The organism is Mixta mediterraneensis (assembly GCF_030283135.1).
Taxonomy (GTDB): Bacteria; Pseudomonadota; Gammaproteobacteria; order Enterobacterales; family Enterobacteriaceae; genus Pantoea; species Pantoea mediterraneensis.
The window spans coordinates 1-53558 of sequence record NZ_JASUAZ010000002.1 but is presented as its reverse complement, the minus strand read 5'-3'; the positions used below and the strand labels follow the sequence as shown (position 1 = coordinate 53558).

Genomic DNA, 53558 nt, shown 5'->3' with positions numbered 1-53558 from the left:
AGCATCGATTCACATATTGAAGACACATTGATCGCCGGAGCCGGTTTATGTGATCGGGAAACAGTGTCGTTTATCGCCAGCAATGCCCGACACTGCGTGCAATGGCTGATTGACAGTGGCGTGGCCTTTGATCTTGATCCGCAGGCCGCGGGTGAAATGCGTTATCACCTGACGCGAGAAGGCGGCCATAGCCATCGTCGTATTCTGCACAGCGCTGATGCTACCGGGCGTGAAGTTGAAACCACCTTAGTTAGCCTGGCCTTAAATCATCCCAATATTCGCATTCTCGAACGCACCAACGCGGTTGATCTGATTCTTTCTGACAAGCTCGGTTTACCTGGCCCACGTCGAGTAGTTGGCGCGTGGATCTGGAACCGTAATCGTGAACAAGTTGAAACCTGCTGCGCACGGGCGGTGGTGCTGGCAACGGGCGGTGCGGCAAAAGTTTATCAATACACCACCAATCCCGATATTGCGTCCGGCGATGGCATTGCAATGGCCTGGCGCGCGGGCTGTCGTGTTGCCAATCTTGAATTTAATCAGTTCCATCCGACCTGCTTATTTCATCCACAAGCGCAAAACTTCCTGTTAACAGAGGCGCTGCGCGGTGAGGGAGCGTGGCTGGTTCGGCTTGATGGCACGCGCTTTATGCCTGATTTTGATGGGCGAGGTGAATTAGCGCCGCGTGATATAGTGGCCCGCGCTATCGATCATGAGATGAAACGGCTGGGTATGGACTGTATGTATCTGGATATTAGCCACCAGCCCAGGGAATTTATTCGCGCTCATTTTCCAACTATTTACGAAAAGTTGCTGACCTTTGGTTTTGATCTGACCAAAGATGCGATCCCCATTGTTCCCGCAGCACATTACACCTGCGGCGGCGTCGTGGTTGATCAGCAAGGGCGTACTGATGTGAAAGGCTTATATGCGATTGGCGAGGTGAGCTATACCGGCTTGCACGGTGCTAATCGCATGGCATCGAACTCCTTGCTGGAATGTTTAGTTTATGGCTGGTCAGCGGCTGAAGATTTAATCCATACGCTACCTGACACAGAAGCGGTTGAAATGTTGCCCATCTGGGATGAAAGCCGTGTAGATGATGCGGATGAGCGGGTTGTGATTCAACATAACTGGCATGAGTTACGGCTGTTTATGTGGGATTATATGGGCATCGTGCGGACGACTAAGCGTCTCGAACGAGCGCTGCGTCGCATTAAACTGCTACAGCAAGAAATTGATGAGTATTACGCCCACTTCCGTCTGTCCAATAACTTACTGGAATTGCGCAACCTGGTTCAGGTTGCTGAGTTAATGGTGCGTTGTGCGCTGGAACGAAAAGAGAGCCGCGGTTTGCACTTCACCCGTGACTATCCCGATTTATTGCCGGAAGCGTTACCGACGATCTTGATCCCTGATCATCACATGAACAGGTAAAAATCGCGCGTCAGGCTGCACCAGTTTTCTGAATAGCGGGTATCCTCAGCGCGGATGGCGAGACGCTCCAGCACTGTTTCTCCTGCGCTGGGTGAAAAACCTAACAGTACGCGATGAGGCAGGCGATTCGCATATTCCGCCACATCAAAGCGGAAACGTAAATGCCATCCCGCCGCTAACGCCAGCTCAATAAACGCCTGCCCTACCGTTTCAGGCAGCGCGATACAAAAAAATCCTTCTTCTTCAATTAATAGCGCTGCGCTGCTCAACAAGGTTTGATGGTCGAGCGTAGAAGTAGAACGCGCGCTATCACGTTCAGGACTGGAGCAGGCTACGCCGGGCGTAAAATAAGGAGGATTACTGACAATCAATGAATAACGCTGCTCGTTATTTTCTGCCCAGGTGGCAATATCCTGCTGGTGAATATGAATACGCGTTGGCCAGGGCGATTGCTGCACGTTTTCAAATGCCTGCTGGGCGGCTTGCGCATCCAGTTCAACTGCATCGATCTGCACCGTTTCTGCCGTGCGTTGAGCCAGCATTAACGCAATTAATCCGCTTCCACAGCCAATATCTAAAATGCGTTTTACATTGGCGACAGGCGCCCACGCCCCTAATAAAATGCCGTCGGTGCCAACTTTCATCGCACAGCGATCGTGCGCGACAAAAAACTGCTTAAAAGTAAAACCATTCTTCTTTAACTGTGGCCGGCCGTGCGGCTTGTCCTGCATCATTCTCTGCTACCATTCATTTTTTCTGCCGTACAACAGCGCATCAGTGTAACGTGGCGTGGTCTTGAATTCACGCGACAGACGATGCCCGATGCTGCGGATGTGGATTAACAGATGAAGATTATGTCTGATCTGTCTATAATCAGCGCCCCAAACTGAGGTAGACCATGACCGTAACCACATTTTCCGAACTCGAACTCGATGAAAGCCTGCTAGAAGCGCTGCAGGAGAAAGGCTTCGTTCGCCCGACGGCGATCCAGGCCGCTGCCATTCCGCCCGCGCTGGAGGGCCGCGACGTGTTGGGTTCGGCACCTACCGGGACAGGGAAAACCGCTGCGTATCTGTTACCGGCGTTGCAACATTTGCTCGACTTTCCACGCAAAAAATCAGGCCCGCCGCGTATTTTGATTTTAACGCCAACGCGTGAACTTGCTATGCAGGTAGCCGACCAGGCGCGCGAACTGGCGAAACATACGCATCTCGACATCGCGACTATCACCGGCGGGGTTGCCTATATGAACCATGCCGAAGTGTTCAGTGAGAACCAGGATGTGGTTGTTGCAACTACTGGCCGTTTACTGCAGTACATCAAAGAAGAAAACTTTGACTGCCGCGCAGTGGAAACGCTGATCCTTGATGAAGCAGACCGCATGTTAGATATGGGGTTTGCACAGGATATTGAAACTATCGCGGGCGAGACGCGCTGGCGCAAACAGACACTCCTGTTTTCCGCGACGCTGGAAGGCGAGAATATTAAAAGTTTCGCTGAGCGTTTGCTGAATGAGCCGGTCGAACTTGAGGCTGATCCAAGCCGCCGCGAGCGTAAAAAAATTCAACAATGGTATTACCGTGCTGACGATCTGGAGCACAAGACCAAACTGTTAGTCCATTTGCTGAAGCAGCCAGAAGCAACGCGTTCAATTGTTTTTGTACGTAAGCGCGAGCGCCTGCATGAATTGGTCAGTTGGCTGCACGAGGCGGGGATTCGTAGCAGCTATCTTGAAGGCGAAATGGTGCAGGCAAAGCGTAATGAAGCGCTAAAACGCCTGATCGATGGGCGAGTAAACGTATTGGTGGCCACCGATGTGGCAGCGCGCGGTATTGACGTTGATGATGTCAGCCACGTGTTTAACTTCGATATGCCTCGTACCGCAGACACGTATTTGCACCGTATTGGCCGTACCGCACGTGCTGGACGTAAAGGCACGGCTATATCACTGGTTGAATCACACGACCACATATTACTGGGTAAGATTACCCGGTACGTCAACGAGCCAATAAAAGTTCGTACCATTGATGAACTGCGCCCTTCAACGCGTGCACCCAGCGCTAAAGTGACCGGTAAACCCTCGAAAAAAGCCCTTGCGAAGCGGTCAGAAAAGAAAGAAAAAGAATCTGAAAAACCACGGGTGAAAAAGCGTCACCGCGACACGAAAAATATCGGTAAACGCCGCAAGCCAAGCGGTGCGGCGACATCCTCCGATAAAGCAGGATAAATAATCAGTCATGCAAAAAAATCGCCTGTTGCGGGGCGATTTTTTTATTTCAGCGTGAGTTAATAGCGCATTAAGCATAACGTGAAGCGCTAACTGCCGAAAGTGTAAACAGGTGCTGGTTAGATTTTCACGGTATAGATATATCTGCTTAATTAAATTGAAAAAATATGCTGCGCAAGTCTTGTCTTTTTTTCAGCAGACTTTCAAATGCATCTGACACCTTTTATGTTACATGCTTTCTGTAAAAGTGCGGGTAATTACGTCACGCTGCTGTTCCGGTGTCAGCGCATTAAAACGCACAGCGTAACCAGAAACGCGGATGGTCAGTTGCGGATAGTTCTCTGGATGTTTAACTGCGTCCTCAAGGGTCTCACGGCTCAATACGTTCACGTTTAAATGCTGGCCACCTTCTACACGTACCTGTGGTTTCATTTCTAACGGCACTTCACGATACGCAAATTCGCCTAACTCTTTTATCGCTACAATCTGATCTTCCTTATAACCCGCTTTTGCGCACAAACAGCGCGCTTCTGCTTTCTCCTCGTCCAGCAACCAGAAAGAGTTGAGGAGCGCTGAATTATTGGTTTGAGTAATCTGGATTCCGGTAATCATGATTGAGCCTCCACGGCAATGCATCAGCTCTTGCCAACGCAGTAAATAATTTAAGTTGAAGCGTTGGTATAACATTTGGAATCTGGCCAGGTGTTGACCTGAATCAATTCCGTTTAGCTGATGATCATGATCTTCTGTATCCCGTTGATTTACAGCCGTCTGTCAACTTAACTTCTGTTGTGATTTTAAAAAATATTTACGCTTCAGCTCTTATCTCAGAACAGCTAAGCTTAGTAAAAGTGTTTTTTTAGGGAGTTAAGCATGGCCGAAAAGCTAACCTGGCACGACGTGCTGGCCGAAGAAAAAGAGAAACCGTATTTCGTAGAGACGTTAAAACTGGTTGCCGATGAACGTGCAGCAGGAGTAACGGTTTACCCGCCGCAAAAAGATGTTTTCAACGCTTTTCGCTTAACCGAACTGGGCGATATTAAAGTCGTTATCCTCGGGCAAGATCCTTATCACGGCCCGAAACAGGCGCATGGCCTTGCATTTTCAGTATTGCCGGGTGTACAGATCCCCCCTTCTTTGCAGAATATCTATAAAGAGCTACAGCAGGATATTCCTGACTTTGTAAAACCTAATCATGGATTTCTTGAAAGCTGGGCCAGACAAGGTGTGATGTTGTTGAATACCGTTTTGACCGTTGAGGCAGGCAAAGCGCATTCACACGCTCGTTTTGGCTGGGAAACGTTTACAGATAACGTTATTGCGGCAATTAACCAACACCGGGAAGGCGTGATCTTTTTATTGTGGGGTTCGCATGCGCAGAAAAAGGGAAATATTATCGATCGCCAGCGTCATCATGTTTTGACGGCACCGCACCCTTCTCCGCTGTCAGCACATCGTGGCTTTTTAGGCTGTCAGCATTTCTCAAAAACGAATGCTATTCTCAGCGAAGCAGGCAAAGCACCCATTGACTGGACGCCGGTTCTACCCGAATAACTGCTCGGTCAACGGCCGCGTCAATGCGCGGCCGTATGATAAACGTCAGGCGTCAGTTCAGCCTTTCGCTTTGGCTACCGCCACCATCGCCGGACGTAACAGGCGACCGTTTAGGGTATAGCCGCGCTGCATCACTAACATCACATGATTCGGCGCGAAGTCGTCAGATTCCATCATCGACATAGCCTGATGCACTTCCGGATTGAACGGAACGCCAGTTTCACCGACCACTTCCACACCAAATTTACGCACCGCACCCAGCAGCGATTTTAGTGTGAGCTCGATGCCTTCAATCATTGACGCCAGCTGCTCATCTTCTTTATTCGCCACTTCCAGCGCACGTTCAAGACTGTCAATCACTGGCAGCAGTTCGTTAGCAAATTTTTCTAACGCAAATTTGTGCGCTTTCTCCACATCCATCTCAGCACGACGACGAATATTCTCAATCTCGGCTTGCGCACGCAGTTGCGCATCACGAACGCCAGACTGAGATTGCGCTAATTCAGCTTCGAGTTGGGCGATACGCTCATCACGCGGATCCACCTCAGTTGCTGTCTCCGCTTCCTGTGGTTGCTGCTGATCCTGCTGAATTTCATCTGAGACTTGCTCGTTCGGGGTGTTCTGTTCTTTACTACTCATGAATTTCTCCGCGTTTTGCACATTCATTTCGCTGGTTGGCTTATTATGGGGATCGGTTTAGCGGTTTCAAGGGAACCCATCACATTGCCTTGCCGTTTTGGCTTATGAGGAACACCCACTACATGAACAAACACTTTAACTGCATTGGTATTGTGGGTCATCCACGTCATCCTACTGCGCTTACAACGCATGAAATGCTTTGGCGTTGGCTGACAGCCAAAGGTTATCAAGTGATCGTCGAGAAGCAAATCGCGCAGGAACTTTCATTACACGATGCGCAAACCGGTACGCTTGCAGAGATTGGGCAGCAAGCCGATCTGGCCGTTGTGGTAGGCGGCGATGGCAACATGCTGGGCGCAGCGCGCGTACTGGCGCGTTATGATATTAAAGTGATTGGTATCAACCGCGGCAACCTGGGATTCCTGACCGATCTTGACCCTGATAATGCGCAACAGCAACTGGATGAAGTGTTACAGGGCGATTACTTTGTAGAAAGCCGTTTTTTGCTGGAAGCGCAGGTATGCCGGGAAGCGTGTTCTCCCCGCATTGGTAGCGCGATCAATGAAGTCGTTCTTCATCCCGGCAAAGTCGCACATATGATTGAATTTGAAGTATATATCGATGAAACCTTCGCCTTTTCACAACGCTCAGATGGCCTGATTATCTCAACACCCACCGGTTCTACCGCCTACTCACTTTCTGCTGGTGGTCCGATATTAACCCCTTCGCTGGATGCTATCGTTTTAGTGCCGATGTTTCCGCATACCTTATCGGCCCGTCCTCTGGTGATTAACAGCAGCAGTACTATCCGCCTGCGTTTTTCTTCGCGACGCAGCGATCTCGAAATTAGCTGTGACAGCCAAATTGCTTTACCGATTCAGGAAGGAGAAGAGGTATTAATTCGGCGCAGCGAAAACCATCTCAACTTGATTCATCCTAAAAACTACAGCTATTTCAACACGCTGAGTTCTAAACTGGGCTGGTCAAAAAAATTATTCTAAAAATCCGCACGCCCTCTTTACTGGATAAAAAACCAGTTTATACTGTATGGAAAACCATATCTGTTTTTCTATACAGGTGATTCTATGCTGGCACAACTGACCATCAGTAATTTCGCTATCGTTCGTGAGCTCGACATTGATTTTCAACGTGGTATGACAGCAATTACTGGTGAAACCGGTGCAGGTAAGTCCATTGCGATTGATGCACTGAGTTTATGCCTTGGCGGGCGTGCTGAAGTCGATATGGTGCGGAAGGGCGCCAGCCGTGCTGATCTATGTGCCCGTTTCCAGTTAAAGTTCTCGCCTTCTGCACAGCATTGGCTAAAAGAAAATCACCTTGATGATGGCAATGAATGCCTGCTGCGCCGCGTTATCAGCGCTGATGGGCGTTCACGCGGTTTTATTAACGGTACAGCCGTTCCCCTTTCTCAGCTGCGCGATCTAGGGCAATTACTGATCCAGATTCACGGTCAGCATGCTCACCAGCTATTGCTTAAAGCCGATCACCAAAAACACCTTTTAGATGCCTATGCAGGTCATGATGATCTGCTACAGCGTATGCACGAACATTATCAAACCTGGCATCAAAGCTGTCGGACACTGGCACAACATCAGCAACAGGCCCAGGAGCGTGAAGCGCGTCGTGAGCTGCTGCATTATCAGCTAAAAGAGCTGAACGAGATTGCGCCTCAGTCGGGTGAATATGAGCAAATTGACGAAGAGTACAAGCGGCTGGCTAACAGCGGCCAGCTTCTTTCTACCAGCCAACAAGCGTTACAACTCTTAGCCGACAGCGATGAAACCAATCTAAACAGTTTACTGTACAGCGCACGTCAGATGCTGTCAGAGCTGGTCACTCTCGATGATAAAGTCGCTAGCGTATCAAATTTGCTTGAAGAGGCGGCCATACAGTTAAGCGAAGCCAGTGATGAATTACGTCATTACTGCGAGAGTCTTGAGCTTGACCCAAACCGTTTATATGAGCTGGAGAAGCGTATTTCACGCCAGATTGCGCTGGCACGCAAACATCATGTCACGCCGGAAGGCTTGCCTGAGTTGCATCAGCGATTGCTGGCAGAAGCGGAGCTGCTTTCACAGCAGGAAAGCGATCAGGAAAGTTTACAAAATTTAGTGACCGGGCACTATCAGGCAGCACTGCATAGCGCAGAACAGTTGCATCAACAGCGCGTGACTTTTGCGAATGAATTACAACTGCTGATTACGCAAAGCATGCATATGCTGTCAATGCCTCATGGTCGTTTTACAATTGAGTTAATGTTTAATCCTGACCAGCTAACGGCAGAAGGTGCCAGCCGTGTTGATTTCCAGGTCACGACCAATCCGGGCCAGCCTTTACAGTCGCTGGGCAAAGTGGCTTCTGGCGGTGAACTGTCACGTATCGCACTGGCCATTCAGGTCATCACCGCGAAGAAAATGGAAACGCCAGCCATGATTTTCGACGAAGTGGATGTGGGTATTAGCGGCCCAACCGCCGCTGTGGTTGGCAGGTTGTTACGTCAGTTAGGCGAATCCACGCAGGTCATGTGCGTTACGCACTTGCCGCAGGTAGCTGGTTGTGGTCATCAACATTTCTTTGTCAGCAAAGACACTGATGGCGCGATGACGGAAACGCATATGCAGCCCTTAGACAAGCGTGCACGTCTGCAAGAACTGGCGCGTTTACTTGGCGGCAGTGAAGTCACACGTAACACGCTTGCCAACGCTAAAGAACTTTTAGCCGCCTGAGAAGGCACTTTTTTAACACAGCGCGGTCATATGCATGCTCTGTAAAGGTTCCCAATAGCGTAAAGGTTTATTATCATCGGCACCTTATGTCGCCAAAGTAATAAAGCCTGCCGCAAGCAGAGTTCAGATTTTGATGGCAAGAAAACAGCCTGTTGAAAGGCGTTTAGCCCCAGAAAAGGAATGTATAGATGCGCTGTAAAACGCTGACTGCCGCGGCAGTGGTAATGTTAATGATGACCGCCGGATGTTCCACTTTAGAGCGCGTGGTTTATCGACCAGATATTAATCAGGGAAATTACCTGGTTGCCAATGATGTGGCCAAGATTCACACCGGCATGACTCAGCAGCAGGTTGCTTACACGCTCGGTACGCCGATGATGAAAGATCCTTTCGGCAGCAACGTTTGGTACTACATTTTCCGGCAGGAACCCGGACACGAAGCTATAACACAGCAGACTTTAACGCTTAACTTCGACAGTAATGGCGTGCTCACGAATATTGATAACAAGCCGAGTTTAACCAAGACGAACGGGTAATCTCAGGCCACAGTCCATAAAAAAGGCGCCTCTCGCGCCTTTTTTCTCGGTATTTGAGCCAGCTTGCGTTCAAGTGACTATTTTTTGCTGCTGCTTGCTCGCTCGGCGCGTTGACGACGCAACTCTTTGGGATCGGCAATCAGAGGGCGGTAAATCTCAATTCGATCGCCTTCTTCCACCCTGTCGCTCAGCTTTACAGGCCGACTATAAATGCCCACCTTATTGCTGCTGAGATCAATTTCCTTGCGTAGTTCAAGTATCCCTGACGCTTCGATGGCTTGCTCAATTGTGCTGCCCTGCTCTACCGTAACATAGCGCTGATACTGCTTTTCGGGCAACGCGTAAACCACCTCAACGGAAATATCAGGCACGGTAAACCTCTTTGGCGCGCTGTGTGAAAGCCTGGACCATGCTGTTAGCCAACTCTTTGAAAATGCGTCCAAAAGCCATTTCTACCAACATGTTAGTAAATTCAAATTCCAGGCTTAATTCTACTTTACAGGCATCATCGCCCAGCGAGACAAAGCGCCAACCGCCAGTTAATTTACGAAACGGCCCGTCCACCAACTGCATATGAATGCTCTGGTTATCGGTCAGCGTATTACGCGTGGTGAAGGTTTTACTGATACCCGCTTTCGACACATCAACAGATGCCGTCATTTGATTTTCTGACGCATCCAGAACGCGGCTGCCGGTACAGCCCGGCAGAAATTGAGGATAGGCATCCACATCGTTTACAAGTTGGTACATCTGCCCGGCACTGAAAGGCACCAGCGCCGAACGACTAATCTGAGCCATAATGGTTCCTGTTCGTCACAAAACCGCTAAATAATAGCATTTTCAGCGATTAAACAAAAATTCCTCGGTATTGGGGTGTGCTAGAATAACCTGTTTCCTGACCCCCCGCTGGACTGGGGATGCGATAACCGACCAAGTGATGTAAAGTACGCCCCACTATGACAAAGAAAAAATCACACAAACCCGGTTCTGCCACCGTTGCTCTCAACAAGCGCGCCCGTCACGAATACTTCATTGAAGAGGAGTTCGAAGCCGGCATGGCGCTGCAAGGATGGGAAGTAAAATCACTCCGCGCCGGTAAGGCTAACATCAGCGACAGTTATATCCTGCTGCGTGATGGCGAAGCGTATCTGTTCGGTTCAACCTTTCAGCCGCTGGCCGTTGCCTCAAGCCATGTGGTTTGCGATCCTACTCGCAACCGTAAGCTGTTACTGAATCAGCGCGAACTCGATTCCCTGTACGGTCGTGTTAACCGTGAAGGCTACACCATCGTTGCGCTGTCTTTGTACTGGAAAAATGCCTGGTGCAAACTCAAAATTGGGGTAGCACGCGGTAAGAAAGAGCATGATAAACGCGCAGATATTAAAGATCGTGAATGGCAGATGGACAAAGCGCGTATCATGAAAAACTCTAGCCGTTAAACGCTGGATTGGGCTGTTCTTTTTTGCTAATATAAGAAGTTCTTGGGGCTGATTCTGGATTCGACGGGATTCGCGAAACCCAAGGTGCATGCCGAGGTGCGGTAGGCCTCGTTAAAAAGCCGCAAAAAAATAGTCGCAAACGACGAAAACTACGCACTAGCAGCTTAATAACCTGCTTAGAGCCCTCTCTCCCTAGCCTCCGCTCTTAGGACGGGGATCAAGAGAGGTCAAACCCAAAAGAGATCGCGTGGATGCCCTGCCTGGGGTTGAAGCGTTAAAACTAATCAGGCTAGTTTGTCAGTGGCGTGTCCGTTCGCAGCTGGCTGGCGAATGTAAAAACTGGACTAAGCATGTAGTACCGAGGATGTAGGAATTTCGGACGCGGGTTCAACTCCCGCCAGCTCCACCACTTTTGACAGGACAGTGCAAGGACAGCACCAGTAAAAACAGGAAGTTAGCAGTCCCGGCAGGACACCGACCAGACGGTAGCGGGACAAAAAAGGATACGTAAAGGAGCCGCGGCTCCAAAACAATCAAGCCAGCCTCTCAGGGGCTGGTTTTTTTTGTGCCATAAATTTGCACAAAAATTCTTACCTGAGCGACACAGCTTACAACTTGACACTGTATGTATGACCAGCTAAATATAACTGTATATTCAACCAGTAAAGGAGCTGCCAAAATGCGTGTCGAAATCAGTATTGCCAAAGAAAAATACGGAAAGTTACCGAAAACCGCGCCTTCCGCACTTCAGGAAGAAATGACAAAGCGCCTGGGTAAACAATACCAGGATATTGAAGTCATCGTAAAACCAGCTGGAAGCGACGGTCTATCGGTCTTCCGTGCAGTGGATAAAGATGAAACCAAGAAGAACGTGGAAAAAATGCTGCAAGAGGTCTGGGAGTCGGCTGATGACTGGTTCTTCTGACATAGAATAGCCACTCTATAACTCCAATAACCCCAAAAAACTTGACCCCGCCCCTCAATGGAGTTACTATAACCCCATCAAAACAATACAGAGAGCCGGAGGATGGATAGCAGGAATGCGATAGCAATGATTGAAGCTGACGGGTGGTATCTGGTGAGAGTAAAAGGTAGTCATCACCAGTTTAAGCACCCAACCAAGAAAGGGCTGGTAACGGTGAAACACCCACAGAAAGATATACCGCTACCAACACTCAAAAGCATCAAGAAACAGGCGGGGCTCTAAGCCCCTGCCTCCTGGAGGTTCAAATGTTATATCCCGTTGCTATTGATAAAGGCGATTCATCCTTCGGCGTTCGCGTACCTGATATTCCAGGCTGCTTCTCTGGCGGCGACAACTATCAGGATGCGATAGAGAGCGTGCGTGAGGCTATCGACGCACATATCGAATTACTGGTGGAAGATGGTGAAGCGGTGCCGGAAGCTACCAGCGTGGAAAACTGGCTCGCAGATCCCGATTATACAGGCGTAGTATGGGCACTGGTGGATGTAGACGTTACCCGGTTAATGGGGAAAGCAGAAAAAATCAACGTAACGCTTCCCTCTTTGCTGATCCGTCGTATCGATCAATTTGTTGCCGCTCATCCCGAATATGGTAGCCGCTCAGGCTTCCCGTCACGTGTGGCTGCTGATAAAGTGATTGGACGGGAAAAACGTTAAGCCTCGTTAGAGGCTTTAGGTGAAATGATGCGCAAAAAAGAATTAGCTTTTCTTAAAGAGTGTCTAAGAGTAGAAGTTATCGGAAATAAGGATAAGAAATTCTCATGGGCACGCACCATCAGACATGCCTGGCGTCAACCTAAACGTAGATTTCTTTTCTGGTGGCGCATTGCATCTTATCTATATGGTTCAAATAACAAACAACTAAAAAAAATAGGAAAAAAAATAAATAGAAAATTATTTTTTAAATATAACACAGACATTGAACTAGGTGTTTCAATTGCCCCCGGATTATATATTGGACATTATAGCGGGATTGTTATCACAAGATATGCGACGATAGGCAAAAACTTCAACATAAGACAAAACACCACTATTGGATTAAAAAACAATAACACTAATAAAATCACAATTGGCGATAATGTTAATGTTGGAGCAAACTCCTGCATTATATCAGAAAACATTGTAATTGGTGACAACGTAAAAATAGGAGCTTTTACATTCGTTAATAAAACAATACCATCAAACTCTATTTATTACACAAAAAAAGAAAACATCTGTAAAGAATGGGAGGTTTAACCTCCCTTCCTTTTATTACTCTACTAGCTCTGGCCATTGAATGTTGGGCGCATCAGTTGGTTGCACGCGACTGAGCAATATTCGATATTTTTTCCACTCTTTCAGGCGTATCTTCTCATCATCTGTAGCCATATCTAAATCAACAGCGTCCTGCAAGGTGGCAATGATTTCACCAGCCTGTTGGATCTGTTCTTTCTTCTGCGATTCAGCTTCTCTGATAAATGCCTCACGCTCTGCATCGACATCATCTATCCATGCTTCTCCATTCCACTTCTGATAGTTCCTGTCTGGTGAAATAGTTGTCACATTTGGCGGTAATGCACCAAGGGACGAAATATAAATTGGCGTACCTGTTTCAGTTTCATACACAGTAATCCCACGATGATCTTCAACCAAAAGCCATGTATTTCCATCAATATCAAAAATGGCCGCATATCCAGCAGGAATTTCTGGTGGCGCAATATTGGTACAATTTGCAGGTAATCCTGTATATGGTGGTATATATGTATCACTCTCACCAATAAATTCATTAGTACCATCTAGTAAGTTAAACACATTAATTGTTTGTGCTTCTGCAATCATTTTAAAAGTCATTATGCAAGCCTCACGATGTAATTATATGCAATATTTTTTACAGTATTTTCTGCATTACCAGAGGCATTTACCGTAATGGTATGCCCATGCGAACCGATTGCGATTGTATGAGAATGAGCACCAATACCGACGGTATGGTTGTGTGCACCAATGCCTACGGTATGGGCATGGTTACCTGCTGAACTGGTCTGAACAGTATTTCGAAGACCATCAGAGTCCCAATCACCTCTGGTACCTGATGGCTGTGCACCTGTCGTATAACCGTGGGTATGTGCGCCAGTTGTGTTGGTAGTTTTAGTACCGTAATCAAATGTACTGGTCGTTTTAGTCCCATAATCAAACGAACTGGTTGATTTCGTGCCTAAATCCGTATTTGAGGCGCTGGCACTATGGGTATGCGACTTGATGCCATCCTGTTCCTGAGACAGAACTACTCGCCCACTGGCAGGTTTCCCCTTTATTGTCCATCCACGCATATCCGGTATAACACCAGAAGGATAGGCAATTGCTAATTTCGGATACTTTGTTTTATCAAACGTCTGCCCCTGCATAAGAGCAAATAACCCGGAAGGTGTGGAATCCGAAGGCCACGGAATAGGAGAACCGACAGGATACACATCATTCAATCCGAGTGTAGCTAATTCCCCTAATCCCAGATTAGCTCTGGACTTTGCTTTATCAAGCAGGTCAGCAAGGTTTTGTGCTTTTAATAACGCACCACTCACGCCATTTCCGACCAGTAATTTTATCGCCTCAAGTAACTGAGTGTTATCCCCTTTCTCAAGGGTTTTTCCTGTACCTTCAATAACATTACATATTTCTTCCTGTACTGCATCCCACATATCACTGTTCAGGTCTGTGGCACGGCGTCCTGTAGCCGGATCACCATTGGTAAAACCGTTTTTCCCCGGCCCAAATTTGTCGATCTGAGCCGTGGACGTATCAATTCGATGCATCTTCTGCTCCTTCTGGATAAGCAAAAACTACGACTGTGTGAGAGGGGCAAAGCTTATCAATCACGCACTCAGCTACGGTGTCGCCCCACGTTCTGATTGCCGAATCGCAAGTGCTGGTGCAGGTCTGCCAGTTGATGTTGGCGTCAGCGGGAATATTGACGCGCCAGTAATAACGCCAGAATTCTCCCCATTCAGGATCCGGCGAGCTGTCCTGATTCTGGAACTGCTCAATAGTGGCTGTGGTGTAGCCCAGAGCATTCAGTTGCTCACGATAAAACCGCTCATTAATTCCACCAGCCACGTTGGCTTTCGCATCCAGCCGCTGCTGGCGCTGACGTAACGTCTGGACCCCGTCCGGCGCACAGGAATCAGGCAAACCATACAGCACTTCATACCGATCAATGAGTTCGGTGGTTTGCCCTGGATCGATTTCTTTCATTAACGTGCCGGCACGCTGGTGGACGCGGGTTAGTGACGGAGCAAGTCCCTCGATAAGCGGGTTCTTTCCCTCCCAGGCGGGACCGGGCGGCAACAGATGGTAAAGTAGCTGGGTATATTCATCATTCAGCGCCATAGTTATTCAGTCGCCTCCGTGTAGGTTTGCCATGTGATTTCCCCGAGTACCGGCAATTCGGTTTTCCCCAGCACGATATCAACCGTCGGAGAGCGGAGCTGATGTGCCACTTCGTCAGTGGCCAGACTGATTGCTTCGCTTATACGCGACAGATAGACCTTCCCGGACGGCTGACCATCACGAAGCATGAGCGAATTCAGTTCAGCGGTGACCGCCGTGCGGATTTCAGGCGTGTCTTTTGCCAGGGCGATTGTCATCGGGATAACATGCTCAGTTGCAGCAAAGACAAACAGGCCGCCACCGGCAACAGGTGCAAGCGGCAGGATATGCGCGCGCACTGCCTGTACAACATCATCTGCAGGTGCCGGGTTAGCGGGATCACTGGTGGCAACCATCACGCCAACGGTACCCGTCCCCTGATAATGACGGAACGTCCAGGCACGGGTAATTCCGGCAATCTCTTTAGCCCAGATGATGTAATCCGGATCAGCGCCGCCCTGCGGGATCCAGTAATAGCGCTCCATCACGCGCGCACGCCACGTCTCCAGTTCCTCCACATCATCCCCGCCGTTCAGCGTGTCGGCGTACCCGGTGGATGGAATACCGCTAATCGGCGTACCCAGGCGCAACGCAATACCGTCGTCAGTATTCCCGACCATCCCTGCAACATCGGCAACCACCGGCACACGTAACAGGCCGCCAGAGGCTTTAACGGTTTGGGTGGTGGTAAAAGTAACCTGATCGTCGCGCTGGATCTGCGTACCAGCCGGCAGGGTTGGCGTACCGCCGAGTCCATCCCAGCGGATAAATCCCGAAGCAGCAACAGCATCTTTTCGTGGACAGCGCTTGATGCGCGCGTGGCGATAAAGCCAGTCCTCATCGCACAAATCAGGCAGCATGTTGCGTGCCAGATAATCAAGGTAGCCATACAGCGTATGTACGGCGGCGGCCTGCACCCTTCCATAAACTTCTGCATCCATACGCCGCAATACCGCATCCTGCTGAAAGCGCGTCAGTAAATCGCTGCGAATAGTGGCGATCAGCTGCGGTAGTTCAGGGCGTGCAAATTGACTGTAAGCCATTCAGTTCGCTCCAGATATCATCAAAGGTAATGTTGTGAATGGCCCCGTCCCGCTGATAAACCGTTACGCCAGCGGCTAGTGTGTCTATTCCGGTACGCTCAGAGGTCACATCAATGCGCGCCGCAACACCATCCTCAGTCATCCACGATAGCGCCTGCTGCATATATTCGCGGGCATCCTGCGGGGTTTTATTGGTAAGTTTCCGGCGTTTCAGCAGATACAGGCGGGAGCCGATACGGTCATTCTGAACCGTTGGCCAGGTATCGCCCCACCAGCCGTATGGCTGCGGGGTTTTATCGTCCCGCTCAGCGCGGCGCCACGTGAAAAGAGAAATCACCACGGCGCGCGTCAAAAGGTCGAGCGGATCCGTGGCATCCTTTCGGATTCCATTAACATAGAGGATCATGGTGTCAGCTCATGGGTTGGTCTGGCTTGTTGGTTGTTCCACCACCATCGCCATTTTCTTTATGGGTGTGACCGTTATACGTCACGCGCATCTCTGCCATCGTTTTACCGCTGCTGTCGCAGTTATCCTTGATGTCGGCGGTGGATTCAATCGGCATTTCAAAGCGGGCTTTAGGGGCATTTTTGAAAACGATGGGCTTGCCGCCACCATCAACAACGATCCCGGCGCGTGTTAAGGTAACGGACTGGCCCTGGTCGTCATAAATGGCAACCTCGCCGCGGGCAAGACCTTTAAGCCGGTACCGCCTGTCAGCAACAATAATCGCCATACCGTGGGAGCGGTCTCCGCCGGGAAACAGTACCACTGCCTCAGCACCGTTTTGCGCGGCGGAGGTGAAACCATAAGGTTCAAGATGCTCAACGCCTTCCTTGGGGTCACCGGCAATCAGCCTCAGACCGGCCGTCTGGCATTTTTTCGCGGTATCGAGCGCAGTAATAACAGCACGGGCCACGATATTTCGGAGGGAGTTATTCATCAGAATTCGATCCCCCCACTGGACTTTTTCTTCTTCGCCTTCGGCTTTGTCGGCTCAGGCAGATAAGCATCCGCTGGCCCGACCCTGATTTCAGTAATCGTGCCGTTATTGTCCTGGCTGTAAGTCACCTCGGCGATCACCAGCGTTTCATTATCAAAACCATTCAGCGGGTCATAAACCACCACGGACTGATTTGGCTTCCACAATTCCCCGTTCCCCTGGCGCCAGCCCTGCACGGTGTAGGTTGTCTCCTGCGTTTTAGCTGCACGCTGGCGCGCCTCGAATTCACAGCGGGATCTGCAACTATCGGTAGTGGCCGTGCCGGATTGCTGGAGAGTATGAGGGCGATAGCGGGTTACGCCAGAATCAGTGGTACTCTGGCGAATAGCGGCAATCGTCGCTTCGCCAAAATCATCGTCAGTGCCAGGACGCTGCCCGGAGACAAGATAGCTGGAGAAGCGATCGCGCACGCTACGCTCGGTATCGCAGGACAGGATATTATCCCCCAGCACCAGCGCTGTGACGGCTTTGGCACTTCCGGGTGTACCCAGCACCAGCCGCCCCTGCTCATCGTCATACGCCAAAGCCTGAACCTGGCCCAGCAGGCGATTAAGACAATCCACTACCGTTTCACCATGCTCAGGCTGAGCATCAATCACAGCCGCTACCGGAGCACCAGCATCGACAACATCAATCCCGAATGGCTGGGCCAGCGTGCTGGCAATACGAAACAAATTTTTCCCGCTCTGCTGAGCAGGTGCCGCACTGCAATCAATAAGATCGGCAGTTTTGCTTCTGCCAACGATACCGCGGGTAATACTGCTGGCGTCGTAACGCAGCGGCAGCGCTTCAACCCATCCGGTTATCACCAGATCTTCACCAATCAACACCTCTACCTTATCGCCATTTTTAATCTGCAGGGTGCCATCAGGGCTACCGGGCCACTGGCTGGTAATCGCAACGTTGAAATCCCGGGCAATACGATCGATGCCGGCACTGATACGAACCGATGTCCAGCCGCCCCATTCGCGCCCGTTGATGCGCAAAAAAACAGTATTGTTCATCGTACCGGCACCCTCAGCGGTTCAACCGGCACAAAGCCGGGATGGCGGACAGGATTACGGGTCAAAATGTCAGATTCGCGCCCGGCGTCGTCATACCAGCCAGCAGCCAATACCAGAGCAGGCAGAACATCATCCGGCGTTCTCTGTGCGGTGCGCTCTACCTGCGCCAGCCGCGCTGAAATATCACGGTTCAGGTCTGTACGCATCGTGGATATCTGCTGGAACAGAGAATCGTCACTGATCCGCAACTGCTCCTGGTCTATTGCCGCATTGAGCGCGGCGCGGATATCGGTGAGGTCATCCCAGTTTGGCGGAGGAGTGGCACTGCTGACTATCTGCGCACCATCAAGCGCCGGGTGCGTGACAGTGATAATGTCCGAATCACTGGTCGTTGCGGTATTTTGGGCTGACGAAACACGTGGCTGCACCAGCGTCGTCACCGCAGCAGTGGCCGTACTGATAGCCGTTGCCCTGATGGCCGCCGCGACCAGATTACTCTGCGTTTTTTGGGTGACTACAGATCCAGAGTCAGTGGACCAGGTGCCACGCGGCGAAAGACCAGGATCCAGCGTAATACCGGACAGGGTTTTTATCATCGTGACCAAATCTGAAGTATCGCCACTAAGACGATCTCCTGCCCGCCAGGCTTTCTGAAGCGCTCTGACAAAATCATTCGCGGCGCTGGGCGGCATCAGAATGACCGACAAATCCCCCTGCAGTAGCCGCATGGCCGCTGACACGCCCGAGTCGACCATCTTGAATGCATCCGAAACTGTGTTGATCATCGCCGTGGCATCGGCAATCACGTCATTCTGGATAAAGTCCGGGATACCGGAGAGGCCAAATGCGGAGAACATACTGTCAATGGCATCGTCAAACAGCCCGCCTGACTCATCAAGGCGCTGCGCCGTCGCCATGCCAGCAACCGGAAAGGTTAACTCTCCGCTCTCCACAAACTCGAATGAAATGCGCGCCATGCGCCCTTCTGCACTGCTGTGCGACACCTTCACAGTGCCGTTTATGCTACCCTGCATTTCACCATACTGAGGATGAACCAGCGTTCCGGGGCCGTTCGTCTCCACAGCGGCAATCAGGCGATCCCGCTGGTCAGCATAATCGCCCCCAATTACGTAGGCGTTGATGGTCAACCTGCGCGCTGCTCTGCCAAGATCCTCCGTGTAGGGCTTATCTCTGTTGGGGTACTCATGCAACTGTACCCGGCGGCCAAAGGATGCATCGTCATCCTCTACGGAGAAAGGCACACCCCGAAATGACGCATCGCGCAGGCGATCGCGCCAGTCTGGCGTAGAAAAAAATGCCATGGTTTCACCTTTTGAAAGAACCGCCGGAGCGGATTAACGAGGGTTTTTAAAGGGCGAATAGCCTACATCGTGGGAAATCCCCATCAGAGGATTACCGGATGCCGGAATATCTGTCACGCGCATACCATGGGGGGCATTTTCGAAGGTCACTTTCAGTTCACTTTTCTGTGCACCGGTTGTCGCCGCACGATCAAGAACATTTGGGTTTCTGTTTAACGGTATGGAGGGACGATAACGCCCCTCCGGAATGGCGTTGTCAATGCCAAGGATCTCTTTCAGCCGGGGAATAAAGCCGTTGTAACCCCGCTCCCGCTCCTTAGCCTGCATCTTCTGCACCAGGAACGTGCCTTTATCCACGCCAGCATCTTTTGCGTCCTTGTCCAGTTCATCCAGTTGCTTCAGCAGTGAAACCACGATCCCGATCGTCAGTGTCATGGCCCCCATTTTGCCGATTTTACCCAGCAAACCGGACAGCTGACCCGCCAGCAGCACCGACTGACGCAGGGAACCAATCGTATTAACCGCAAATGATCCCGCCATGACCAGGCCGACACCTTTGATCACCGTTTCCCAGCCTCCCATTGCCTGTGCGACTTTATCCACCTCCTGCCATACCTCCTTGATAACCGGACCAACCTCATCCCAGTTATCAATAATCAGCATGGCCCCCGCAGCCAGGGCTGCTATGGCTATTTTTGCCGGAGACAAATTGATAACGCTGTTAAGGATTTTAATCGCCCGGGACAAGGTGCCGATCGATACACTAACAGCCAGCAATGCGGCACCAAACTTAGCCACAGACTGCACCAGCTCCGGGTTAGCCCGTACAAATTCCCTGACATGCTCCAGATAAGGCATAACCGCTTTAGCGGCCTCGTTGATGGCTGGCAGGAAAGTATCGCCAAGCGTCACAGAAATCGCGTTGACACTGTTTTTCAGCAGGGTCAGCTGGTTTTCCGTCGTGGCGGCGCGTGAGGCATATTCCTTCTGCATTGAGCCGCCATACTCCTGAGCGTCTCCGACACGTTTAAAGTTGGTGCGCAGCAGATCCAGGTTGGTCAGCAAGGGAGCTATCGCGCTGAGAGATTCCTTGCCGAACAGCGCGTTCATGACGGCGGCCTGCTTAGCTTTTGGCACCTTCGCCAACGAGTCCAGCACCTTCAGCATGGCGCCGCGGGAATCCTTCTGCATATCCTCAGCGAGTTTCTTCGGATTCAGCTTCAGGAAAGCCATCGCCTGCTTCTGTGCCTTCGTGGCAGAATTGCCGGCAGTCAGCGATAGCATAAAGTTTTTGATGCCGGTTGAGGCTATCTCTGACTCCACCCCCATCCCGGCGATGGTGGCCCCCATTGCCGCAATCTCCCCGGAGGCTACCCCGGCAACACTACCCAGGGGGCCGATCCGCGTAACGATGTCCGAGATTTTCTTCGCGTTAGCAGGGCCTGTATTCCCCAGGTAGTTAATTTTATCGGCGAGGACAACGACATCATCCTGCGTCAGCTTAAACGCCGTGCGCCACTGCGCCATCATCTGGCCCGACTCTTCGGCGGTGGTATCAAATGCCACCCCCATCTTCACCGCATCACTGGCGAACTGCATCAGGTCGTTTTGGGCGATACCGGCCTGACCACCAGCAGCGACAATTTCTGCAATCCCTTCCGCCGCCATTGGCAGTTGGGTGGAAAGCGTCAGAATGTCGTCGCTCATCTGCGCAAAGGCTTTTTTATCGTCCAGGCCGTCAACCACCTTACGGATATCGGCCATTTTTGATTCAAAACCAATAGCGGAGTTTATTGGCATCGCCAGCGCACCGAGAATCGCGGTACCGGCCGCCGCAGCCCCCAGCGCCAGACCGGCCATTTCCTTCTGGAACCCCTTCAGCTCCCGCTGCATCCCTTTCAGCGGGCCGGATAGCTGATCAACGGCGGTGATGATGGCCTTTAACTGGAAACTGTCAGCCATGCTTTATTTCCTCATTGATGCGAACGGCCTCCGATTCCAGTTCCAGAAATTCAGATATGGCCGCCCGCCGAAGCTCAAGGGGGTTTAGTCGCCAGAAGTGAGCGGTGTTGTAGAGCCGGTTTCGGAGGTTGTCTCCCCCGCCGATTGAGTAAAAAAATTGAGGATCAGCATGCTGGCTTTGAAAATATCGAGTTTCGCCAGTTTCGCCGCGGACGAACGTGGGATACCCGCCAGCAGCGGGATATATTTCAGCGCAACGGAGCTGTCAATTTTAATCGCGCCTTCCGAGGAAACCGTAAACGGGAAACCGATCGCTTCGATTTCGTCATATGACGGTTCACGCAGTTCCAGCACATGCAGTTTTTCGTTATGAGCCATGATCGGCTCTTTAAGCTTCAGCTCTTTTGTCATTGGTAAAATCCTTCTTCGCCGTGGAACTCCAGATCCACCGTGCCCTCTTCGGGGTTATGGTTAGCTTCGCCGTGCAGCCAGGCATTGGACAGCACGTACACCTGACCGTTGGCCAGCTCAGATGTGATGGTCATGACATCTGACGAGGTGATTTTGTCGACGGGAAAGTTCTTCGGGACTTTGGCAGTGACCTTCGTATACGCTGCGCGGCTTGTTTCTTTGTAATCAACAGAGCCGTCCAGACCGATCACGTCATCACGGACTTTGGTGTTCATGGGGACTTCGATGCCGCCGGTAACTGATAGCTGCTGTCCGTCGATTTTGAAATAGGTCGTTCCCGCAATCTTTGCCATTATGCGGCCTCCTCGTTGTACTGCAGGCGGAACTGATTAAGCACAGCAAACACGCGCAGCTGGTTGACATAATCTGGCGGGAACAGCACATCCAGACGGTTCGGATCGTTCGCATTACGCTCGACAATCAAGTATTTCTGGAACAGGTCAAAGTTCTCGACAATACCCTCACGCTCAAGCTGACGGTAGGTTGAGCCCAGCTCACCACGAATAACCGCAGGCGTGACAATCGCCTGGCCAGGGCCAAAACGCGTTCCATCATTGGCGAGTTTATGACGACCGTATTTGCTGGTGATCACCGACTTCAGGCGGCGCAGTACATAGGCGCTGGTATGCAGCGTTTCGCTATCGAGGTAGCTGTTGTCTGCCACGCCATACGCATTGGTCTTGTAGGTGGTGATGTCACGCTGGATGCGCAGCACGCCAGATTCCGTGTAAGCAGTCGCAATGCCATGTGTCAAAAGTGACTGCTGCTCGGTGATGGTAAAGCGCTTGCCAGTCGGCGCAGGCAATGCACCAGTGAGCTCTCCGGTCTGTGTCGGACGGGCAGGGTCGATGCGCAGGAATACCGCTGCGCGCGCCAGGCGGTAACCCACCAGCTCATCCACAGACGTTTGCACCTCTGTTTCGTACCCGGCAATAGTAATATGTTGATAATTGAACGTATCGCCATAGGCCACCAGGTCAGACAGTGAGCCCGTTTTAGCGGTATACACATGACCATACAGCTGGCGGATATAGCTCCAGCGCCCGGAGCTGTCGTTCATTTCAACGGCCATCATCTGAAGCGAGCTGGGATCATTGAACGGCAGTCCGATATAGTCGAACGGCTCATCGCCCATAGCAGCGATCGTCGCCGACAAATCCGCATCGCCTGCGCCGCCACTCATTTTGCCGATCTGGATGCTCAGGCCGACAGGGATCTCTTCACCGCTGGCGGTACCGTAGTAATTTAGGGTTAAGGGAATCGTATTGCCCACCGACCCGCTGTTCACAGCAGAGAGGATAACCGTGCCCTGCGCTTCCCCGGCAGAAGTCGTCTGATATTCCGCGCTGACAGGCAAATCGGGGTTATTATTGATAATGCTCAGCATGGCCTGTGCCACCTGATCGCCAGTGTCCCCCGTTGCTACCGTCACCTGTACCTTACGGGTGCCAATGTAGAAGTTCACGGTACCCGCATCGGTCGCTGTGCCGGTAATGGTAATGGTGCCCGTAGCCGCTTCACCATTATCAGGAACGGCAATCACCCAGAGTTCACCAAATGGATCAACCTGGCGGTATGCCTCAACCATGCGCGCCAGCTGGCTGCCACGGCCCGCCATTTTTTTAGCTAAATCCTTCGATGGCATGATCACCAGCTGATTCAGTGGCATATCCGATTCAGGCAGCGCCATCCCGATGAGCAAAGACGGCGCACTGTCCTGCGCGGTATTTGCGGCACTGTTATCCATTTCAGCATAAAATAGTGGCACCCGGTTATCAGCCGGGATGGTGTTAAAGCTTACGGTCATTTTTATCCCCTTTACGCGAGATTTTCTCAATATCGCCAGCAGCTTCGCGGCGATACCAGTAGGCGTTTACTTCCACATTTCGCCCAGATTCAGGCAAAAGATCGCCGCGGGTCGGATCCGGAACGGATCGCCCCCTTTTGGGTTTCACAAACATTATTTTTTTCCAGATGGAGAGTACGGGAAGGTAATTTCGGTGTGGTGCTCAATATTACCGTCTGGCCCACCGCCGGGGTCGATATAATCCACATCGATACTGAGTGTCTTCAGATCTTCCAGCGCGTCGAGATCATCCTGCTGGCGGGAGTCAGCCTCGTCGATCTCATATTTCACCGTGAAGTCGAACTGGTAATAAAGTTCATAGCGGTTCAGCTCCAGCAACATGCCACCAGCGTACTGAATTTCATGGGCGTCAGGATCAGGACACCATCCCAGAAGCGCTTTCCAGATTTCGTGACGCACATCATGTACTGCATCATAGGATGCCCACTGGCCTTTTTCGTCACGCTCATTGCTGAGAACGACGATCACAGAGAATCCCTCTGTCAAATCCTGCCAGTAGTCAGTCTGGGAGCGTTGTTCCCCGGTTACATCCTCCGCCGGTACCACATAGGCGGCGGGAAGCTTCAGTTTTCCGGCATCCGGGATCGCCTTAAACTGTGCAGCACCACCCACCCGATTTTCAAAACGCAGGCAGCGGGCGCGCAATGCGGCCACAATCGGCGTCAGTTTCATTTCTTTTTCCTTCTCTGAGGACGCAGGGACTTGCGCAACTCACGCGACAGCACATATCGGGTCCAGCTGCGGCGACGCTCCAGTACCTCTGCCATATAGTTATTACGTGGAGCAATTTTCCACCCACTGCCACCGGACGCACCGCGATGATGGCCTTTTTTACGTTTAGCGCCGCGGCGCACACCGTAAAACAGAAATGCCGGATAAAAGGCGCCGGAAATATGGCGATTCCCCTCGCCGTTCTTCTGGTTGGGAGCAATCTTCACCATCAAACCCGGGCGTCGTTTAGATGCGCGAGGAACGTAATAACCTATTGAGCGGGCCAGTTTCCCTGTACGATATGCCGGGTTTTCGCCGGGTGCAGAGCGTCCCCGACGCATGACCAGACGGCGGGCATCCCGCATATGCACCTGACCAATGGTGACAAACGCCCGGCGCATGCGGGCACGATTGAAAACCAGCTCTTTCGGTTGTTCAAAATCAACGTGTAAAAATGCTTTGTTCTGCATAGCTGGCCCCTCGCTCCGTACCAAGCTCCTCACATTCCAGCAGCATATAGCGCCGTCTGCTGTTCAGATCGCGCACGCGGCGAATGCGATAAACCTGCCCTTCGCAGAACACTTCATGATCGGCAGTTATCTTCGCTCGCCAGCGGATCGTGAAATAATGCGTTACGGTATTTTCCGTCTGTACAGAGCCCTGATAAGCCGCTGCGCCGGGCTGGGCTAACTTCGCCCAGGTTCGGATCTCATCCGGGTACGTGGGAGATACGCCAAAATCATCATTCGGCTCATCCACCCGCAGGCGAATCGCTATCCGCTTATCCAGCTCGCCCGGGTCAGGAAAAAGGTAGGTGGCGCTGGTCTGCGCCTGTCGCAGTTTCATAACGGGATATACCTGTAAGGCCCAACCAGCCAGTTAAAGCTCATCGGCAACTCAAGCTTTTCAACCTCGGTGACCGTTGAGCGGTTCTCGTAGAAGTGGGTGACCAGCAACAGTAGCGCCAGCTTGATTTCATCCGGCATCACCAGACCATCGGGATCGTCTTCTGGCAAATCGGCTGCCGTTGCATAAAGCCTGCGGTTGAGGAAATTTTCGGTCCGGCTCTGCACCGCCTGCCCCATCAGTTCCAGCAGACTGTCTTCATCGGTGAAATCTTCGTCCAGCCTGAGCTGGGCTTTGATCTCCTCCATTTTGAGCAGCATAAACCCTCCTGTGCCCGCCGGAAGCGGGCACAAAAAAACCGCGTTAAGCGGCGTGGCGTGTTCCGTCAGAAGTTACAAAAGTTATCAGCTGCTGGCGCTGCCTTTGCCCACCAGCGCTTTAATAGCGGAAGTGTCTTCCAGAATGCAGTCGAAGCGATGGAACGCCAGGAAGCCGGTCTGGTCGAATTCAGCGTAACGCTCCACCAGGCGCTTCAGGATCATGTAGCGCACGCGACGGATAATGAAGCGATCAAAGTCACCGCAGAACATGAACTTTTTACCCGCCCCGATATCATCAATCTCCTGATCGATTACATATGGCACGTTGAGCACCGAAGCCGGAGCCACGCCAACAATATCCGGCAACCACAGCGGGCGGCCCTGACCATCTTCCATTTCGCTGATAAGTTTCAGGGTGCTGTCATTGAAAGCAAGGCGGAACTTCGGCCCGCGGCGATAAGCCGGGTCGATACTGTGTTTGAGTGCCAGAATTTCCTGCCATTTCACCGCCGTTGCAGCGGCTGTCTGGGTGGTGCCGGTCACAGATACCGCCAGGCCTTTCGGCTGCTTCGGCGTACCAGCGCCAGTCCCCTGGATCAGATAGCGGGCTTCACCGCGCCCAATACGCTCCGCGATACGGCGGGCAAGATAGGCTTCCATGTCGATCGCGCTGTCCTGCAGCAGTTCGTTAGATACGCGAATGATTTTAGAGGTCATTTTCAGCGCACCCAGGCTGTCCATGCCAAATTCGGTATCTTCTTCCCCTGCCTCTTCGTTCTCGCCCAGCAGCACACCCACCTCAGCGGTACCATCGGCGGTAGCCCACTCCATGGTGCGGCCATCTGAGGTTGTCAGGATCTGCGCTACGCTGGCGATACCACCGTAAGCCTTCATCTGCTCGACGACTTTCGCAAGGAAAGTGTCCGGCACGGTATAGCCGCCCTTTTCATCCGGCGCGACACCCTGAGCACGCAGTTCACGCAGGGCCTTACGCTCTTCAGCGGTCAGCTCGCTGGCGCCGTGGCGCATCCATTTATCAAAAATCTGGCCGCGCTGTTCGTCCGGCTTTTTACCGTTATCCTTATCCAGATTGTCGCGCTGTTCATCGCTTTTATCATCGATGTATTTCTGATCCATATCGCGCAACTCTTCTTCGCGGGCAATACGCTCATCCAGCCCTTCCAGCTCGGTTTTAGCCTTATTCCACTCAGTGCGCTGCTCATCAGTCCAGGCGTTATCCCCGATCTTTTCGTTCAGCGCACGCATTTCGGTCGCGATGGTGTTGCGCTTTTGTTTCATTTCATGAAGCTTCATGGATGTTTCCTTATGCATTAAGAAGTGTCAGGACGCGCTCGCGCGCCATTCGTTGGTTAATGGCAAGCTTCAGCGCGCCGCTGTCGCGTGCTTCCTGCCAGGCTTTCAGGGAGCGAACCCCGGAATCAGCTTCCTGGTACGCCGGATACGTTACGGGGCTAACATCAAAGAGACGTGAGAAGCGCGAAATTTCACGAATAACCACGCCCTCTTCATCCTCATACCAGCGCTCGCCGTCCCGGGCGACCCGGAAGGCGAAACTGGACTGGTTGATGTCACCGCGAAGCATTGGTGCCAGCACCAGATCGCGGATGGTCTGAGTGTCAGGTGCTTCGATGTCATAACGTAAACCACGCTCATCGGTCGAAACCGTCAGCGTGCCGGACGCGCTGCGCCCCAGAATAAAGTTAGGATCATGGTTGAACAGGCCGCGCACATCGTCGCCCAGCACATCATCAAACGCGCCTGGCTTAATAATCTCGCGGAACCCCCATAGCGGTTCAGAGCGCGAATTGAACACCGAGCCATAACCGATAATGCGCGTCGGCTGCTGATCGTGCTGCTCGGCCCTGACCTCGCCGCTGTAGCAGCGTGTTTCCCGATCGTCACTCATCGGAATTGCCCTCCGTTTTATCGTCGTCTTTAAAATCTTTTGCCGGATCGGCAGCGTTGACGCTCACCAGCATCTCGTCGAGCCCGTCTTTGGGATTCATATCCTCAAAGGCGCGGGCCTCATTGCGGCTCATCCAGCCATCTGTGATGGCAAAATGGTAGAACTGAGCACGCTCTTTCGGCGTACCGCGCAGCAGGCCCGTCAGGTTAAAGCGGACGTAATACCCGGCCTCCCGCTCGGCACGGGTGAACAGGCGACGGTTTATCTCCTGCTCCCAGTTCGTCACCCAGGGCATCATCGTGTAGCGCACAAACTGAATGGCCTGCTCGGAGATATTGGAGAATGTCGCTTTTTCCAGGTCGTTGATCATGTGTGCCGGTACGTTGAAGATTCCGGCAATCATTGAGCGGTTAAGCTTCATCATGTCGATGAGCTGTGCATCAACGGGGGAGACGGTCAGGGCTTTATAGTCAAGCTCTGCCGGCAGCAGCATGGTTCTGTTTTCCTGGCTTCGCAGCATGGCAGAAGCTTTCTGCCACATCTTTTTGAGACGATCCCAGGAGTTGTCGTTAAGTTCCCCTTTTACCGACACAATCCCCGCCGGACGGGCATTCCCGCTAAAAAAGCTCTCGGTATATTTCTGCCCGCTCATCCCCATACCGATCGTTTCAGCGTGCTGGAGAATCGGACTCAGCCCCATCTTCTGGTTATTCCCCAGCGCCCGGATGTGGATCATGTCGTCAGGGCTGATAGCAAAAGAGCCCTCTTCGTTGTACATGCCGTAGGTATAGCGCCCGCCAGTATTCAGCAGCGTCGTTTCCCATGGCATGCAGGCTTCAAGCTGGATAACTTCCCCCCGGCGATTGCGCTTAACGTGGGTATAGCCATTCCCCCACCCGAGAATGTGGCGCTGCTTCAGTTCGCGCCATTTGTAGCTGGTTTGCCAGTCGTTCGGCTCATCATGAACCAGATAAAAAACGGGGTGATCCCGCGCCGGCTCCACAAACTTCCCGGTTCGCCGCATAACGTGTAGCGGCATCTGGGCAACGTTGGAGGAAATGACGTAAATACAGGCATACACCGCCGCCAGCTTCATCGCCGTTTTGGGGTTAACGATCACGTCACCGTTAAAAACCCCGTCGTTTTCGGCTGCTTCATCAGTCAACGGAACAGCAGGATTTTCAAGCGAGTTGCTTCTGAACATGGCATTAATCAGCATTTTGATCCCCTTGCCGCCAGTAGCGCCCACAACAGAAGCCCGGCACCACCAGCCATAAGCGCAGCCGCCGCGCCGTATTTTAGGTAAATACCGCCCACCAGCGCGCTGAAGCCAGACAACCCGGCAACATCGATAATTAGTGATTTCACAGGAATAAAACGTCCTCGTCTGGATCGAGATTGGAGAGAAAATCTTTTGGCTCGTTCAGCATTGCGCGGCCAACACCCATCATCATGCTCACCGCACCATCAATCTTGTTGCCGCCCCCCTCTTTCACCGGACGGACTACATCATCGCTGCCCGGAAGATACTTCCCGACCACGTTAGAAACACACCAGTTCATTAGCGGATTACCATCATGATGAAAACGCCCGGCGGCGATTGCCGCTTCGATTTCACGCATTGGATCGCTCATATTGGTGTAGTTCTGAGTGATGGTTATGGGCTCCAGGCCTTCATCCAGCAGCATGTGGGAAATGCTGGTCGCCCCGTAGGGGTCAATCGGGCATGTCGCTATCTTCACCGACTCACGCAACTGAATGATGGACTCAAAAATGATGCGGTAATCCACCTCTGCGCCATCGGTGGGCACCAGAACCCCTTGATTGACGAATGACTGATAACGTTCAGCCGTGGTTTTCAGCGCCGGATCGGTGGAATACACCGTATCCTCTGGCACCCAGAACATCGGGCCGACACAGTAAAAATGGCTAAGTCCGTTAATTTCTCGCCTGAAGATCGGCGCAACAGCGTTGAGGTCCAGCTTCGACGCCAGGTCAATCCCCAGGTAGCATTCCTCTCCGGCAAAATCCGACAGCTTCAGCGTTTTATCTGCTGCTGCCATCCACTTCTGCAGGTTGTAGAAGGCTGCTTTCGAACTCACCCACTTGTTAAAGTGTTTGGTGAGGATCTTGTTGGTCTGGCTGGGTGTGGACATGGCCAGCAGCTGCTTAGCCCTGAGGAAGCTTTCCTTTATCGACACTCCGTAGTTTGGGTTTGCCTTTATCAGCGCTTCCGGCTTTGTCCAATCGTCATCATCATCAAGGGTATAGATGATGCCAAATATGGCCTCGTTTTCGCCTCCTTCCCTGATGCGCTCCAGTATTTCTACCACCTGAGCGCGCTTCTCGTAACAGGGAGATGAAATGTCATATCCTGCGGTGGTAATGATGAGCGTTACAGGCTGTTCACGCGCCCCCATACCCGTTGTCATAGTGGTATAGAGCGCATCGGTATCATGCTCGTGATACTCATCGATAATGGCGCAGGACGGTGAGTCACCGTCTCCGGGGTCACCGATGATTGGCGCAAAAACGGAACCATCCGGGCGGGTCATCCGTTTAGCCCAGGGCTTAATGCTGAATTTCTGACGCAAAGACGGCAGCTTTTTCACCATCGCCAGCGCCGGCGCAAACACCTTCCACGCCTGCTTTTCTGTCGTGGCGCCACAGTAAACTTCCGCGGCATATTCACCATCGGCGCAGAACATATAATTGCCGATCGCCGCCGCTATCGCGGATTTACCGTTTTTACGCGGCACCTCGATATAGATCTCAGTAAAGCGGCGAAACCCGGTGTCTTTGCGTACCCAGCCAAAAGGAACACCCAGGGAGAATTTTTGCCAGGGCTCAAACTCTATCCTGAGCTTACGCCGCGCCCACTCTCCGGAGGTGTGGGGCATCTTCTGAGAAAATCTTAAAAAACGTTCAGCCTTATTCTTATCGAAACGATAGGGCCAGTTTGGATCCTTCGCGCGTTCGAGATCATCCAGGTGACGCTGACAGGAAAGAATGGTTAACCGACATGCCAGAATCTTCCCGTTCACGACGTCCCGCGCATACTGGTTCGCCGCATTGACGTTCGGATATGTAGCCATCAATCAAACTCATCGAATTCATTCCCTGCATCGTCCGGATCATTCTTACCGCTGGTCATACGTAGTCGACTCAGTGGGTCAAGTCCGAGAAGCGAACCCAGACGGGCAACCTGAGAAACAGAGTCATTTCTGACGTTGATAGCGGGGTGCTTCTTCTCCCCTCCCATCTCACTGGAGACGGTCAGCCCCTCTTTTGCGATAACTTTTTCGGCTTCAATCATCAGATGAAACGCATTGCAGTACGCGAGAAGGATCGGCGCATCCTCGACCTCGAACACACCCCGCTCAATTAAAATTTTGCTCTGGGTTTTCCATAGCCGGATCGCCACATCCCCCATCAACTCCGGAGGAGGTGCAATTCTGGTCAGTTTGCTGGTTTGCCCAGTGGGTAAATTTCTTTTTCGACCGCCGCCGGAAGATCGCACGGATACACCCATAAATACCTCCTGATCAATAGGCGTCGCCTTCCGGAAAAAAGTTTCTTATTTTGGGCGCGTAAAAATATGACGAGGCGGGCAGTCCGGGAAGGCAAAGGCGGGAGAGATTTTACCCCGCCCCCCTGCCCCGACCTTCGCGGGCTGTTTTGGTACGGTGACAGGCAGTGCACAGACTCTGCAGGTTGCCATCGTCGTCCGTACCGCCCTGAGATTTAGGAATGATGTGGTCAACATGCTTTGCCACAACAGCCACCCCCTGCCTGCGGTGCTCACAGCACAGCCCACCATCACGCTCAAGGATCCGCATACGACGCCGATCCCAGGCCGTGCCATAACCGCGCTGGTGGCGGGTCTGACCAGGCTTGTACTGCTGCCAGCCATCCCCCTTGTGCTCGTCACAGTAGCCGCAACGGTCCGTTGTGGTATTCCTGCATCCTCGTTTTCTACAGGCTTTTGGCGTTCTCGGCGGCATGCTATTTCCTCCGGAATGCGTAACTGCTGATACCGTCGCGGCCCAGCGCGCTCTCGATCGTGTTGTGCTCGACACAGACAAAGCCCTGAGCCTCAAACCACTTCAGCAAACCGTCGTGCGTCCAGTACCAGATATGCTCATCTTTGCGGTAGTGACGGGATTTCAATATATGCTCGGCGTCCCTGAACACAGGCAGTGACACGAACACCCACTGGCCTGCTTTCGCTACAGCCGCCTCGGGTTCGTCGATGTGCTCCAGTGAATCCCAGAACGTTAATGCCGGAAAAGTAATATCAGCAGCGTACAGATCAGCCCAGCGCATTCGGGCCTGTAGCCATGCAACGCCTTCCGGGTTGACGTCATATCCCCACGTGTCCGGGCGGCACTCGACGAACTGGCCAGAGCCAATTCCCACATCCAGTACTTTCCCCAGATAATGGCGACCAACCAGCAGCAGGCGCGCCGTAGTCAGCTGGAGGCCCATTGAGGTTTCAGCCATCTGGCGGTATCTGGCGAAATAGTTCGCATCATATGGCCGGGCGGCGGGAACGGGATAACGCCCCATACCCAGCTCGGGCAACCACACCAGGCCGTTTTGCAGTTCATTTGAGAACGATGTCATGTAACCAGCCTTTGAATTTGTCGTTGAATCCGGAAATGTACTTGCTGCAGTCGTGATCCATGCTGGCGCACATGCAGTAATCGTCAGGCTGAGCCCACCCAACCCGTGATAAATCCATCTCAGGGTCAGTAACGATATGAGGTGCATTGTGAGCACCACAGCCGCCCTGCACGATGAAGACGGGCGTTTGATAGCAGATAGCCGCCGGCAACGCCCAGCCCACCCCGGAAATAACTACCGCCGCCTGCTCAACCAGCGCCAGCATTTCGGTTAGTGACAGCTCGCCTTGATGCAGCTGCAAATCGGCTTCCGGTTGTTCGCCAACCAGCCATTCTTCGTCTTCTTCCAGATCTGCCAGGCTGACTACGTAGAAGTGCCTGCGGAGTTCTCGCGCGGCGGCGGCCAGATATTTCGGATCAGGATTGCGTGCCGGGTTCGCCCACTCTTTACGGACGGTGGCAGGACGAATCACGGCTATCGGCTTATCCGCCTTCACTGGCGATTCACCATACGACGGCAAATCGAACACGCTGGCCGCCTTGCCAAACTGCCACGTCATGGCGTCGACAATGGAACCTTTTTTCAGCTCTTCCGGACCATAAAAGATGGTCAGGACTTCCGAAGGTCGCGCTGGCTCCCGAACGTAAGTCACGCCCGTTCTCTCTTCGTTTTTACGCTGCGTGCGCAGGCTGGTGTTGGAGCGAACAAACTGAACATCCAGATCGCAATAAAGCTCAGGCCACGGTGTACGCAGGAACGCACCGTGGAACTGGCGTACAAATGCGCGCTGATAAATAGAATCACCAAGCCCGTACATCCCACGGATGCTGACTTTTCGTCTTAATGCCATAAATATCCTACAGAGAAAGCACAGCCTCTAACGACTGGCGAGGAAAACAGGTGAGCCGCGTATAGCGGGAACAGTTGATTATCTCAGTACCACCAGCGATGGTATCGAGGCGGCTAAATTCATCATGCCAGCGCGCCACGCTGAATTTATCCGGGTTGGCCAGCAACTGGTGATTACCGTGCCAGTGGGTGCCATGACGTATTGAGCAGTCATAGCCCAGCAACAGGATCCTGCTGGAACCTAAATGAATCGCAAGTTCAATAGCGCGCTGCCCGGAGTTGTAGGAGCCTGGCAGCACCGAGGGAAAGCAGTTGATGCCAAAGCGGCGAGCGGTAAATTCATCACCGCACCACCGTTCAGCCGATGAGGTGATGGTGCTGTAATGCTCTTCCCACCAGCAGCAATCCGCCGCGTATATTGCAGAACAGTACGGCACCGCGTGCCACGAACTGTTCACAGCGATTATCGGGATATTTGCACGATGGAGAGTCAGGCAATCAGTTGATGCCAGTGATGGGCCGCTGGCCGCACATGCGATTGTAACCATGTACGAGTCCTGAATAGCGTGGTGATGCCTGCTGGAATGTCTTACCCTAACTTAGCGCGGACTAATGCATCCTTCGCCTCAAGCAGTTTCCTCAAGCCAACCGCCTTCTCCGGGCCATTCGGCAGCATTGCATCCATCAGCTTAGCCAGATCACCGATAGGTTTACTAACTTCCTGCAAATGCGGAGGTAAGTGCTCATACTCAAAATACTTAATGATCGGCGTGATGATAGTTGCCATCGATAACCCCTGATTGATTGTTGGATGTTCTTACCGAGTCATAAATGCGTTCACACGTCATTCCGGCACGGTAGCGTTCGTCAGCGATTTCAGCATAACGTTGAGCTTCTGCTGCAATATCTCCGAGCACGTCGGCGAGCATTCCGGCGTTGGCGCTGGCTGTTTTGCTTCGGACGGCAGCGGCAAGATCTGCGGTGTACTTTGCGGCGTCCAGGTGGGTGGCAAGTTTTTTGGCTTGTTGCTGCAACTGGCTAATAGTGGCAGACAGACCAGCAGCAGTGGCAGCAGCTTTTGCGGCTTGCGTTTGTGCATCTTTCACGGCCTCATCACGGGCAATAATGCGCCCTTGTTCAATCATACGGGCGGCGGTCTGCGCGCTCGCGGCCTGTGAAGACTCTTCGGCGTCACGATCGGCCCATTTTATTCGCCACGCTCGATCGCGCCAGCTATCACCTGTAACAAACGCAATGACCACCAGCAGTATGATCGTCAACGGCTTCCAGAATGTCTTCAGCAGAGAGAACATCTGTCACCCCGCCAGATCGATGGCCTTAACAAAAACATCAAAGCTGTACGGCTGGTCCCCGTTTTCATGCTGAATGATGGCCTGCAACAGTTTCATCATGAATCGGCTGTCGCTGGTATCAATACGCTGGTCAGGATCAACGCCCGTCGCTTTCGCTACGCTGTTGATATAGGCCTGTGTGTCGTTCTCATTGGTCGGTGCCCAGCGGTTTATGATACCGCTGATGGTGCTGAGCCCATGTTTACGCTGGTAGTTGCGCAAGATGATAATCATCGCTCTGATGCCATACTCCGCCGATTTGAACTGACAGAATGATTTATCAGTGCGCTGAGTTTCTGGCACCAGCCCCTTCCACTCGTCACCCCAGCGGATATTGCCGGGGTTATTATTGCGGATCCCGCGTGCTGTCATTTATTGCTCTCCGTTGTGTTGATGCCGGCTCTCCTGGAAACAACAGCCAGTGCCATATCGCGTAGGCGATCAGCACCAACGAAGCCCACCAGCGCACCCACAAACGCGCCGGAATTAGCAGGGAGGCCGAAGTATTCAAGTAATGCTGAAATGGCCAGGGCGAAAATACCGCAGATCAGCGCTCCCGTTGCGGTGTACAGCTTCGGCTTTCCCGCCCTGATGTCGATCAGCGCTGAAATGCCCAGGGCGCACAGACCTGCGTATACCGAAGGGAGGTACATCGCGATCCATTTCATAGTTTGCTCAAAAATCCCGTTTGCATGGTTCATGAATCCACCTCCGAAGTGATGTTCGAGGTGCTGTGTTGGGGGAAATTCAGGCTTCAGGGTTGCGGCGCTACATGGCTATATCGAGGATGAAACCCTGAGCCTGAAAGAGATGACCACCACAGCATGACAAACGTGGTGAGCCGATTGATGACGCTTTCGGCTCATTGAGTGAGCCGTTTATTTTTCTGGTAACGCACTGATTTCTTCAACGGTCTGGTTAAACCGCTCTGTTTCCAGCTCGACGCCAATGGCCTTACGGCCTAAATCGATCGCCGCTTTTAACGTGGAACCGGAGCCCATGAAAAAATCAGCTACCACATCCCCAGGCCTGCTGCTCGCGCTGATGATTTGCTTCAGCATGTCAGCAGGCTTTTCGCAGGGATGCTTGCCGGGATAGAACTGGACGGGTTTATGCGTCCATACGTCGGTGTATGGCACGGCCACCGACACGGCAAAATACCGCCGAAGGGATTTGTACTCCTCCAGCAGTTCGGAATATTTACGGTTCAGTGACTGGTATGTTGCCACCAGCTGGTGATGTGGCTGCGCCAGTTCGGCACGCTGATGTTTCTCGATAGCGAGCCGGGTGAAAAGCTCCTGCAATTTGAGGTAATCAGCTTCACCCGGCAGCTGCCACTGGCTGGAACCAAACCAGTGCGAGACCATGTTCTTCTTGCCGGTGGCCTCAGTGATTTGTTTCGAGGTGACGCCGAGCGCTTCCCGCGCATCCTGAAAATAGGCAATGAGCGGTGTCAGCACATGCTGTTTGAGTTCACCACATTTTGCCGCATAGCCATCGTCTTTGGGCTTGCATGGCCCCTGATAGTGCTCAGCAAACAGAACACGCTCAGTGGCAGGGAAATACGCGCGCAGGCTTTCTTTATTGCAGCCGTTCCAGCGACCGCTCGGTTTAGCCCAGATGATGTGGTTCAGGATGCTGAAGCGGTCGCGCATTAAGATTTCAATATCTGCAGCCAGCCGGTGGCCGCAAAACAGGTAAAGGCTCCCGGCGGGTTTCAACACTCGCCAGAATTCAGCCAGGCAGCGATCGAGCCAGCGAAGATAGTCTTCATCCCCTTTCCACTGGTTATCCCATCCGTTTGGCTTCACCTTGAAGTAAGGCGGATCGGTAACAATCAGGTCGATGGAGTTATCAGGAAGGGTGGCGATGTAATGCAGGCAGTCAGCGTTGATTAACTCAACACTGTTTATTTTCACAGTATTTTTCATAGATCAGTAAGCGGGACTCTGATAGGCTCATTGTGCTTTAGCGCTAAAGCGGTGGGCCTCGGTTCGCTTGTGACCTCAAACATGAGCGAATGGCTGGTGGAGTGCTCCAACACCCACCAGCCGCCCATTCTTCACAGCAGACAGCCCTCAGTGCCGAGGGCGCATATAACATCCGAATTGGTAATCTGATAAACCCGCCATCACAAGCTGCGTCAGTATTAACTGGCAGCGCTCGCGCGTCAGATGCGTATTCTGGGCAACTTCGCCAACTGTAGCCGGTTCATCGCTTAACTCATTGAAAACAGCCTTTGCTGTTTCGGTCATATCTTGCTGATTTAGCATGCCTTTTACCTTAAAAAATAGCGTGACATACAGATAACTCTGGTTGCAGACAGCAGCAAGAAGTCTTTGCACAAGACATAAAAAAACCCCGCCGAAGCGAGGTCTGATATTGTGTTTTAACGGTGGATATACAAAGCCCATCGTTAAGTAAAAATTAACACATTTTCGGGAAAAGTAAACATCTATCTGGTCACGGCCTGCAATACAACATTCGCCTCGCTTTCTTCAATGCTGAGCATAACGGCAAGACCGTCATAGAACTTTTTGACGCTCTTCTTCCATGTATCCAACGAAATAGCATCGGTGGCGGCACAAACGGCCCGAAATGCCTCAGTAGACGGCACACGTTCGTAACCTCGCCCGCCACATCGCTGGCAATCATCGAGAACCGGTACACCTTGAGCTTCCGATTTCTCTTTATTGATCGCCTTGCCGCGCCCTCTGCAGTCGTTGCAAGCCGCCGATACAACCCCCTTCCCCTTACAGTGTTTACAGAGTACATGGACTGTCTCCTTTACTTGCCGCTTAACTTCGAAGTCACTTGGCGACTGACGGAGATCTTTAGCCCACTGCGGCAATCGCATTGTGTAGTGCGATTTCATGGAGAAAACATCAGCCTCAATAAATCCCCTCCCATGGCAACAATCGCAGGTTTTAACACTGGCAGCGCTTCGGGAATAGTCCTCGAAAGCGAAGGTCGCTAGGATCTGCATAACCTCCGGCTTCACTGCATCATCCAGCTTACGTAACGCCGCCACACTATCACAGCGGGTGAGCGCGTATTCAGCCAGCAGACATATGGCCTTTTCACGGTCGCTGACGCTGATCCCCGCTTTCCCCAGAAAAGCAGAAAAACCAAGTTCGGCCCGGCTTTGCACCATCCCCTGCGCCGCCATAACATCGGTAATTGTCAGCGCGTCGCTGCCTGTCGCTGGTGTGCTGTCGTCCAGTTTTGGTGATTTTGGGGAATAAAACTTCGGTAATGATTCTAAATTCATTGCTCGCGCTCCATACAATTACGCTTTTACGATTACGCCGATCGCCAGCGCCCGATCCAGAAAACGAAACAGCAGCTCCAGCTGCGTGCCATGTTTCTGCTCGAACGCCGCAACATCGGCATGCAATTTGTCGTGACACTCTCTGCACAGAGGGAACACGAACAGGTCGTGGGCTTTGGTAGCAGTGCCACCCATCCCATGACCGATAACATGATGCGGATCATCGGCCGGACGGCGACAACACTCGCAGGGCTGGCTTTTTACCCAGCGCGTATACTTCTCATTCTCCCAGCGGCGGCGCTTAGGCCGTAACATGAACGACTCCGGTGATTCAGGATCTGCGCTCAATGCAATAACCTTTGGCTGCTGCTCCTGCATTACCTGCTGATTTCCCTGTGGCCTGCACCTTTTTAACGATCCAGCTGTTTTTATCCTCCCCTGCAGAGCGACGGTTGGTCGGTTATCCGCGGCAATAATGTCGCTTTCTTTATATACAGACGGAAACGGTTCATAGGGCATCTGCATCACTCTGGCTGCCAGTTCTTCCGGAATGGCATCGACCACACCGACATAAATAGCCCACCAGCACAGCTCAGCGATCGACAATTCCCGCTCGCGATTAAACCGAAGGCCGACCAGCACGGTATCAATGATCCAGTCAATAACGTTACGGCGCGCTATACCAGCCAGCAGATCGGTTGACTGCTCGCGAAGTTTATTATCACAGTGCCAACAGAGCATCATCGCGCCCGGGGCGTGTCGCATGGTCACCAGCTCATGATGGTGATAATCCGAATGCGGGTACTGACATTCACCGATATTCCGCTCAAGCCAGTGATCCAGCCCGGAGAGACCACCCGCAGCACGGATCACCCTCTCATCAGTGAAAAATGGGATCAGCGCTTCATCCTCCGCCAGCGGCTGCCGGGCATCCGGTACACGGCCGGTTGACAGCCTGGCCATGTTCTCCGGTTCGGACTCCACCAGCACGCGCCCCGCGGAGAAAAGGCGCATCAACTCTTTGCCCGGTTTGAGCAGTACCACGCCAAGACGTGGCACAACTTCAGGGGTTAACAGCGCTCTCATGCAACCTCCCGCTGCTGGTTGCATAACTCGGGCAGGTTGGCTTCTACCAGCGCACGGGCAAACGGGGGCGGAACGGCGTTACCGCAGCGCGCTACCTGCTTGTCTTTTGCATAGCGCTGGCCGCGATAATCACGATCGATAATGTAACCTTCAGGAAAGCCCTGGGCCTTATACAACTCATGAGGCTGCAACATGCGCATGCCAATATCGACGATCTGGTAGTCGGCACCATCAACCGTTACCAGGCCGAAGCGATCATTGGTTGTGACGGTTCCCAGCGGTTCATCCAGCGATACGCCGCTTTTTTCATTGCCGTAGTACTTCATCAGGAAGGCGCGAACCTCTCCGATATGCAGACCGCCGGCGGTCACCGTAGGCATGGGCTGATCCACTTTCCGACCATCTTTGCAGGTACCGCGCAGATGAACCAGGTGTGAGGTCACAACAGCATGGTGATCAGTGGTCGTTACGGTATGTGCAGGTGCATCCATAGCGGCACCCGGCCCCGTATAATTACCGCCGAAGTGTTTCGCCAGAAAGGTGGTCACCAGTTGCGACTTTCCACCACCGCCAGCGGTTACTGTTCCATTCGGTTCATCAGCGCCGTGTCCGGTACTGTTACCAAACTGGCGGGCTATCATTGGCGCCACCAGGCAGGCGCGGGACTCTTTCAACACGGTGTGGGCCGGTTTATTTATCGCCCGCGGCTTCGCCTGATATTCGCTACCACCATTACCGGCGATAAACGGGTTCACAACAGCGTATCCGTGAGTTTTGGTAATAGTCTGCAGCGGACTATCAATGCCCTGCCCACGAAAGCAGTCATATGCCGTGCGATTGCTGGTGTGGTTACACTTCACAATAAACGGCGTCGGATTGTTCAGCACAAACCGCTCAATACCACGCGCAATGCGCTTCAGCGTATTTTCCGCCAGCGGCTTTGGACGTTCAAAGATACTCTGACAGGGGATTGACCAGTCGATACACTCCGCCGCAGTACGCCATGGCGCCAGCCTTCCGCTCTGAACCTCAAGCAATTTAGGATCGCCATGTGTTGGCTCTGGCCAGTGAATGTCCTCACCATCACAGCGCATGACCATAAAGAATCGCTTGCGGATCGTCGGCGCGCCGAAGTCGCAGGCTCGCAGCTCGCGGTAATCGATGCTGTAGCCCAGCCCGTTAATAAGGCGCTGCGCCTGCTCGCTACCTTCCGGTATGGACAGAAACTCGCACACCTCAGCCAGGGCGGGATGATCCGCAGGGATGCCATCAGACAGCATGCCGACAAACGCCGAGAAGGTTTCGCCCGCGCGGGATGGATCCGGGCGCATTTCGTCTGCCAGCAGCGGTCCCCACGTTTTGAACTCCTCCACATTCTCCAGCATCATGACACGCGGACGTTTCGCCAGCGCCCAGCGCACCACTACCCACGCCAGACCGCGAATCTCTTTTTTTACCGGCTTAGCACCCTTCGCCTTTGAGAAGTGACGGCAATCAGGGCTAAACCACGCGAGGCCGACTGGATTACCGCCAGTGGCCGCCAGCGGATCAACGTCAAACACGGACTCGCAATAATGCAGGGTATCCGGGTGGTTAGTCTTATGCATGGCGATCGCGTTCTCGTCGTGGTTGATGGCAATATCCACGCTGCGCCCGATCGCCAGCTCGATCCCGGTACTCGCGCCGCCGCCACCAGCAAAGTTATCAACGATAATTTCACGCATTGACGGCTCCCTGCATGCTGTTGACCAGACCACCAGCCACGGTGATTATTTCGCTGGTGGGCATACGCTCAAGCCAGAGCTGATTGATGTTCGCCTTCAGCTTGTTCTGCTGGGCCAACTCCAGAGAATCCGCGCCCTCAACCTGATTGAATACCAGACCAACCTCCAGCGGCCAGATACGCGACTCCACTTCTGGCAGATCTGCAGCAGCAGAAGTAACCCCTTCCGCCGGAGCTGGCGGTGCCACTTTTGCCGCGGCAAATTGGGCCAGCGACATGAATGCCCGCCCCTTAGCCTCCAGATCACTGCGATGAATGTAGCTGAAACGCTCGCCACGCCATGACTTATCGAATACCACTATGGCGCCAGCGAAAAATGCGCTGGTAGGCTGCTGTTTCTCGTCTGCCGGGATAAACCATGCAGGAAGGTCGAAGCCAATGCGGCCACGGATGAAAACAATATGATCAGCATCTTCAGGCCACCATGTTTCACTCGGAGCAGCTTTGATGAGGAACACATAGCGACCGCCCTTCTCACGCATGGCAGAGGCATAGCTCATGATATGACTCATGCCGGTGATCGCCTGCTTACCGTCGTATTGCGATCGGCTATAGGGCGGATTGCCGAACGCGGCGCCACCGATGGAGGCAAGCATTTCCGACCAATCCTGTGTCAGAGCGTTGTCTTCAGCGGTGTACCAGACCGGGCATTTGGCGTTACTGTCGTCGGCGAACAAATCCAGCATCAGCGGCCCAAACATCGCATTGATGCCCCAGAACAACAGTTCCGGCGTGCGCCACTGATCGCCAACCTCTTTCAGTTCGTGGCTTTTCTGATTGCGGAGAGCTTCTAAAGACTGACTATATGTATTTAAACTCACTTTAATTTTTCCCCTGCTGTCTTGCTCTGATACGTGCCAGAAATGCATCACCAGCCTGTCGAAAAGCCGCTGAACCTGTAGGATCAAGAAGGTCTGCTGCTGATGGTGGGCGGCGTTTATCCGCCAGTTGCATTACTGGTTTCGGGATCCCCCTTCCGGCTTCCAGCTCACGCTCCCACTTGCGCATATGGGATTTGATCGACCGTAACACCTCAGCTTCGGTGTAGTTGTGCTGGTGCATCAGGTGGCGAACATCCAGGACGACCCAATACATAACGTCATGGGCCCATGGAAAGGCTTCCGGGGTTGCGTATTGATGGCGCTCACGCGCATAACGCTGAAACTCATCCATAACGTCATCATCAGAAGGCAAACCAGCAGCAAGGCGGGCGCTCTCACGGCACCACCCAATGAATTTGCCGCAGGACGGCCAGAAGTCGTTACCCTGCTGGCGCGCCATGCGCATCCCGGCACGAAGCTGCTCAACGGTCGTAATGCCATTCTCGGCAAAGGCCAGAATCCACTGCCGCTTCATGGCGGCCACGTCCTCAGCCGTCCGCAATACCGTGTTCTGTGCAGCCGGGAAGATCCGCAGAAGGTTTTCAAACAGCGCATCCACCAGCTTTTCGGCTTCGGCATTGACCACTCGCTGTTGCTGGTGGCCCATCATGTGCGCCAGCATGCCAGCGTCACGGTTATTGACTGCTGAAATCAGTTTGTTCATAACGTGTTCTCCCAGGCTTCAGGGCTATTCCAGTGACCGCCGCTGACGGGGCCGGATTGCTGCGGCGCTGCTGACGCGCTGAGTTTTAACGAGAGTTCATCCCATTTTTCTCGCAGTTTTGCCGGGCTGAGGATGTTTTTGCACCAGAACTTGTCCTGGTTAGCGCGTTTGAACAGCGAGCAGATTTGTTTATGCGTCCGGCCATCCTGCGCCACCATCAAACGCACTTCGTTCGCCCATGCGGTCCAGTTTGGCTCTCTGGGACGAACCACCTCACCGTCGGCTTCTGCCGCCCGCTCGTACATCACGATAATTTTGCCCCAGATAAACTCAGCGCAGGTCAGATCTTCCCTGCTGCCCCACTGGCGTTTCTTCGCACTGAAGACAACCGCTTCGGGATGTCGGGAAGTGAAATTCTCCTCTGAAGAATCATCATCGGAATCTTCGTCCGGTGGCGTAGCACCCGGACAAGAAGATCCCTTATCTGACGGATCAGTAGTTACTGACGGATCGGGGTCAACCATTGGGGGGTTAACTGCCACGTTTTTATCAACCGTTGACCCCTCAACGGTTAAGGGGTCAATATTTGAGGGGTTAACCGTTGACCCGTCATTTTTTGAGGGGTCAATATTTGGGGGGATAGTGCGGGAAGATCGCTTCTTCGCGGTTTTATAAAATGCCCGTGCTGCCTCGGCTGCTGCCTCCAATTTTTCAACGTCAATCTGATAAAGGTTACTGAGGTTCCGACCCCCGGCCTTTCTCTCAGTCTTCACCAGCCAGCCATCACGCTCCAGCTCAGCAATCGCCGTGGATACTGTGGTTGTGCTCTTTGCCCCAATCTCGCGCTGAATAGTCTCTACCGCCGGCCAGGATAAGCCTTCGTTATTGCTGTAATCAGCCAGACGCGCCATGACAGCCACGCGAGAAAGTATCAGGCCAGCATGCGCGCACCCTTCCCATACAAGGCCATGAAGTTTGCTGCTCACTTGTCCATCCTCTTGAATCTTGCGCGGAACACAATCAGCGGCGCTACGCACTCCCATTCGTAACCCGGGCGGCGGTAGATAACACGCTGTCCGGCTGCGTCATAACCAGTCACATTCACGACGATGCCGTGATGATCCCGGTAATATCGGTTCAGGGGTTGAATATGCTCTGTCACGTTAGCCCCCCATCAATTCGGAGGCGTAGCGCTCGGCGATCCACTGGACGCCACGAGGGGTTACGCGGGTTTGCGTATAGGCATGACCGAAATCTGACGTGCCAGTTTTGACAGTGAACAGGCCATCACGCTGGCGCAGGGCATGAGGTAGCAGATTGCCGGACTGGCGGAACAAAACCTTGTCACGCAGCAGCACGTCGAGCATCGCTTTTTCCGGCATGTTGAGGATCTTCGCCGTCTCACGCAGGCTTTTAGCACCACCGGACTCTACGTAGTGGTTTACGAAAGCTACCTTTGGCGCGTCCTGTTGTACCTTATGCGCCAGCTGCGCATTTTGTTCAGCCATATCAGCAGCCAGGCGGAGAGCTTCAGGAAGCGTCTGAGGAATACTCGACTTACTCTCCAGTTCCTGCCAGCGATCCACAACCGCAGCGGTAAATTCAGGTGACAGGCGGGCAACTAATACCAGCGAATCACGCTTATTGAACCGATACTCCTGATACACGTTGCCGTTATGCTCAAAATCGAACTGCGCCAACGGCGCGGTTAAAAGGCCAGCAGCATTAAGACGCTCAGCAGAGCGTTTCACATCACCATGTTTACTGTGAACCAGCGCTGATATTTCACGGCTGCTCATCGTTACACAGCCACCAATCAGCGAGGGAACCGTGGACGTAACATTTATCCCATTTATTTGCTGAACCATTGGGAAGCCCTCCGGTTGAATACCCCCACAATTCGAGCCGCGCGACTGTGGTTACATGAAACCCAGCGACCCGATACCATGCGCTCATACCGAAACGAAGGAGTGCCCGGTACCGGGATCATCCTGAGTTGCGGCAAATGACAATTTGCGGTTAAATTGCTCATGCGGATTTCTCCATACACATAGATTTATCTGCCACGGCGCCCGGAGCTGCACACTCGCGGGCGTCACTCTTTTCTGAAGCACAGAAAACGCGGTATAGCAGCGTGATATGCTCCTGAAATTTGGCGATCACCTGATAGCTGTTCTCTTCAATCTGCGCACGCTCTTCAGCGTCAATCACACCGTCCGCTGTCGCTTTTCGCACAAAATTAGAGTGTTTCCCGATCCACTCGATGGACTCCATCAGGCGCTGGTTGATATCGCCGTTATCAACGTCTTCAATGTCCGCAATCGGAACAAATACACCGTTGGAATGGCGCGCAATGGCGTTAGCAATGTGGTTTGAGCCACCAGCACGCTGCAGCACCATCGCCCAGCCCAGCGGGAAAATCTGATCACCATCGGCACGCAGACGGTTAAAGAGCGAATTCTCCGTAACATCAAGCCATTCAGCCGCCTCGGCGTATCCGCCAGGCAGTTCAGCGATCGTTTTTTTAATTGCTGCCACCAGCCATACAGGCTGTTTATCAATCTTCCATTCAGGTTCGTTACCCACGGCTGCCCCCTAAAATCTGTGGTAAAAAAAATCTGAGCTTCTGCTATTGTTTTGGATAAATGTCAGGGCGAAGATCTGATTTGGAAATCACCCCCGAGGTCGTTTCTTCCAGCTTTTTAGCTAACGAAAAACCCGCTTTTTTGTAGCCGTTGAAAACAAGCCTCAGATAACCAGTGGTAGAGCCAACGCTTCCAGCCAAACTACATTGCTGCTCTTTTGTTAAAGAGTCCCAACACTCTTTCATGATATGTACCTCCTGTGTACATATTACACCAATTAAATGAACCATCAAGGTACTTGTACCATTGAGGTACAAACTGTCTAATTGTGGAATGAAAACTATCCAAGAAATCAGGCGGATAAACGCCAGAAAATTGAGAGATGGTGTTGGTGGGAATTCGTTCTTTGCCAACATGATTGATCGCGAGCCAACCCAGACCAGCAGGTTCATGGGTGACGGTGCAACCAAAAACATTGGTGATGCCATGGCTCGGCATATCGAGAAGTGCTTCGACTTGCCACAAGGATGGCTAGATCAGGAACATCAAACGACCAATGTTGCAAAAAATCCCGATGTTTCCGACACTAATAGAAATATTACTATGGTTCCGGTTATATCCTGGGTGCAGGCAGGAGCATGGACCGAAGTTGGCTATGCTGAGGTAGATTTGAACAACACAGAGACATATCCTTGCCCTGTCCCATGTGGCTCAATGACTTATATTCTACGAGTCATCGGGGATTCAATGATCAATGAATATCGACCAGGAGACATGGTCTTTGTCGACCCTGAGGTTCCGGCAGTACATGGGGATGATGTAATAGCGATCATGCATGATACTGGTGAAACAACCTTTAAAAGACTAATCGAAGATAGTGGACAAAGGTTCCTAAAGGCCCTGAACCCAAACTGGCCAGAACCCTATATAAAAATTAACGGTAATTGTTCCATCATTGGTACAGTAATATTCTCCGGAAAACCAAGAAGATATAAAAACAAAGTTTAATCAAATCCAACCAACCTGCTTCGGCAGGTTTTTTTATACTTGACAATGTACCCTTGAGGTACATAATGTACCTATAAGCAACACAAATATTACTGTGTGTAGTCTTGGCGGTACCAGTTCCATCCCTTGAAGTCCCTGGTGCCGCCCTTTTTACTCAAGAGACAAGAGCATCACCGGGCGACGGGCTCATAACCCAATCCACCCGGGCGTTAAGGAAATGGTCTTCTCACCCATGACCAGCGCGCAGGTGCTCTTCTCTGTTGTGTATGGAGAAACTTACGGCGGCGGCAGCCGCTTAACCGAGAGGAAATGCTATGAGCAATGATCGCATGACCGTAGTGCCTGATTTTCTGGGCGAGCTGGACGCCGGCGTGTTCATGAACAAAATCGCCGCCGCGCTTAATACCACCGCGCTGGGCGTTCTGAATAATGGCACCAAAGGCAAAGTGGTCCTCACCTTTGATTTTGAGCGTATGGGGAATTCCGTTGAAGAGAAGCGCGTCAAGATCAAGCACAAGCTGAACTACAGCACTCCGACGCCACGCGGTAAAGCCTCCGAAGAGGACACCACTGAAACGCCAATGTGGGTTAACAAAGGCGGCAAGCTCACCATCCTGCAGGAGGATCAGGGGCAATTGTTCAGTATCAACGGCGCCACAGACGGAAAGCTTAAAGCGGCTCAGTGAACCGCTGACAACTAATTCACTGCCACCAATTTGATCATTAGTTAATAAGGATTTTATATGTCCCAGCAATTAGACAGCAGCGCAATTCAGCAGGTTAAAGATCTGGTCCTCTCCGGCCACCACCTCGAAGACCTTAAAGGTCTTGCCTGTCCGACTGCGTTACTTCCTGCGAATACCAGCGTTGAAAGCCTGGAGCGTTACAGTCTCGAGCGCTTCCGTTTCCGTGGGGCCATGACCACAACCAGCATTGATGATTTTGCCCGTTATTCTAAAGGCTACGCCAGCACCGAGGAACCTGCTCGCTGCTTTATTGATGCGGACAATATGACTGCGCGCTCCGTGTTCAATATCGGTACGCTGGATAATCCGGGCCATGCTGATAACGTTGCTGCAATCACCCTGAAGCAGACTGCTCCTTTCCGCGCGCTACTGGCAATTAACGGCGACCGCCTGAAGCAAAAGCAAATCGCTGAATGGCTGGAAGACTGGAGTGATTACCTGCTGGCCTTTGATGCTGACGGAAATACCATGCAAATTTCACAGGCTGCTCAGGCTGTTCGACGCATTACTATCCAGCAGGCCACCCAGCAGGATCATGAAGACGGTGATTTCAGCGGGAAAAAATCGCTGATGCAGAGTGTTGAGGCCAGCAGCAAAGATGTTATGCCGGTAGCGTTTGAGTTCAAATGCGTGCCGTATGAAGGACTCGGTGAGCGTGCATTCAGCCTTCGAAATAGTCTGCTCACTGGTGACGAACCTCGTTTTGTTCTGCGCATTGTTCAACTTGAAGCACAGGAAGAAGCAATCGCCAACGAATTCCGCGACCTGCTGATCGGCAAATTCAACGGCGAGCCAGTAGAAACCTTTATCGGTAACTTTAAAGCGTAATTGCTCAGCCTTAATTGCCCTGCCCCGCGGGGCAATTAGTGAAGCGTAATTCATTTAAATATCGCCATCTGGCGAGGGATTCGTGCAACCAAAAATCAGCCGCAGGTGCAGCTGCGAATAAATGGAGAAATAAAACCGATGAACTACATACAGACATTATCAGGCAAGAAATTCGACTATGTGAATGCCACTGTTGACGATATTGAGATCGAAGATATAGCAACCGCGCTTTCCCATATCTGCCGCTTTGCCGGCCACCTGCCGGAGTTCTACTCCGTGGCCCAACACTCAGTTCTGTGCAGCCAGCTGGTAGAGCCTGAGTTTGCCTTTGAAGCGCTGATGCACGACGCCGCAGAAGCGTATTGTCAGGATATTCCCGCACCGCTTAAAGCCCTGCTGCCGGACTACCGCCGAATTGAGGCGTTTGTCGACGAACTGATCCGCTTTAAATTCAATCTGCCGCTCACACAGTCTGCTGTAGTGAAATATGCCGATCTGACAATGCTGGCTACCGAACGCCGGGATCTGGACATTGACGACGGTACACCATGGCCCATCCTCGAAGGCATCCCCACCAGCGACATTATACAGATCATTCCTCTCCGCCCAGGTCAGGCTTACGGACTGTTCATGACTCGCTTTAACGAACTGATGGAGCTGAGCGCATGCAACAACATATGAAAGTAAAAGAACTGGTTGCCGCGGCACGCATAGCAGCGTCTGACCTTCCACCAGCAGCGGCACAGTTAATGCGTGAAGTCGCCACCAGACTGGATGTGACCTTTGTTGCCCTAAGTGAAGCTATGGATCAGCGCGTCACCCTTATGGCAGAGAACGAAATTTTACGCGGGGATAAATCACAATGAACGAACAAACTAAAGTTAAACACCTCCATTTCTACGGTGCCAGCGATGATCTGCTGGAATGCGAAGGCGCGATCCGCGAGGAGATTGGTTGCTACAACTCTCCAGGCATCTATCACCTCAAATCCGCAGAGGGTGAAATGCAGGTTGTCGGTTATTACCTCGACTCCGGGCTGTGGAGCATCGGCATCAGTCAGGTTGCCGAAGATACGCCGCTGCCAGCGTGGCCCGTCACTTACGCCATGCATGAGCGTGGTTACAGTGTCCAGCTCACCATCACTGTGCCGGACGACACCATCCTGGTCTTGCCAGAGGAAGAAGAGTGATGACCACCAGCGAACTTAACAAAGAACGCCTTCAGACAATCGCATCATGGCGCGCCAAATACAGCGCTGGGCACAACGTTGTGCTTCCTGCGGAAGAGGCTGAAATGATGGCCCGTTCGTTACTTGCTGCCATGGAGCAGGAACCATTTGGTTATTACAGTGCTGAAGTTCCAATAATTCTGGAACAACAATCTCACGCTAATATCACTCGCGAAGCCATGGGTGAGTATCAATTTCCACTCTATAGAATCCCACTGCCGGTAGTGTCGTACTACCGCGATGGAATTGAAGCTGCTGCAAAATGGGTGGACCAACAGCGTGAGGCTTACGACAACCAGCACGGACGGCATGATCCCGATACGGGCTCGTTCGAGTTCGGGAACGACGCCCAGCGTGATTACTCATCCACATTAGTAGATATAGCGGATGGCATCCGGAAATTACATCCAAACGCTGGCAAATCTCTGGTAATTGGCCTTGATCCGGCATCCGGGCCTGACAAAACGGTAGAAGTTCGCTACTTTGCGCCGCCCGGTTACGTGATAGTGCCGATCGTTCCGACCGAGGACATGATTATTAACGGCTTCGAATCAGAGCCAGATCCACATTTCAGCGATGAAAAAGAGTGGGAGGAATACGAAGCATTGAGCGGTTGCCGACAGGCGGCACGCCGGGCTGAGTTGTGCTGGGCAGCGATGATTAAAGCAGTACCAAAACAGGAGACTTTATAACGTGAACAACTTAATGATCGACCTCGAAACCATGGGCAATAAGCCTGCTGCGCCAATTGTCGCGATCGGTGCTGTGTTTTTCGACCCGAAAAGCGGTGAGCTGGGTGCTGAGTTCTATGTGGCCGTCAACCTCGCCAGCGCCATGGATCAGGGGGCTACTCCTGATGGTGACACCATTCTGTGGTGGCTGAAGCAATCAGCGGAGGCTCGCGCCGCTATTTGTACCGACGATACGAGAAGCATTACCTTTGCTCTCTCCGAGTTGAGCTCGTTTATCAGCCGTAACTCTGACAACCCGCGTTACCTGAAAGTGTGGGGAAATGGCGTCAACTTCGACAACGTTATTTTACGTTCAGCCTATGAACGCGCCAGCCAAACCTGCCCGTGGCAATTCTGGAACGACAGCGACGTGCGCACCATGGTGCTGCTCGGCAAACAGCTTGGTTTCGATCCCAAGCGCGATATGCCATTTGATGGTGTGGCCCACAACGCACTGGCCGATGCCCGCCACCAGGTGAAATATGTATCGGCAATCTGGCAGAGACTACTGCCCGCCAGCGCCGAATAATAACCCTAATAGCCCGGGTGCAGCCGGGCAATGGAGAAATTTATGCTGAGCCTCGATTGTGTTCCCATCTCAACTTATTGCAAAGAAACCGGAGAAACCTCCGATGCAATTACTAAACGTGTGCAACGTGGAGTCTGGCGCGAAGGTGTTCAGGTTTTAAAGATTGACGGTGTTAAGGAGAGATGGATAGATCTTAGTGAGGTTGCAAAATGGGCTCGACAGAATCGCCTAAACTCCCACGCGGCGTGACAATCAGGAAACATAGTAACGGGGAAACTATTAATATCACATTTACTTATAAGGGAGTTAAATGCCGGGAACCATTATCCAACCTTGAAGTAAATAATAAAAATATCAAATACGCCGAGAGAACTCTCGGCGAAATCCACAATAAAATTGAACGAGGGACTTTTAATTACGCAGAATATTTCCCTCGTTCAGCACGGTTAAAAATTTTTGGTAATGCCGCATCCGGTAAAACTATCAAAATGTACCTCGACGAATATATTGATATTTGTGAGACACGTAATTTATCGCCATCAACAATTGGCGGTTATAAAAAATGCCGTAGTGCTCTGTCGTCATTGCATATATTACCAGCCAGCGAGTTAACACCAGCGGCATTAAAGCAGTGGATCCAGAACCAGAAGACAACACTCAAAACCATCAGAAATCAGCTTTCTTTTCTGCGCTCGTCGCTGGATGAAGCTGTAACTGATGGGGTACTGCAAATCAACCCGGTTTCGCTGGTCACAGCATCACGGTATCAAAGCAATAAAAGCGATGCAGAAAGTAGTTATATTGTCGACCCGCTGTCGCCGGCTGAGGTGGGAGCGCTGTTAACATCAACAGGCAATAAACAGTGGGAGAACTTATTCAGGTTTGCGATACAGACAGGGCTACGCAGCTCCGAACTGTGCGCACTTCGCTGGAAGGACATTGATTTCGTTGAAAAGACGGCGCATGTACAGAGCGCCAGCGTGTCAGGCGTGACGAAAGGGACTAAAACGAAGGCGGGAACGCGCAAGGTAGAATTAACTGAGGAAGCGATGATCGCGCTCAATGAGCAAAAGCCATTCAGCTTCATGAAGGACGGCTGTGTCTTTGAGGATCCAAAGACAAACAAGCCATGGGCCAGCGCGGATGCCATCAGAAAAAAGGCCTGGGTGCCAACGCTACGGAAAGCCGGTATAAGGTATCGCAACCCCTATCAGACCCGACACACGTTTGCCACTCGCCTGATCAGTCGCGGAGTAAACCTTTTCTGGCTGGCGGCGCAAATGGGCCATAAAGGGCCGGAGATGCTATTCCGGCATTACGGTCGCTATCTGAAGGAGTATGACGGCAACACGGAGAGGAAGCCAAAGCTGGTCAGTGGCAGGAACTGAAAGGAGCCGTAAAGGAGCCGCAGAAATAAAAGCAACTTTTTAGCCGTTATAAATTAGTTAGTTACAAAATTTCGGACACGGGTTCAACTCCCGCCAGCTCCACCACTTTTGATAGGACCACACCCGGACAATAGCAGTGAAAACAGCTATTTAAGGACACTGACCAGACAGTACGTGGACCAAATAGAGAAAAAAGAATGCACGTGAAATGCACGCGCATTTGGATCCAAACAAAAAAACCCCAGCTCTCGGTCTGGGGCTTTTCTGTTTGTGTCCAATTGAAACAATATTTTTCAGGCCATTTTATCAAATCGTCGGCCGCCAGTTCTCACCCAGCGTCATCACTTCCACCTTCGCCGCGCCTAATACAATCACCTCTTCCAGTTGCTCATCCTCGATCAGACCGTCTTCAATCATCAGGTGCTTCGGGTACCATTTGCCAATCATCGGGCAGCCATCAATCTGGAACGCGACCATATCGCCTGGCTTCATTTTTGCGGCGCGGTCTATCTCTGCCCCGTCGCCGTCTCGATCATGAAGGTGTTGGCCCGGTTCGGAATGAAAATCTCGTTAAGGTCGAGGCGTGGCTCGATGTAATCCTGCGCTGGAGATGGGAATCCCATTGGTTAACCCTCGATAAACTGTATATACATACAGCAATGGCGATCAGTGATTTTGATCAAGAGGATCGAATGAATGAATTGAAAAACCCATGAGAAGCAAGGAGATTTAGATTGTAGAGGCGGAGGTGATTATGTGGTGGGCAATTTGCGGGGTTGCAGTGGTGTTTGTGATAGCCGCCTGGCTGATATTCAGGTCGGCGGCTGATGATGTTGATAACGATTACTGAAGCACTTCCTGGCCTCTCACGAATGTAAAAGTCGGCGTTCCGCTGACTGCTACCGTTCTTATTCGAACGTATTTCCCTGCCGGAATCCATCCCCCCCACGTTGCCTGTGCCGATGTTGGTCACGTTCAGCACGCCGCCCGTTCCGTTTGGTGACTCGTTCACTGTAAACAGATTGGTCGTCATTGCTGCGTTGTCGGCGTAGTCCAGATAGACGCGACCGGTTGATCCCGCCAGCAACAGCGATGTCACCGAAATGTCCACCGTGTAATTAACGTAGGCATCCTGCGCGGTGCTGACCTGATATGCAGTGTTCAGTAAGCGCGTTGGGTAAGTGAATGAGCGCTGCCCTTATATAGCCTGCGTTCATGTCCATCGAAAGTGTTTTGATAGACAACGACTGGCTGTCAGTGAGTGTACGAAGATAACTGGCAAGGCTTTCTATACCGCGATCATCCGTTAAGGCCAGCGCCCGTCCATCGCGATCGGAGATCACTGTTATATAGCGATGACCTTTTTTAAAGGCGACTTCATCCACATTCATATGACGGGCGGATAATGGTTTTTTTATCCTGGCAAGTCCCCGCTTAACTGCCCGGGTCATAATACCGTCAACCGCATTCCAACTGAGCTTAAGTTGTTTTCTGACGGCGTCAATAGTGCTGATTTTCAGCCATGAGAGAACGAACGATTCGAACAGCAGCGTATATCGGCTGCCAGATCCCGCCCACGGAACAGGCAGCGTCTGGCATCCATGCTCCGGACACATAATGCGGGGAACATCGGCTTCGACGAGCGTGGTGAACTGGCAGGTATCAAGGTGGCGCCATTTGCGATGACGATGATCGTGAACAGGGCAGAATTTACCGCAGGTGGGGCAGGTTAACTGGGAGGTTTCAGGCATGAAGCTGAGCCTTAATTAAGAACGATTTGAGGGAGCAAAGGTCAAAAAAGGCCGATCGCTACATATTTTTACTATATGAGTCTTTTCATCGTTGCACTCAGCATGAACCATGCCTGGAGATGCAATTATTTCTCGGTCTAATGCGTTAGCTAATTTCTGTGCAATAGAACCAGTTTCAGATTCATATCCAGCCCTACAGGCTGCCAGAATCAGAGGAGAAGAGGTGTGAAAATAATCATCCAGACGGGTTATATAATTTGAAAGTGAAACTGGAGATAATCTGTTGTTTTTAATTAATAAATTATCTCCATCCGAGTGCATAAAGATAACACTCCCCCCATTGTTCGGGATATATTCGGAATCTGATGATGACCTGGATAGTTTATCCAGATTAATTTTAGGGCACCAAATAAAATCTAACATATCACCATTTGATAAATGAGATGACCATTTTACGTTTATTTGGTTCTCAATGTTCGCATAGGACATCTTTTCCATAGGTATACAGGTATTAGTGCATGATGCGATATTGTTTGCCAGTTGCGAAACAGACTTACCACTGTTTGTAGTGGTCAACTAAAACTGGCCACCGCTTTAGAGTTTTTCCAGTATCGATTTTCCGATTCGTTTGGTGGTAGCCCACCGTTATATTCGTGCGGCCTGAGTACGCTGTAATATCCGACGATGTAGTCCCTTATTGCATGGGCAGCATCACTGAAGCTTACGTAACCTGTCACCGGTACCCACTCGTTTTTCAGACTCCTGAAGAAGCGTTCCACCGGACTGTTATCCCGGCAGTTTCCGCGTCGGCTCATA

Annotated in this window: 72 protein-coding genes, 1 other RNA gene and 2 pseudogenes (1 of these 75 running past the window's edge); 22 read left to right on the top strand and 53 right to left on the bottom strand. The window is 52.0% G+C overall.

The window, feature by feature from the left end; all coding sequences use genetic code 11:
• Positions 1-1437 carry the 3' portion of an L-aspartate oxidase gene (nadB, locus tag QRY16_RS02055; protein WP_289775471.1) on the top strand. 225 nt of this gene lie to the left of the window's left edge, so only the last 1437 of its 1662 coding nucleotides appear in the window; the start codon falls outside the window, past its left edge; the stop codon is at positions 1435-1437.
• Here nadB and trmN read toward each other — a convergent pair.
• Positions 1422-2171 (bottom strand): tRNA(1)(Val) (adenine(37)-N(6))-methyltransferase TrmN, encoded by a 750-nt coding sequence (gene trmN, locus QRY16_RS02050; RefSeq protein ID WP_289775470.1) that lies wholly within the window; start codon positions 2169-2171, stop codon positions 1422-1424. The genes nadB and trmN overlap by 16 nt on opposite strands.
• A 164-nt stretch (positions 2172-2335) precedes the next feature.
• Between trmN and srmB the strand changes: the two genes are divergently transcribed.
• Complete coding sequence (gene srmB / locus QRY16_RS02045; protein ID WP_289775469.1) at positions 2336-3664, top strand: ATP-dependent RNA helicase SrmB; 1329 nt, start codon at positions 2336-2338, stop codon at positions 3662-3664.
• Positions 3665-3892: 228 nt separating this feature from the next.
• On the opposite strand, the gene grcA is transcribed toward srmB, so the two are convergent.
• Positions 3893-4276, bottom strand: a complete 384-nt coding sequence (grcA, locus tag QRY16_RS02040) for an autonomous glycyl radical cofactor GrcA (protein WP_289775468.1) — start codon at positions 4274-4276, stop codon at positions 3893-3895.
• Positions 4277-4537: 261 nt separating this feature from the next.
• Here grcA and ung point away from each other — a divergent pair, with 261 nt between their 5' ends.
• On the top strand, positions 4538-5218 hold the full coding sequence (gene ung / locus QRY16_RS02035) for a uracil-DNA glycosylase (protein WP_193404563.1): 681 nt from the start codon (positions 4538-4540) through the stop codon (positions 5216-5218).
• Positions 5219-5275: 57 nt separating this feature from the next.
• Here the strand turns inward: ung and grpE are convergent, their stop codons facing one another.
• Complete coding sequence (gene grpE, locus QRY16_RS02030; protein WP_193404562.1) at positions 5276-5857, bottom strand: nucleotide exchange factor GrpE; 582 nt, start codon at positions 5855-5857, stop codon at positions 5276-5278.
• A 122-nt stretch (positions 5858-5979) separates the two neighbouring features.
• On the opposite strand from grpE, the gene nadK reads away from it, so the two are divergent.
• The 3 genes from nadK to bamE all read left to right on the top strand — a co-directional run bounded on the left by nadK (position 5980) and on the right by bamE (position 9140).
• The gene (gene nadK / locus QRY16_RS02025) at positions 5980-6858 is read left to right on the top strand and encodes an NAD(+) kinase (protein WP_289775467.1); all 879 of its coding nucleotides are present in this window, start codon (positions 5980-5982) and stop codon (positions 6856-6858) included.
• Between the two features lie 84 nt (positions 6859-6942).
• Positions 6943-8604, top strand: a complete 1662-nt coding sequence (gene recN, locus QRY16_RS02020; RefSeq protein ID WP_289775466.1) for a DNA repair protein RecN — start codon at positions 6943-6945, stop codon at positions 8602-8604.
• Between the two features lie 188 nt (positions 8605-8792).
• Positions 8793-9140 (top strand): outer membrane protein assembly factor BamE, encoded by a 348-nt coding sequence (gene bamE, locus QRY16_RS02015; RefSeq protein WP_193404559.1) that lies wholly within the window; start codon positions 8793-8795, stop codon positions 9138-9140.
• A 77-nt stretch (positions 9141-9217) separates the two neighbouring features.
• On the opposite strand, the gene QRY16_RS02010 is transcribed toward bamE, so the two are convergent.
• Positions 9218-9511 (bottom strand): RnfH family protein, encoded by a 294-nt coding sequence (locus QRY16_RS02010; protein WP_289775465.1) that lies wholly within the window; start codon positions 9509-9511, stop codon positions 9218-9220.
• Positions 9504-9938, bottom strand: a complete 435-nt coding sequence (locus tag QRY16_RS02005) for a type II toxin-antitoxin system RatA family toxin (RefSeq protein ID WP_193404557.1) — start codon at positions 9936-9938, stop codon at positions 9504-9506. The genes QRY16_RS02010 and QRY16_RS02005 overlap by 8 nt, the downstream gene beginning before the upstream one ends.
• A gap of 158 nt (positions 9939-10096) precedes the next feature.
• Here QRY16_RS02005 and smpB point away from each other — a divergent pair, with 158 nt between their 5' ends.
• The 6 genes from smpB to QRY16_RS01975 all read left to right on the top strand — a co-directional run bounded on the left by smpB (position 10097) and on the right by QRY16_RS01975 (position 12799).
• Entirely contained in the window at positions 10097-10579 is a 483-nt protein-coding gene (smpB, locus tag QRY16_RS02000; protein WP_193404556.1) for an SsrA-binding protein SmpB, read from the top strand.
• A gap of 44 nt (positions 10580-10623) precedes the next feature.
• Positions 10624-10988, top strand: a transfer-messenger RNA (tmRNA) gene (gene ssrA / locus QRY16_RS01995).
• A 270-nt stretch (positions 10989-11258) separates the two neighbouring features.
• Positions 11259-11504 carry a DinI-like family protein gene (locus QRY16_RS01990; protein ID WP_012906749.1) on the top strand — a complete coding sequence of 82 codons (246 nt, stop codon included), beginning with the start codon at positions 11259-11261 and terminating at the stop codon, positions 11502-11504.
• Between the two features lie 102 nt (positions 11505-11606).
• Complete coding sequence (locus QRY16_RS01985) at positions 11607-11786, top strand: type II toxin-antitoxin system HicA family toxin (protein WP_012906750.1); 180 nt, start codon at positions 11607-11609, stop codon at positions 11784-11786.
• Between the two features lie 23 nt (positions 11787-11809).
• Entirely contained in the window at positions 11810-12220 is a 411-nt protein-coding gene (locus QRY16_RS01980; RefSeq protein WP_289775464.1) for a type II toxin-antitoxin system HicB family antitoxin, read from the top strand.
• A gap of 24 nt (positions 12221-12244) precedes the next feature.
• Positions 12245-12799: a serine acetyltransferase gene (locus QRY16_RS01975; RefSeq protein WP_289775463.1), complete on the top strand. Its 555-nt coding sequence runs from the start codon at positions 12245-12247 to the stop codon at positions 12797-12799.
• Positions 12800-12814: 15 nt separating this feature from the next.
• Here the strand turns inward: QRY16_RS01975 and QRY16_RS01970 are convergent, their stop codons facing one another.
• The 43 genes and pseudogenes from QRY16_RS01970 to QRY16_RS01765 all read right to left on the bottom strand — a co-directional run bounded on the left by QRY16_RS01970 (position 12815) and on the right by QRY16_RS01765 (position 44778).
• Positions 12815-13393, bottom strand: a complete 579-nt coding sequence (locus QRY16_RS01970) for a tail fiber assembly protein (RefSeq protein WP_289775462.1) — start codon at positions 13391-13393, stop codon at positions 12815-12817.
• Positions 13393-14007, bottom strand: a pseudogene (locus tag QRY16_RS01965) (phage tail protein); the annotation flags it as partial. The gene QRY16_RS01970 and the pseudogene QRY16_RS01965, both read right to left, overlap by 1 nt.
• Before the next feature lie 328 nt (positions 14008-14335).
• On the bottom strand, positions 14336-14923 hold the full coding sequence (locus tag QRY16_RS01960; RefSeq protein WP_289775461.1) for a YmfQ family protein: 588 nt from the start codon (positions 14921-14923) through the stop codon (positions 14336-14338).
• A 2-nt stretch (positions 14924-14925) separates the two neighbouring features.
• Complete coding sequence (locus tag QRY16_RS01955; protein WP_289775460.1) at positions 14926-16005, bottom strand: baseplate J/gp47 family protein; 1080 nt, start codon at positions 16003-16005, stop codon at positions 14926-14928.
• Positions 15977-16411 (bottom strand): phage GP46 family protein, encoded by a 435-nt coding sequence (locus QRY16_RS01950; RefSeq protein ID WP_289775459.1) that lies wholly within the window; start codon positions 16409-16411, stop codon positions 15977-15979. Before QRY16_RS01950 ends, QRY16_RS01955 begins: the two co-directional genes overlap by 29 nt.
• A 4-nt stretch (positions 16412-16415) precedes the next feature.
• The gene (locus QRY16_RS01945; protein ID WP_289775458.1) at positions 16416-16946 is read right to left on the bottom strand and encodes a phage baseplate assembly protein V; all 531 of its coding nucleotides are present in this window, start codon (positions 16944-16946) and stop codon (positions 16416-16418) included.
• Positions 16946-18010: a phage baseplate assembly protein gene (locus tag QRY16_RS01940; protein WP_289775457.1), complete on the bottom strand. Its 1065-nt coding sequence runs from the start codon at positions 18008-18010 to the stop codon at positions 16946-16948. Before QRY16_RS01940 ends, QRY16_RS01945 begins: the two co-directional genes overlap by 1 nt.
• Positions 18007-19332, bottom strand: coding sequence for a DNA circularization protein (locus tag QRY16_RS01935; RefSeq protein ID WP_289775456.1), 1326 nt, complete (start codon positions 19330-19332; stop codon positions 18007-18009). The genes QRY16_RS01940 and QRY16_RS01935 overlap by 4 nt, the downstream gene beginning before the upstream one ends.
• A gap of 33 nt (positions 19333-19365) precedes the next feature.
• Positions 19366-21294 carry a phage tail tape measure protein gene (locus QRY16_RS01930; protein WP_289775455.1) on the bottom strand — a complete coding sequence of 643 codons (1929 nt, stop codon included), beginning with the start codon at positions 21292-21294 and terminating at the stop codon, positions 19366-19368.
• A gap of 84 nt (positions 21295-21378) precedes the next feature.
• Complete coding sequence (locus tag QRY16_RS01925; protein WP_138211565.1) at positions 21379-21705, bottom strand: phage tail assembly protein; 327 nt, start codon at positions 21703-21705, stop codon at positions 21379-21381.
• Positions 21702-22058 carry a phage tail tube protein gene (locus QRY16_RS01920; protein ID WP_138211566.1) on the bottom strand — a complete coding sequence of 119 codons (357 nt, stop codon included), beginning with the start codon at positions 22056-22058 and terminating at the stop codon, positions 21702-21704. The genes QRY16_RS01925 and QRY16_RS01920 overlap by 4 nt, the downstream gene beginning before the upstream one ends.
• Positions 22058-23572: a phage tail sheath subtilisin-like domain-containing protein gene (locus QRY16_RS01915; protein ID WP_289775454.1), complete on the bottom strand. Its 1515-nt coding sequence runs from the start codon at positions 23570-23572 to the stop codon at positions 22058-22060. Before QRY16_RS01915 ends, QRY16_RS01920 begins: the two co-directional genes overlap by 1 nt.
• Positions 23556-23726: a DUF2635 domain-containing protein gene (locus tag QRY16_RS01910; protein WP_138211568.1), complete on the bottom strand. Its 171-nt coding sequence runs from the start codon at positions 23724-23726 to the stop codon at positions 23556-23558. The genes QRY16_RS01915 and QRY16_RS01910 overlap by 17 nt, the downstream gene beginning before the upstream one ends.
• A complete protein-coding gene (locus QRY16_RS01905; RefSeq protein WP_289775453.1) occupies positions 23726-24304 on the bottom strand; it encodes a phage tail terminator protein in 579 nt (192 codons plus the stop codon). The genes QRY16_RS01910 and QRY16_RS01905 overlap by 1 nt, the downstream gene beginning before the upstream one ends.
• The gene (locus tag QRY16_RS01900) at positions 24301-24813 is read right to left on the bottom strand and encodes a hypothetical protein (protein WP_141176092.1); all 513 of its coding nucleotides are present in this window, start codon (positions 24811-24813) and stop codon (positions 24301-24303) included. The genes QRY16_RS01905 and QRY16_RS01900 overlap by 4 nt, the downstream gene beginning before the upstream one ends.
• Positions 24785-25189, bottom strand: coding sequence for a phage head closure protein (locus QRY16_RS01895; RefSeq protein WP_289775452.1), 405 nt, complete (start codon positions 25187-25189; stop codon positions 24785-24787). The genes QRY16_RS01900 and QRY16_RS01895 overlap by 29 nt, the downstream gene beginning before the upstream one ends.
• Positions 25186-25509, bottom strand: coding sequence for a head-tail connector protein (locus QRY16_RS01890; RefSeq protein ID WP_138211572.1), 324 nt, complete (start codon positions 25507-25509; stop codon positions 25186-25188). Before QRY16_RS01890 ends, QRY16_RS01895 begins: the two co-directional genes overlap by 4 nt.
• An 84-nt stretch (positions 25510-25593) precedes the next feature.
• Positions 25594-26823, bottom strand: a complete 1230-nt coding sequence (locus QRY16_RS01885) for a phage major capsid protein (protein ID WP_289775451.1) — start codon at positions 26821-26823, stop codon at positions 25594-25596.
• Positions 26824-26833: 10 nt separating this feature from the next.
• Positions 26834-27436 carry an HK97 family phage prohead protease gene (locus QRY16_RS01880; RefSeq protein WP_138211574.1) on the bottom strand — a complete coding sequence of 201 codons (603 nt, stop codon included), beginning with the start codon at positions 27434-27436 and terminating at the stop codon, positions 26834-26836.
• Positions 27429-28655: a phage portal protein gene (locus QRY16_RS01875; protein WP_289775450.1), complete on the bottom strand. Its 1227-nt coding sequence runs from the start codon at positions 28653-28655 to the stop codon at positions 27429-27431. Before QRY16_RS01875 ends, QRY16_RS01880 begins: the two co-directional genes overlap by 8 nt.
• On the bottom strand, positions 28649-28804 hold the full coding sequence (locus QRY16_RS01870; RefSeq protein ID WP_170879849.1) for a hypothetical protein: 156 nt from the start codon (positions 28802-28804) through the stop codon (positions 28649-28651). Before QRY16_RS01870 ends, QRY16_RS01875 begins: the two co-directional genes overlap by 7 nt.
• Positions 28801-30531, bottom strand: coding sequence for a terminase large subunit (locus tag QRY16_RS01865; protein ID WP_289775449.1), 1731 nt, complete (start codon positions 30529-30531; stop codon positions 28801-28803). Before QRY16_RS01865 ends, QRY16_RS01870 begins: the two co-directional genes overlap by 4 nt.
• Positions 30531-30968: a phage terminase small subunit P27 family gene (locus tag QRY16_RS01860; protein WP_141176095.1), complete on the bottom strand. Its 438-nt coding sequence runs from the start codon at positions 30966-30968 to the stop codon at positions 30531-30533. Before QRY16_RS01860 ends, QRY16_RS01865 begins: the two co-directional genes overlap by 1 nt.
• Before the next feature lie 109 nt (positions 30969-31077).
• Positions 31078-31440 (bottom strand): HNH endonuclease, encoded by a 363-nt coding sequence (locus QRY16_RS01855; RefSeq protein ID WP_193405396.1) that lies wholly within the window; start codon positions 31438-31440, stop codon positions 31078-31080.
• Between the two features lies 1 nt (position 31441).
• Positions 31442-32062, bottom strand: a complete 621-nt coding sequence (locus QRY16_RS01850; protein ID WP_193405397.1) for a methyltransferase domain-containing protein — start codon at positions 32060-32062, stop codon at positions 31442-31444.
• Positions 32043-32912, bottom strand: a complete 870-nt coding sequence (locus tag QRY16_RS01845) for a glycosyltransferase family protein (RefSeq protein WP_289775448.1) — start codon at positions 32910-32912, stop codon at positions 32043-32045. Before QRY16_RS01845 ends, QRY16_RS01850 begins: the two co-directional genes overlap by 20 nt.
• A 7-nt stretch (positions 32913-32919) precedes the next feature.
• Positions 32920-33459, bottom strand: a complete 540-nt coding sequence (locus QRY16_RS01840; RefSeq protein WP_193405400.1) for a hypothetical protein — start codon at positions 33457-33459, stop codon at positions 32920-32922.
• Positions 33460-33500: 41 nt separating this feature from the next.
• On the bottom strand, positions 33501-33698 hold the full coding sequence (locus QRY16_RS01835) for a hypothetical protein (protein ID WP_202987439.1): 198 nt from the start codon (positions 33696-33698) through the stop codon (positions 33501-33503).
• On the bottom strand, positions 33670-34224 hold the full coding sequence (locus QRY16_RS01830; RefSeq protein WP_289775447.1) for a DUF2514 domain-containing protein: 555 nt from the start codon (positions 34222-34224) through the stop codon (positions 33670-33672). The genes QRY16_RS01835 and QRY16_RS01830 overlap by 29 nt, the downstream gene beginning before the upstream one ends.
• Positions 34225-34227: 3 nt before the next feature.
• Positions 34228-34635, bottom strand: coding sequence for a structural protein (locus tag QRY16_RS01825; RefSeq protein ID WP_193405402.1), 408 nt, complete (start codon positions 34633-34635; stop codon positions 34228-34230).
• Complete coding sequence (locus QRY16_RS01820; RefSeq protein ID WP_138211584.1) at positions 34632-34964, bottom strand: phage holin family protein; 333 nt, start codon at positions 34962-34964, stop codon at positions 34632-34634. The genes QRY16_RS01825 and QRY16_RS01820 overlap by 4 nt, the downstream gene beginning before the upstream one ends.
• 177 nt (positions 34965-35141) lie before the next feature.
• Positions 35142-36194, bottom strand: a complete 1053-nt coding sequence (locus QRY16_RS01815; RefSeq protein WP_289775446.1) for a DNA-methyltransferase — start codon at positions 36192-36194, stop codon at positions 35142-35144.
• Between the two features lie 147 nt (positions 36195-36341).
• Positions 36342-36536 (bottom strand): TrmB family transcriptional regulator, encoded by a 195-nt coding sequence (locus QRY16_RS22075; protein ID WP_309249237.1) that lies wholly within the window; start codon positions 36534-36536, stop codon positions 36342-36344.
• Between the two features lie 182 nt (positions 36537-36718).
• Positions 36719-37534 (bottom strand): antitermination protein, encoded by an 816-nt coding sequence (locus QRY16_RS01810; RefSeq protein WP_289775445.1) that lies wholly within the window; start codon positions 37532-37534, stop codon positions 36719-36721.
• An 18-nt stretch (positions 37535-37552) separates the two neighbouring features.
• Positions 37553-38620, bottom strand: a complete 1068-nt coding sequence (locus QRY16_RS01805; RefSeq protein WP_289775444.1) for a DUF968 domain-containing protein — start codon at positions 38618-38620, stop codon at positions 37553-37555.
• A complete protein-coding gene (locus QRY16_RS01800) occupies positions 38617-40344 on the bottom strand; it encodes a DNA cytosine methyltransferase (protein ID WP_289775443.1) in 1728 nt (575 codons plus the stop codon). Before QRY16_RS01800 ends, QRY16_RS01805 begins: the two co-directional genes overlap by 4 nt.
• Entirely contained in the window at positions 40337-41224 is an 888-nt protein-coding gene (locus QRY16_RS01795) for a phage N-6-adenine-methyltransferase (protein ID WP_289775442.1), read from the bottom strand. The genes QRY16_RS01800 and QRY16_RS01795 overlap by 8 nt, the downstream gene beginning before the upstream one ends.
• A gap of 1 nt (position 41225) precedes the next feature.
• Entirely contained in the window at positions 41226-41948 is a 723-nt protein-coding gene (locus QRY16_RS01790; RefSeq protein WP_289775441.1) for a replication protein P, read from the bottom strand.
• Positions 41945-42934 (bottom strand): helix-turn-helix domain-containing protein, encoded by a 990-nt coding sequence (locus QRY16_RS01785; protein WP_289775440.1) that lies wholly within the window; start codon positions 42932-42934, stop codon positions 41945-41947. Before QRY16_RS01785 ends, QRY16_RS01790 begins: the two co-directional genes overlap by 4 nt.
• Positions 42931-43047, bottom strand: a complete 117-nt coding sequence (locus QRY16_RS01780; RefSeq protein WP_419776102.1) for a DUF4222 domain-containing protein — start codon at positions 43045-43047, stop codon at positions 42931-42933. Before QRY16_RS01780 ends, QRY16_RS01785 begins: the two co-directional genes overlap by 4 nt.
• A 64-nt stretch (positions 43048-43111) precedes the next feature.
• Entirely contained in the window at positions 43112-43816 is a 705-nt protein-coding gene (locus QRY16_RS01775) for a phage antirepressor KilAC domain-containing protein (protein WP_289775439.1), read from the bottom strand.
• 160 nt (positions 43817-43976) lie between these two features.
• The gene (locus QRY16_RS01770; protein ID WP_289775438.1) at positions 43977-44534 is read right to left on the bottom strand and encodes a YmfL family putative regulatory protein; all 558 of its coding nucleotides are present in this window, start codon (positions 44532-44534) and stop codon (positions 43977-43979) included.
• Between the two features lie 43 nt (positions 44535-44577).
• Positions 44578-44778, bottom strand: a complete 201-nt coding sequence (locus tag QRY16_RS01765; RefSeq protein WP_289775437.1) for a helix-turn-helix domain-containing protein — start codon at positions 44776-44778, stop codon at positions 44578-44580.
• A gap of 88 nt (positions 44779-44866) precedes the next feature.
• Between QRY16_RS01765 and QRY16_RS01760 the strand changes: the two genes are divergently transcribed.
• The 10 genes from QRY16_RS01760 (at position 44867) to QRY16_RS01715 (ending at position 50991) form a co-directional block, all read left to right on the top strand.
• Positions 44867-45541, top strand: a complete 675-nt coding sequence (locus QRY16_RS01760; protein ID WP_289775603.1) for a LexA family protein — start codon at positions 44867-44869, stop codon at positions 45539-45541.
• Positions 45542-45855: 314 nt separating this feature from the next.
• On the top strand, positions 45856-46227 hold the full coding sequence (locus QRY16_RS01755; protein WP_024132791.1) for a YfdP family phage-associated protein: 372 nt from the start codon (positions 45856-45858) through the stop codon (positions 46225-46227).
• Positions 46228-46284: 57 nt separating this feature from the next.
• The gene (locus tag QRY16_RS01750) at positions 46285-47115 is read left to right on the top strand and encodes a YfdQ family protein (protein WP_289775436.1); all 831 of its coding nucleotides are present in this window, start codon (positions 46285-46287) and stop codon (positions 47113-47115) included.
• Between the two features lie 138 nt (positions 47116-47253).
• On the top strand, positions 47254-47796 hold the full coding sequence (locus QRY16_RS01745) for an HD family hydrolase (RefSeq protein WP_289775435.1): 543 nt from the start codon (positions 47254-47256) through the stop codon (positions 47794-47796).
• Entirely contained in the window at positions 47781-47981 is a 201-nt protein-coding gene (locus tag QRY16_RS01740; RefSeq protein ID WP_289775434.1) for a hypothetical protein, read from the top strand. The genes QRY16_RS01745 and QRY16_RS01740 overlap by 16 nt, the downstream gene beginning before the upstream one ends.
• On the top strand, positions 47978-48304 hold the full coding sequence (locus QRY16_RS01735; protein ID WP_289775433.1) for a hypothetical protein: 327 nt from the start codon (positions 47978-47980) through the stop codon (positions 48302-48304). Before QRY16_RS01740 ends, QRY16_RS01735 begins: the two co-directional genes overlap by 4 nt.
• Positions 48304-49035: a hypothetical protein gene (locus QRY16_RS01730; protein WP_289775432.1), complete on the top strand. Its 732-nt coding sequence runs from the start codon at positions 48304-48306 to the stop codon at positions 49033-49035. Before QRY16_RS01735 ends, QRY16_RS01730 begins: the two co-directional genes overlap by 1 nt.
• A 1-nt stretch (position 49036) precedes the next feature.
• Positions 49037-49603: a 3'-5' exonuclease gene (locus tag QRY16_RS01725; RefSeq protein ID WP_289775431.1), complete on the top strand. Its 567-nt coding sequence runs from the start codon at positions 49037-49039 to the stop codon at positions 49601-49603.
• Between the two features lie 42 nt (positions 49604-49645).
• Positions 49646-49852: an excisionase gene (locus QRY16_RS01720; RefSeq protein WP_289775430.1), complete on the top strand. Its 207-nt coding sequence runs from the start codon at positions 49646-49648 to the stop codon at positions 49850-49852.
• Positions 49813-50991, top strand: a complete 1179-nt coding sequence (locus tag QRY16_RS01715; RefSeq protein WP_289775429.1) for a site-specific integrase — start codon at positions 49813-49815, stop codon at positions 50989-50991. The genes QRY16_RS01720 and QRY16_RS01715 overlap by 40 nt, the downstream gene beginning before the upstream one ends.
• Positions 50992-51297: 306 nt before the next feature.
• Here QRY16_RS01715 and QRY16_RS01710 read toward each other — a convergent pair whose 3' ends face one another.
• The 5 genes and pseudogenes from QRY16_RS01710 to QRY16_RS01695 all read right to left on the bottom strand — a co-directional run.
• The gene (locus QRY16_RS01710) at positions 51298-51483 is read right to left on the bottom strand and encodes a hypothetical protein (RefSeq protein ID WP_289775428.1); all 186 of its coding nucleotides are present in this window, start codon (positions 51481-51483) and stop codon (positions 51298-51300) included.
• Between the two features lie 187 nt (positions 51484-51670).
• Positions 51671-52090, bottom strand: coding sequence for a hypothetical protein (locus QRY16_RS01705; RefSeq protein WP_289775427.1), 420 nt, complete (start codon positions 52088-52090; stop codon positions 51671-51673).
• A gap of 34 nt (positions 52091-52124) precedes the next feature.
• Positions 52125-52736, bottom strand: a pseudogene (locus QRY16_RS01700) (transposase); the annotation flags it as partial.
• Between the two features lie 21 nt (positions 52737-52757).
• On the bottom strand, positions 52758-53231 hold the full coding sequence (locus QRY16_RS22170; RefSeq protein WP_419776101.1) for a DUF8616 domain-containing protein: 474 nt from the start codon (positions 53229-53231) through the stop codon (positions 52758-52760).
• 83 nt (positions 53232-53314) lie between these two features.
• On the bottom strand, positions 53315-53558 hold a 244-nt coding region (locus tag QRY16_RS01695), incomplete at its 5' end, for an integrase core domain-containing protein (RefSeq protein WP_289775426.1).

Excerpts from the sequence above, each read along its gene's own strand:
- trmN (WP_289775470.1), bottom strand. The coding sequence starts at position 2,171 with ATGATGCAGGACAAGCCGCACGGCCGGCCACAGTTAAAGAAGAATGGT.
- srmB (WP_289775469.1), top strand. The coding sequence starts at position 2,336 with ATGACCGTAACCACATTTTCCGAACTCGAACTCGATGAAAGCCTGCTA.
- grcA (WP_289775468.1), bottom strand. The coding sequence starts at position 4,276 with ATGATTACCGGAATCCAGATTACTCAAACCAATAATTCAGCGCTCCTC.
- ung (WP_193404563.1), top strand. The coding sequence starts at position 4,538 with ATGGCCGAAAAGCTAACCTGGCACGACGTGCTGGCCGAAGAAAAAGAG.
- grpE (WP_193404562.1), bottom strand. The coding sequence starts at position 5,857 with ATGAGTAGTAAAGAACAGAACACCCCGAACGAGCAAGTCTCAGATGAA.
- nadK (WP_289775467.1), top strand. The coding sequence starts at position 5,980 with ATGAACAAACACTTTAACTGCATTGGTATTGTGGGTCATCCACGTCAT.
- recN (WP_289775466.1), top strand. The coding sequence starts at position 6,943 with ATGCTGGCACAACTGACCATCAGTAATTTCGCTATCGTTCGTGAGCTC.
- bamE (WP_193404559.1), top strand. The coding sequence starts at position 8,793 with ATGCGCTGTAAAACGCTGACTGCCGCGGCAGTGGTAATGTTAATGATG.
- QRY16_RS02005 (WP_193404557.1), bottom strand. The coding sequence starts at position 9,938 with ATGGCTCAGATTAGTCGTTCGGCGCTGGTGCCTTTCAGTGCCGGGCAG.
- smpB (WP_193404556.1), top strand. The coding sequence starts at position 10,097 with ATGACAAAGAAAAAATCACACAAACCCGGTTCTGCCACCGTTGCTCTC.
- QRY16_RS01990 (WP_012906749.1), top strand. The coding sequence starts at position 11,259 with ATGCGTGTCGAAATCAGTATTGCCAAAGAAAAATACGGAAAGTTACCG.
- QRY16_RS01985 (WP_012906750.1), top strand. The coding sequence starts at position 11,607 with ATGGATAGCAGGAATGCGATAGCAATGATTGAAGCTGACGGGTGGTAT.
- QRY16_RS01980 (WP_289775464.1), top strand. The coding sequence starts at position 11,810 with ATGTTATATCCCGTTGCTATTGATAAAGGCGATTCATCCTTCGGCGTT.
- QRY16_RS01975 (WP_289775463.1), top strand. The coding sequence starts at position 12,245 with ATGATGCGCAAAAAAGAATTAGCTTTTCTTAAAGAGTGTCTAAGAGTA.
- QRY16_RS01970 (WP_289775462.1), bottom strand. The coding sequence starts at position 13,393 with ATGACTTTTAAAATGATTGCAGAAGCACAAACAATTAATGTGTTTAAC.
- QRY16_RS01960 (WP_289775461.1), bottom strand. The coding sequence starts at position 14,923 with ATGGCGCTGAATGATGAATATACCCAGCTACTTTACCATCTGTTGCCG.
- QRY16_RS01955 (WP_289775460.1), bottom strand. The coding sequence starts at position 16,005 with ATGGCTTACAGTCAATTTGCACGCCCTGAACTACCGCAGCTGATCGCC.
- QRY16_RS01950 (WP_289775459.1), bottom strand. The coding sequence starts at position 16,411 with ATGATCCTCTATGTTAATGGAATCCGAAAGGATGCCACGGATCCGCTC.
- QRY16_RS01945 (WP_289775458.1), bottom strand. The coding sequence starts at position 16,946 with ATGAATAACTCCCTCCGAAATATCGTGGCCCGTGCTGTTATTACTGCG.
- QRY16_RS01940 (WP_289775457.1), bottom strand. The coding sequence starts at position 18,010 with ATGAACAATACTGTTTTTTTGCGCATCAACGGGCGCGAATGGGGCGGC.
- QRY16_RS01935 (WP_289775456.1), bottom strand. The coding sequence starts at position 19,332 with ATGGCATTTTTTTCTACGCCAGACTGGCGCGATCGCCTGCGCGATGCG.
- QRY16_RS01930 (WP_289775455.1), bottom strand. The coding sequence starts at position 21,294 with ATGGCTGACAGTTTCCAGTTAAAGGCCATCATCACCGCCGTTGATCAG.
- QRY16_RS01925 (WP_138211565.1), bottom strand. The coding sequence starts at position 21,705 with ATGACAAAAGAGCTGAAGCTTAAAGAGCCGATCATGGCTCATAACGAA.
- QRY16_RS01920 (WP_138211566.1), bottom strand. The coding sequence starts at position 22,058 with ATGGCAAAGATTGCGGGAACGACCTATTTCAAAATCGACGGACAGCAG.
- QRY16_RS01915 (WP_289775454.1), bottom strand. The coding sequence starts at position 23,572 with ATGACCGTAAGCTTTAACACCATCCCGGCTGATAACCGGGTGCCACTA.
- QRY16_RS01910 (WP_138211568.1), bottom strand. The coding sequence starts at position 23,726 with ATGTTTGTGAAACCCAAAAGGGGGCGATCCGTTCCGGATCCGACCCGC.
- QRY16_RS01905 (WP_289775453.1), bottom strand. The coding sequence starts at position 24,304 with ATGAAACTGACGCCGATTGTGGCCGCATTGCGCGCCCGCTGCCTGCGT.
- QRY16_RS01900 (WP_141176092.1), bottom strand. The coding sequence starts at position 24,813 with ATGCAGAACAAAGCATTTTTACACGTTGATTTTGAACAACCGAAAGAG.
- QRY16_RS01895 (WP_289775452.1), bottom strand. The coding sequence starts at position 25,189 with ATGAAACTGCGACAGGCGCAGACCAGCGCCACCTACCTTTTTCCTGAC.
- QRY16_RS01890 (WP_138211572.1), bottom strand. The coding sequence starts at position 25,509 with ATGCTGCTCAAAATGGAGGAGATCAAAGCCCAGCTCAGGCTGGACGAA.
- QRY16_RS01885 (WP_289775451.1), bottom strand. The coding sequence starts at position 26,823 with ATGAAGCTTCATGAAATGAAACAAAAGCGCAACACCATCGCGACCGAA.
- QRY16_RS01880 (WP_138211574.1), bottom strand. The coding sequence starts at position 27,436 with ATGAGTGACGATCGGGAAACACGCTGCTACAGCGGCGAGGTCAGGGCC.
- QRY16_RS01875 (WP_289775450.1), bottom strand. The coding sequence starts at position 28,655 with ATGCTGATTAATGCCATGTTCAGAAGCAACTCGCTTGAAAATCCTGCT.
- QRY16_RS01865 (WP_289775449.1), bottom strand. The coding sequence starts at position 30,531 with ATGGCTACATATCCGAACGTCAATGCGGCGAACCAGTATGCGCGGGAC.
- QRY16_RS01860 (WP_141176095.1), bottom strand. The coding sequence starts at position 30,968 with ATGGGTGTATCCGTGCGATCTTCCGGCGGCGGTCGAAAAAGAAATTTA.
- QRY16_RS01855 (WP_193405396.1), bottom strand. The coding sequence starts at position 31,440 with ATGCCGCCGAGAACGCCAAAAGCCTGTAGAAAACGAGGATGCAGGAAT.
- QRY16_RS01850 (WP_193405397.1), bottom strand. The coding sequence starts at position 32,062 with ATGACATCGTTCTCAAATGAACTGCAAAACGGCCTGGTGTGGTTGCCC.
- QRY16_RS01845 (WP_289775448.1), bottom strand. The coding sequence starts at position 32,912 with ATGGCATTAAGACGAAAAGTCAGCATCCGTGGGATGTACGGGCTTGGT.
- QRY16_RS01840 (WP_193405400.1), bottom strand. The coding sequence starts at position 33,459 with ATGGTTACAATCGCATGTGCGGCCAGCGGCCCATCACTGGCATCAACT.
- QRY16_RS01835 (WP_202987439.1), bottom strand. The coding sequence starts at position 33,698 with ATGGCAACTATCATCACGCCGATCATTAAGTATTTTGAGTATGAGCAC.
- QRY16_RS01830 (WP_289775447.1), bottom strand. The coding sequence starts at position 34,224 with ATGTTCTCTCTGCTGAAGACATTCTGGAAGCCGTTGACGATCATACTG.
- QRY16_RS01825 (WP_193405402.1), bottom strand. The coding sequence starts at position 34,635 with ATGACAGCACGCGGGATCCGCAATAATAACCCCGGCAATATCCGCTGG.
- QRY16_RS01820 (WP_138211584.1), bottom strand. The coding sequence starts at position 34,964 with ATGAACCATGCAAACGGGATTTTTGAGCAAACTATGAAATGGATCGCG.
- QRY16_RS01815 (WP_289775446.1), bottom strand. The coding sequence starts at position 36,194 with ATGAAAAATACTGTGAAAATAAACAGTGTTGAGTTAATCAACGCTGAC.
- QRY16_RS22075 (WP_309249237.1), bottom strand. The coding sequence starts at position 36,536 with ATGCTAAATCAGCAAGATATGACCGAAACAGCAAAGGCTGTTTTCAAT.
- QRY16_RS01810 (WP_289775445.1), bottom strand. The coding sequence starts at position 37,534 with ATGAATTTAGAATCATTACCGAAGTTTTATTCCCCAAAATCACCAAAA.
- QRY16_RS01805 (WP_289775444.1), bottom strand. The coding sequence starts at position 38,620 with ATGAGAGCGCTGTTAACCCCTGAAGTTGTGCCACGTCTTGGCGTGGTA.
- QRY16_RS01800 (WP_289775443.1), bottom strand. The coding sequence starts at position 40,344 with ATGCGTGAAATTATCGTTGATAACTTTGCTGGTGGCGGCGGCGCGAGT.
- QRY16_RS01790 (WP_289775441.1), bottom strand. The coding sequence starts at position 41,948 with ATGAACAAACTGATTTCAGCAGTCAATAACCGTGACGCTGGCATGCTG.
- QRY16_RS01775 (WP_289775439.1), bottom strand. The coding sequence starts at position 43,816 with ATGGTTCAGCAAATAAATGGGATAAATGTTACGTCCACGGTTCCCTCG.
- QRY16_RS01765 (WP_289775437.1), bottom strand. The coding sequence starts at position 44,778 with ATGAAAGAGTGTTGGGACTCTTTAACAAAAGAGCAGCAATGTAGTTTG.
- QRY16_RS01760 (WP_289775603.1), top strand. The coding sequence starts at position 44,867 with ATGAAAACTATCCAAGAAATCAGGCGGATAAACGCCAGAAAATTGAGA.
- QRY16_RS01755 (WP_024132791.1), top strand. The coding sequence starts at position 45,856 with ATGAGCAATGATCGCATGACCGTAGTGCCTGATTTTCTGGGCGAGCTG.
- QRY16_RS01750 (WP_289775436.1), top strand. The coding sequence starts at position 46,285 with ATGTCCCAGCAATTAGACAGCAGCGCAATTCAGCAGGTTAAAGATCTG.
- QRY16_RS01745 (WP_289775435.1), top strand. The coding sequence starts at position 47,254 with ATGAACTACATACAGACATTATCAGGCAAGAAATTCGACTATGTGAAT.
- QRY16_RS01740 (WP_289775434.1), top strand. The coding sequence starts at position 47,781 with ATGCAACAACATATGAAAGTAAAAGAACTGGTTGCCGCGGCACGCATA.
- QRY16_RS01735 (WP_289775433.1), top strand. The coding sequence starts at position 47,978 with ATGAACGAACAAACTAAAGTTAAACACCTCCATTTCTACGGTGCCAGC.
- QRY16_RS01730 (WP_289775432.1), top strand. The coding sequence starts at position 48,304 with ATGACCACCAGCGAACTTAACAAAGAACGCCTTCAGACAATCGCATCA.
- QRY16_RS01720 (WP_289775430.1), top strand. The coding sequence starts at position 49,646 with ATGCTGAGCCTCGATTGTGTTCCCATCTCAACTTATTGCAAAGAAACC.
- QRY16_RS01715 (WP_289775429.1), top strand. The coding sequence starts at position 49,813 with ATGGGCTCGACAGAATCGCCTAAACTCCCACGCGGCGTGACAATCAGG.
- QRY16_RS01710 (WP_289775428.1), bottom strand. The coding sequence starts at position 51,483 with ATGAAGCCAGGCGATATGGTCGCGTTCCAGATTGATGGCTGCCCGATG.
- QRY16_RS22170 (WP_419776101.1), bottom strand. The coding sequence starts at position 53,231 with ATGTCCTATGCGAACATTGAGAACCAAATAAACGTAAAATGGTCATCT.